Origin of the sequence: Nocardiopsis sp. NPDC050513, assembly GCF_044457925.1 — a bacterium.
In the GTDB taxonomy this organism is placed as follows: Bacteria; Actinomycetota; Actinomycetes; order Streptosporangiales; family Streptosporangiaceae; genus Nocardiopsis.
In genome coordinates, this window is sequence record NZ_JBITHK010000014.1 from 56,252 (window position 1) to 112,799 (window position 56,548).

At 73.0% G+C, this 56,548-nt stretch carries 47 protein-coding genes (2 of these 47 cut by a window edge); 16 read left to right on the plus strand and 31 right to left on the minus strand.

The genetic code is table 11. The features are described 5' to 3' along the window. On the minus strand, positions 1-1,508 hold the 5' portion of the coding sequence (locus ACIBFB_RS22465; protein WP_397233178.1) for an AMP-binding protein. It extends 109 nt beyond the left edge of the window; only the first 1,508 of its 1,617 coding nucleotides appear in the window; the start codon lies at positions 1,506-1,508; the stop codon falls past the left edge of the window. A gap of 136 nt (positions 1,509-1,644) precedes the next feature. Between ACIBFB_RS22465 and ACIBFB_RS22470 the strand changes: the two genes are divergently transcribed. After that, positions 1,645-2,655: an acyltransferase domain-containing protein gene (locus ACIBFB_RS22470; RefSeq protein WP_397233180.1), complete on the plus strand. Its 1,011-nt coding sequence runs from the start codon at positions 1,645-1,647 to the stop codon at positions 2,653-2,655. Positions 2,656-2,690: 35 nt separating this feature from the next. On the opposite strand, the gene ACIBFB_RS22475 is transcribed toward ACIBFB_RS22470, so the two are convergent. From ACIBFB_RS22475 to urtA, 5 genes are all read right to left on the minus strand, one after another. Next, the gene (locus tag ACIBFB_RS22475; protein ID WP_397233182.1) at positions 2,691-3,395 is read right to left on the minus strand and encodes an ABC transporter ATP-binding protein; all 705 of its coding nucleotides are present in this window, start codon (positions 3,393-3,395) and stop codon (positions 2,691-2,693) included. Continuing rightward, positions 3,392-4,138, minus strand: coding sequence for an urea ABC transporter ATP-binding protein UrtD (gene urtD, locus ACIBFB_RS22480; protein WP_397233184.1), 747 nt, complete (start codon positions 4,136-4,138; stop codon positions 3,392-3,394). The genes ACIBFB_RS22475 and urtD overlap by 4 nt, the downstream gene beginning before the upstream one ends. Then, positions 4,135-5,235 carry an urea ABC transporter permease subunit UrtC gene (gene urtC, locus ACIBFB_RS22485; RefSeq protein ID WP_397233186.1) on the minus strand — a complete coding sequence of 367 codons (1,101 nt, stop codon included), beginning with the start codon at positions 5,233-5,235 and terminating at the stop codon, positions 4,135-4,137. The genes urtD and urtC overlap by 4 nt, the downstream gene beginning before the upstream one ends. Then, a complete protein-coding gene (urtB, locus tag ACIBFB_RS22490; RefSeq protein ID WP_397233188.1) occupies positions 5,232-6,116 on the minus strand; it encodes an urea ABC transporter permease subunit UrtB in 885 nt (294 codons plus the stop codon). Before urtB ends, urtC begins: the two co-directional genes overlap by 4 nt. An 86-nt stretch (positions 6,117-6,202) precedes the next feature. Then, complete coding sequence (gene urtA, locus ACIBFB_RS22495; protein ID WP_397233190.1) at positions 6,203-7,429, minus strand: urea ABC transporter substrate-binding protein; 1,227 nt, start codon at positions 7,427-7,429, stop codon at positions 6,203-6,205. Positions 7,430-8,337: 908 nt separating this feature from the next. On the opposite strand from urtA, the gene ACIBFB_RS22500 reads away from it, so the two are divergent. The 5 genes from ACIBFB_RS22500 to ACIBFB_RS22520 all read left to right on the plus strand — a co-directional run bounded on the left by ACIBFB_RS22500 (position 8,338) and on the right by ACIBFB_RS22520 (position 14,713). Beyond that, positions 8,338-10,686 (plus strand): phosphoketolase, encoded by a 2,349-nt coding sequence (locus ACIBFB_RS22500; protein ID WP_397233192.1) that lies wholly within the window; start codon positions 8,338-8,340, stop codon positions 10,684-10,686. Continuing rightward, positions 10,686-11,756 (plus strand): acetate/propionate family kinase, encoded by a 1,071-nt coding sequence (locus ACIBFB_RS22505; RefSeq protein WP_397233337.1) that lies wholly within the window; start codon positions 10,686-10,688, stop codon positions 11,754-11,756. Before ACIBFB_RS22500 ends, ACIBFB_RS22505 begins: the two co-directional genes overlap by 1 nt. Before the next feature lie 237 nt (positions 11,757-11,993). Beyond that, entirely contained in the window at positions 11,994-12,992 is a 999-nt protein-coding gene (locus ACIBFB_RS22510) for a tyrosine-type recombinase/integrase (protein ID WP_397233193.1), read from the plus strand. Between the two features lie 29 nt (positions 12,993-13,021). After that, positions 13,022-13,831: an exodeoxyribonuclease III gene (locus ACIBFB_RS22515; RefSeq protein WP_397233195.1), complete on the plus strand. Its 810-nt coding sequence runs from the start codon at positions 13,022-13,024 to the stop codon at positions 13,829-13,831. Positions 13,832-13,948: 117 nt separating this feature from the next. Continuing rightward, positions 13,949-14,713 carry an alpha/beta fold hydrolase gene (locus tag ACIBFB_RS22520; protein ID WP_397233197.1) on the plus strand — a complete coding sequence of 255 codons (765 nt, stop codon included), beginning with the start codon at positions 13,949-13,951 and terminating at the stop codon, positions 14,711-14,713. 126 nt (positions 14,714-14,839) lie between these two features. Here the strand turns inward: ACIBFB_RS22520 and ACIBFB_RS22525 are convergent, their stop codons facing one another. The 3 genes from ACIBFB_RS22525 to ACIBFB_RS22535 all read right to left on the minus strand — a co-directional run bounded on the left by ACIBFB_RS22525 (position 14,840) and on the right by ACIBFB_RS22535 (position 17,633). Then, a complete protein-coding gene (locus tag ACIBFB_RS22525; RefSeq protein ID WP_397233199.1) occupies positions 14,840-15,601 on the minus strand; it encodes a class I SAM-dependent methyltransferase in 762 nt (253 codons plus the stop codon). 107 nt (positions 15,602-15,708) lie between these two features. Next, complete coding sequence (locus ACIBFB_RS22530; protein WP_397233201.1) at positions 15,709-16,365, minus strand: response regulator; 657 nt, start codon at positions 16,363-16,365, stop codon at positions 15,709-15,711. Next, a complete protein-coding gene (locus ACIBFB_RS22535) occupies positions 16,362-17,633 on the minus strand; it encodes a sensor histidine kinase (RefSeq protein WP_397233203.1) in 1,272 nt (423 codons plus the stop codon). Before ACIBFB_RS22535 ends, ACIBFB_RS22530 begins: the two co-directional genes overlap by 4 nt. A 318-nt stretch (positions 17,634-17,951) precedes the next feature. Between ACIBFB_RS22535 and ACIBFB_RS22540 the strand changes: the two genes are divergently transcribed. Continuing rightward, positions 17,952-19,412 carry an amino acid permease gene (locus ACIBFB_RS22540; RefSeq protein ID WP_397233205.1) on the plus strand — a complete coding sequence of 487 codons (1,461 nt, stop codon included), beginning with the start codon at positions 17,952-17,954 and terminating at the stop codon, positions 19,410-19,412. An 84-nt stretch (positions 19,413-19,496) separates the two neighbouring features. Here ACIBFB_RS22540 and ACIBFB_RS22545 read toward each other — a convergent pair whose 3' ends face one another. Then, the gene (locus tag ACIBFB_RS22545) at positions 19,497-19,898 is read right to left on the minus strand and encodes an ankyrin repeat domain-containing protein (protein ID WP_397233207.1); all 402 of its coding nucleotides are present in this window, start codon (positions 19,896-19,898) and stop codon (positions 19,497-19,499) included. Positions 19,899-20,032: 134 nt separating this feature from the next. Between ACIBFB_RS22545 and ACIBFB_RS22550 the strand changes: the two genes are divergently transcribed. Beyond that, entirely contained in the window at positions 20,033-20,578 is a 546-nt protein-coding gene (locus tag ACIBFB_RS22550) for a hypothetical protein (RefSeq protein WP_397233209.1), read from the plus strand. A gap of 16 nt (positions 20,579-20,594) precedes the next feature. On the opposite strand, the gene ACIBFB_RS22555 is transcribed toward ACIBFB_RS22550, so the two are convergent. Further along, positions 20,595-21,989, minus strand: coding sequence for a hypothetical protein (locus tag ACIBFB_RS22555; RefSeq protein WP_397233211.1), 1,395 nt, complete (start codon positions 21,987-21,989; stop codon positions 20,595-20,597). A gap of 393 nt (positions 21,990-22,382) precedes the next feature. Here ACIBFB_RS22555 and ACIBFB_RS22560 point away from each other — a divergent pair, with 393 nt between their 5' ends. Together ACIBFB_RS22560 and ACIBFB_RS22565 are read left to right on the plus strand one after the other, a co-directional pair. Continuing rightward, positions 22,383-23,654 carry a GAF domain-containing protein gene (locus ACIBFB_RS22560; protein ID WP_397233213.1) on the plus strand — a complete coding sequence of 424 codons (1,272 nt, stop codon included), beginning with the start codon at positions 22,383-22,385 and terminating at the stop codon, positions 23,652-23,654. A 159-nt stretch (positions 23,655-23,813) separates the two neighbouring features. Continuing rightward, a complete protein-coding gene (locus ACIBFB_RS22565) occupies positions 23,814-25,229 on the plus strand; it encodes a DUF2254 domain-containing protein (RefSeq protein ID WP_397233339.1) in 1,416 nt (471 codons plus the stop codon). 9 nt (positions 25,230-25,238) lie between these two features. Here ACIBFB_RS22565 and ACIBFB_RS22570 read toward each other — a convergent pair whose 3' ends face one another. The 6 genes from ACIBFB_RS22570 to ACIBFB_RS22595 all read right to left on the minus strand — a co-directional run bounded on the left by ACIBFB_RS22570 (position 25,239) and on the right by ACIBFB_RS22595 (position 33,614). Continuing rightward, positions 25,239-26,465, minus strand: coding sequence for a site-specific integrase (locus ACIBFB_RS22570; RefSeq protein WP_397233215.1), 1,227 nt, complete (start codon positions 26,463-26,465; stop codon positions 25,239-25,241). Positions 26,466-26,527: 62 nt separating this feature from the next. Further along, entirely contained in the window at positions 26,528-27,022 is a 495-nt protein-coding gene (locus tag ACIBFB_RS22575) for a hypothetical protein (protein WP_397233217.1), read from the minus strand. Between the two features lie 194 nt (positions 27,023-27,216). Beyond that, the gene (locus ACIBFB_RS22580; RefSeq protein WP_397233219.1) at positions 27,217-27,543 is read right to left on the minus strand and encodes a hypothetical protein; all 327 of its coding nucleotides are present in this window, start codon (positions 27,541-27,543) and stop codon (positions 27,217-27,219) included. Between the two features lie 154 nt (positions 27,544-27,697). Further along, complete coding sequence (locus ACIBFB_RS22585) at positions 27,698-31,285, minus strand: TM0106 family RecB-like putative nuclease (RefSeq protein WP_397233221.1); 3,588 nt, start codon at positions 31,283-31,285, stop codon at positions 27,698-27,700. A gap of 218 nt (positions 31,286-31,503) precedes the next feature. Beyond that, positions 31,504-32,220 carry a septal ring lytic transglycosylase RlpA family protein gene (locus tag ACIBFB_RS22590; RefSeq protein ID WP_397233223.1) on the minus strand — a complete coding sequence of 239 codons (717 nt, stop codon included), beginning with the start codon at positions 32,218-32,220 and terminating at the stop codon, positions 31,504-31,506. A gap of 230 nt (positions 32,221-32,450) precedes the next feature. Next, positions 32,451-33,614: a protein phosphatase gene (locus tag ACIBFB_RS22595; RefSeq protein WP_397233225.1), complete on the minus strand. Its 1,164-nt coding sequence runs from the start codon at positions 33,612-33,614 to the stop codon at positions 32,451-32,453. Between the two features lie 214 nt (positions 33,615-33,828). Here ACIBFB_RS22595 and ACIBFB_RS22600 point away from each other — a divergent pair, with 214 nt between their 5' ends. Both ACIBFB_RS22600 and ACIBFB_RS22605 read left to right on the plus strand, forming a co-directional pair. Next, entirely contained in the window at positions 33,829-34,287 is a 459-nt protein-coding gene (locus ACIBFB_RS22600) for an SRPBCC family protein (RefSeq protein ID WP_397233227.1), read from the plus strand. Then, positions 34,284-34,622, plus strand: coding sequence for an ArsR/SmtB family transcription factor (locus tag ACIBFB_RS22605; protein ID WP_397233229.1), 339 nt, complete (start codon positions 34,284-34,286; stop codon positions 34,620-34,622). The genes ACIBFB_RS22600 and ACIBFB_RS22605 overlap by 4 nt, the downstream gene beginning before the upstream one ends. Before the next feature lie 67 nt (positions 34,623-34,689). Here the strand turns inward: ACIBFB_RS22605 and ACIBFB_RS22610 are convergent, their stop codons facing one another. From ACIBFB_RS22610 to nirB, 4 genes are read right to left on the minus strand one after another with little or no spacing between them, the layout of a single operon-like run. Beyond that, a complete protein-coding gene (locus tag ACIBFB_RS22610) occupies positions 34,690-35,382 on the minus strand; it encodes a sirohydrochlorin chelatase (RefSeq protein WP_397233231.1) in 693 nt (230 codons plus the stop codon). After that, the gene (locus ACIBFB_RS22615; RefSeq protein WP_397233233.1) at positions 35,379-36,530 is read right to left on the minus strand and encodes a uroporphyrinogen-III synthase; all 1,152 of its coding nucleotides are present in this window, start codon (positions 36,528-36,530) and stop codon (positions 35,379-35,381) included. The genes ACIBFB_RS22610 and ACIBFB_RS22615 overlap by 4 nt, the downstream gene beginning before the upstream one ends. After that, positions 36,527-36,898, minus strand: a complete 372-nt coding sequence (gene nirD / locus ACIBFB_RS22620; protein WP_397233235.1) for a nitrite reductase small subunit NirD — start codon at positions 36,896-36,898, stop codon at positions 36,527-36,529. The genes ACIBFB_RS22615 and nirD overlap by 4 nt, the downstream gene beginning before the upstream one ends. Further along, positions 36,895-39,402 carry a nitrite reductase large subunit NirB gene (gene nirB / locus ACIBFB_RS22625; protein WP_397233237.1) on the minus strand — a complete coding sequence of 836 codons (2,508 nt, stop codon included), beginning with the start codon at positions 39,400-39,402 and terminating at the stop codon, positions 36,895-36,897. Before nirB ends, nirD begins: the two co-directional genes overlap by 4 nt. Before the next feature lie 329 nt (positions 39,403-39,731). Here nirB and ACIBFB_RS22630 point away from each other — a divergent pair, with 329 nt between their 5' ends. Both ACIBFB_RS22630 and ACIBFB_RS22635 read left to right on the plus strand, forming a co-directional pair. Next, positions 39,732-40,061: a helix-turn-helix domain-containing protein gene (locus tag ACIBFB_RS22630; protein ID WP_397233239.1), complete on the plus strand. Its 330-nt coding sequence runs from the start codon at positions 39,732-39,734 to the stop codon at positions 40,059-40,061. A 119-nt stretch (positions 40,062-40,180) separates the two neighbouring features. Continuing rightward, a complete protein-coding gene (locus tag ACIBFB_RS22635) occupies positions 40,181-41,311 on the plus strand; it encodes a hypothetical protein (RefSeq protein ID WP_397233241.1) in 1,131 nt (376 codons plus the stop codon). A gap of 78 nt (positions 41,312-41,389) precedes the next feature. On the opposite strand, the gene ACIBFB_RS22640 is transcribed toward ACIBFB_RS22635, so the two are convergent. The 3 genes from ACIBFB_RS22640 to ACIBFB_RS22650 form a co-directional block, all read right to left on the minus strand. Continuing rightward, complete coding sequence (locus tag ACIBFB_RS22640; RefSeq protein ID WP_397233243.1) at positions 41,390-42,985, minus strand: OmpA family protein; 1,596 nt, start codon at positions 42,983-42,985, stop codon at positions 41,390-41,392. A 158-nt stretch (positions 42,986-43,143) separates the two neighbouring features. Further along, entirely contained in the window at positions 43,144-44,907 is a 1,764-nt protein-coding gene (locus ACIBFB_RS22645; protein WP_397233245.1) for a S8 family serine peptidase, read from the minus strand. A 120-nt stretch (positions 44,908-45,027) separates the two neighbouring features. Beyond that, the gene (locus ACIBFB_RS22650) at positions 45,028-47,901 is read right to left on the minus strand and encodes an AAA family ATPase (RefSeq protein ID WP_397233247.1); all 2,874 of its coding nucleotides are present in this window, start codon (positions 47,899-47,901) and stop codon (positions 45,028-45,030) included. Positions 47,902-48,095: 194 nt separating this feature from the next. Between ACIBFB_RS22650 and ACIBFB_RS22655 the strand changes: the two genes are divergently transcribed. Together ACIBFB_RS22655 and ACIBFB_RS22660 are read left to right on the plus strand one after the other, a co-directional pair. After that, entirely contained in the window at positions 48,096-48,584 is a 489-nt protein-coding gene (locus ACIBFB_RS22655; RefSeq protein WP_397233341.1) for a DUF1772 domain-containing protein, read from the plus strand. Then, a complete protein-coding gene (locus tag ACIBFB_RS22660; protein ID WP_397233249.1) occupies positions 48,512-48,874 on the plus strand; it encodes a DUF664 domain-containing protein in 363 nt (120 codons plus the stop codon). Before ACIBFB_RS22655 ends, ACIBFB_RS22660 begins: the two co-directional genes overlap by 73 nt. A 149-nt stretch (positions 48,875-49,023) precedes the next feature. On the opposite strand, the gene ACIBFB_RS22665 is transcribed toward ACIBFB_RS22660, so the two are convergent. The 7 genes from ACIBFB_RS22665 to ACIBFB_RS22695 form a co-directional block, all read right to left on the minus strand. Continuing rightward, the gene (locus ACIBFB_RS22665; protein WP_397233251.1) at positions 49,024-50,484 is read right to left on the minus strand and encodes an FAD-dependent oxidoreductase; all 1,461 of its coding nucleotides are present in this window, start codon (positions 50,482-50,484) and stop codon (positions 49,024-49,026) included. 79 nt (positions 50,485-50,563) lie between these two features. Then, entirely contained in the window at positions 50,564-52,657 is a 2,094-nt protein-coding gene (locus ACIBFB_RS22670; RefSeq protein WP_397233253.1) for a molybdopterin oxidoreductase family protein, read from the minus strand. After that, positions 52,654-54,057 (minus strand): MFS transporter, encoded by a 1,404-nt coding sequence (locus tag ACIBFB_RS22675; RefSeq protein WP_397233255.1) that lies wholly within the window; start codon positions 54,055-54,057, stop codon positions 52,654-52,656. The genes ACIBFB_RS22670 and ACIBFB_RS22675 overlap by 4 nt, the downstream gene beginning before the upstream one ends. 195 nt (positions 54,058-54,252) lie before the next feature. Beyond that, complete coding sequence (locus ACIBFB_RS22680) at positions 54,253-54,429, minus strand: hypothetical protein (RefSeq protein WP_397233257.1); 177 nt, start codon at positions 54,427-54,429, stop codon at positions 54,253-54,255. 144 nt (positions 54,430-54,573) lie between these two features. Beyond that, positions 54,574-55,056, minus strand: a complete 483-nt coding sequence (locus ACIBFB_RS22685) for a DUF6653 family protein (protein WP_397233259.1) — start codon at positions 55,054-55,056, stop codon at positions 54,574-54,576. 105 nt (positions 55,057-55,161) lie between these two features. Next, positions 55,162-55,722, minus strand: a complete 561-nt coding sequence (locus ACIBFB_RS22690) for a hypothetical protein (RefSeq protein WP_397233261.1) — start codon at positions 55,720-55,722, stop codon at positions 55,162-55,164. 64 nt (positions 55,723-55,786) lie between these two features. Further along, positions 55,787-56,548: the 3' portion of a helix-turn-helix transcriptional regulator gene (locus ACIBFB_RS22695; protein WP_397233263.1), read on the minus strand. It continues 78 nt past the right edge of the window; only the last 762 of its 840 coding nucleotides appear in the window; the start codon falls outside the window, past its right edge; the stop codon is at positions 55,787-55,789.

A 56,548-nucleotide genomic window follows, 5' to 3' on the forward strand; every position in this document is an offset into this window, starting at 1 on the left:
TCCTTGAGCTCCTCGGCCAGCTCCTCGCCCGCCCCGTAGCCGGAGGCGAGGACCACCCGGGCGCCGATCACCTGGCCCGCCAGCTCGTCGGGGATCGAGTACACCCCGCACTCCTCCACCGCCGCGTGCTCGTTGAGCACCGCCTCCACCTCGGTGGGACCGATCCGGTACCCGTGCGACTGGATCGCGCCGTCGTCGCGCGTGGAGAAGAACAGCAGGCCCCCGCGGTCCACGATCCCCGTGTCACCCGTCAGGTAGTACGACCGGTCCGGAGTGAACCGCACCTGCGAGGCGCCCTCGTTCTCCAGGTACCCCTCGAACCACGCCAGCGGGCTGTTGGCCAGGTCGACCGCCACCCGACCGTAGGCGCCCACCGGCGCGGGCTCGTCGGAGATCGCCTCCAGGACGCGCACGTCCCACCCGGGCAGCGCCGGGCCGATCGCCCCCGGAACGATCTCCTGCACCGGCTCGCCCGTGTCCCCGTTGGGCGCGCCCACGCACCAGCCCAGCTCGGTCTGCCCGTAGTGGTCGCGCACCGGCACCCCGAACGCGTCGGTCACCCATTCGACCACGTCGGGGGCCAGCGGCTCACCGGCGCTCGACAGCCGCTGGACCACGACGTCGGGCGGCAGCGTCTTGGTCGCCGCGCGCAGCGTGCGGTACGTGGTGGGGTCGGCGGCCAGGTTGGTCACCCCGAACAGGCCCAGCACGTCGAGCGTGAGCTCGGGGTCGAAGAACCCCGCGCGCAGGGCGAGCGAGTTGTGCCCGGCCAGCAAGGGCGAGATCACCCCGTGGTAGAGGCCGTAGGCGGTTCCCGGGGCCGCGGTGTTCCAGTACACGTCCTCGTCGTCCACCCCGAGGCCGTAGTGGTGGTGGGCGTGCATGGCCGACAGCGCGCGCACGGGCACCGGCACTCCCCGGGGCGGGCCGACCGGGCCGGAGACGAACAGCAGCGCGAGGGCGCCGTCGCCGCCGACGGCGACGTCCTCGACGGGGGTGTGGGCGCGCTCGGCGAGGGAGTCGAGGGTGTGGTCGCCCTCGCGCAGGGGGTGGGCGCCGGTGGTCGCCACGCCCCAGCGGGGGGCGGTGGAGTCGGGGAGGGGGTCGAGTTTGGTGCGGTACTCGTCGTCGCACAGGACCAGGCGGGCCTGGGAGTGGGTGAGGCGTTCGGCGATGGCGGAGGGGGCGAAGGAGGGCAGGAGGGGGACGAGGACGGCGCCCAGGCGCCAGACGGCCAGTGCGGCGACGGTGAGGTCGATGCCCTTGGGGATGAGGGTGGCGACGCGGTCGCCGGTGTCGACGCCGAGGTCGGCCAGGCCTGCGGCGAGGGCGCGGGAGCGGTCGGCGAGTTCACCGAAGGTGAGGGTGGTGGCTTCGAGGGTGGGTCCGATCTCGGTGGTGGCCGCGGTGTCGGGGCGGTGGCGGTCGCAGAGCAGGTGGGCCACGGAGGTGGTGGGTGTGTCGTGGGTGGCGATCCAGTCCTGTATGCGGTGCGCCGGGTCGGACATCGGTGGTCGTCCTCGTTTTCGGTGGTTTCGCTGAGTTCGTGGTCGTACGTCAACACTATGCCCCACTGTGAGCCCGGCCTCACTCGCGTCGGGTGTGGGAGGGCTTGGGGCGTGGGCGTTCCGGCATCATGTGCGCATGGATAGCGCTGCTGTGGTGGAACGGTTCGGGTTGGGTGCGGACGTGCGGGTGTGGTTGGCGGAGGCGGAGCGGCTTCCCGATCCGGCGCGGGCGCTGGACGTGCCGGTGGGGGAGCGGGCCGCGCGGGTGTGGGATCTGTTCGGGTTGGATCCGGTGGACCGGGCCGAGGTGGCGGCGGTGGGGCCGGACGCGGGGTGGCCGCCGGAGCTGTGGCATCTGGTGGAGTGCATGTACCGGCGGTTGTGCGCGGACGTGGACCTGCCGTTGGGCGGGTGGCGTGCGTGGCCGGCGCTGGTGGGGGCGGAGGACGCCCGGGTGCGGGTGGCGGCGCTGTGGGCGTTCGCGGCGGCGGTGGAGGACCAGTTCGAGCGGCACGGGGCGTGGGGGATCGACCGTGCGGTGACGGCGCGGACGCTGGCGGACGTGGGTGTGCAGGTGGCGCGTTCGCGGCGGATGTTCGGCCGGTTGAGTCTGGAGACCTCGGCGTGGGTGGCGGCGCAGTTCCGGGGGCGGTTGTTCTGGGTGGGCGGGTTGCAGTTGGAGCCCGCGTCGTTGGGGGATCAGGGCGCGGTGGAGTGGTTGTCGGCGGGGGAGGCGGCCGCGTCGGGTGCGGGGATGGCGCCGGGGGATCCGGTGGTGCGGTTGCACATTCCGTCCGGGGGGTTGGATCCGGTGGCGGTGGATGCGGCGTTGGCGGGGGCGCGGGCGTTCGCGCGGGCGCATCTGGGGATGGATCCGGTGGTGGCGACGTGTACGTCGTGGTTGTTGGATCCGTGGTGGGGTGAGGTGTTGGGGGAGGGGTCCAACATCGTGCGGTTCCAGCGGCGGTTCTCGTTGGTGGGTCGGGGGGTTCCGGGGGAGGGGGACGTGTTTCGGTTTGTGTTCGGGATGCCTGAGGTGGATGTGGCGGGGGCGCCGCGGGGGACGCGGTTGGAGCGTGCGGTGGTGGAGCGGTTGGAGTCGGGTGGGGTGTTGTGGGTGCGTACGGGGTGGGTGCGGTTGGGGTGAGGCTGGGCGGGGGCGGATGCGGTGGTGGTCCCGGGTCAGATCGCCATGAGGGCGTGGGCGTCGTCGGCGGTGAGGTCGGCGCGGTCGCCGGTGTGGACGACGCGGCCGGCGTCGAGGACGGTGACGGTGTCGGCGAGGCGGAGGGCGACGTCGAGGTACTGCTCGACGAGCAGGACGGTGGTTCCTTCGGCGGCGATGTCGGTGATGGCGGTTTCGATCTCCTCGACGATGTTGGGCTGGATGCCTTCGGTGGGTTCGTCGAGGAGGAGCAGGGTGGGGTCGGTGATGAGGGCGCGGGCGATGGCGAGTTGTTGTGCCTGGCCTCCGGAGAGGTTGCCGGCGCGGCGGTCGAGGAGGGGTTTGAGGCGGGGGAAGCGGTCGAGGGCGGCGTCGATGAGTTCGGGGCGGCCGCGTCGGGTGGCGGTGTGGGCGACGTGGAGGTTCTCGGCGACGGTGAGGGGTGCGAAGGTGTCGTGGCCTTGGGGTGCGTAGGCCATGCCGTTGCGGACGCGGGTGTGTGGGGGGTGGTGGGTGATGGGGGTGCCGTTGTGGGTGATGGTGCCGTGGGTGGGGGTGATGAGTCCGGCGATGGTGTTGAGCAGGGTGGTTTTGCCGACGCCGTTGCGGCCCAGGATGCAGGCGATGGTGCCGGTGGTGATGGCGAGGTTGATGTCGAAGAGGACGCGGGCGCGGCCGTAGCCGGCGTGGAGTTGGTGGATGTGCAGGTGGGGGGTGGTCATGTGTGGGCTTTCTGTGGGGTGCGGCCGAGGTAGACCTGTTGGACCTGGGGGTCGTTCTGGACGGTGGTGAGGTCGCCGTGGGTGAGGACGCGGCCTTCGTGCAGGACGGTGACCTGGTGGGCGTGGCGGCGGAGGAAGTCCATGTCGTGCTCGATGACCACGATGGTGTGGTCGGCGGCGATCTCGGTGAGGAGTTGGCCGGTGCGGGTGCGTTCTTCGGTGCTCATGCCGGCGACGGGTTCGTCGAGCAGGAGTAGGCGGGGTTGTTGGGCCAGGAGCATGGCGATTTCGAGCCATTGGCGTTGGCCGTGGGAGAGGGTGGCGGCTTTGGTGTGGGTGTGGGGGGTGAGGCCGACGCGGTCGAGGATGCGGGTGACGTGGTCGGGGTGGGTGCGTGGGGCGCGCAGGAGTTGCCAGGGGCGTAGGCGGTGGGAGGCGGCGAGGTCGACGTTGTCGGCGACGGTGAGTTCTTCGAAGACGACGCTGGTTTGGAAGGTGCGGCCGATGCCGGTGCGTGCGATCTGGTGTTCGCTGCGTTTGTTGAGGGTGTGGCCGTTGAAGGTGATGGTGCCGTGGGTGGGGCGGGTGCGGCCGGTGATGGTGTCGATGAGGGTGGTTTTGCCTGCGCCGTTGGGGCCGATGAGGAAGCGGAGTTCGCCTTCGTCGATGGTGAGGTCGATGTGGTCGAGGGCGGTGAAGTCGCCGAAGGTGACGGTGAGGTCGGTGATGGTGAGCAGGCTCATGTGGGGCTCCCGGCGGTGGTGGGCTCCGGTGTGGGGGTGCGTCGTCGGTTGAGGGCGCGTGTGGCGTGGTGGGCGAGTCCGGCCAGGCCTTGGGGGGCGAGGGCGATGACGAGGACGAAGAGGGCGCCTTGGAGGTAGGTCCAGCCGCTGGCGAAGGTTTCGGCGAAGGTGGTTTGGGCGGCGTTGACGAGGACGGCGCCGGTGGCCGCTCCGGCGAGGGAGTAGCGGCCGCCGAGGGCGACGGCGAGGACCATCATGATCGAGGGGATGACGCCGACGAGGGTGGGGGAGATGATGCCGAGGATGGGGACGAAGAGGGCTCCGGCGATGCCGGCGGCCATGGCGGACAGGGTGTAGGCGAGGGTCTTGGCCCAGGTGGGGTCGTAGCCGAGGTAGCGGACGCGGTCTTCGCCGTCGCGGATGGCGAGGAGGAGTTTGCCGTAGCGGCTGCGGTTGATGTGGCGGAAGAGGAGGTAGAGGGCGGCGAGGGTGAGGACGGTGAGGGTGTAGAGGGTGGTTTGGGCGGTGGGGGAGTAGAGGCTGTGTCCGGCGAAGACGGGGAAGTCGGTGAGGCCGTTGGAGCCGCCGGTGAGGTGTTGTTGTCCGATGAGGAGGATGACGAAGGCGGCGGCCAGGGCTTGGTTGAGGATGGCGAAGTAGGCGCCGCGGACGCGTTGGCGGAAGACGGACCAGCCCAGGAGGGCGGCCAGGGCGCCGGGGACGAGGACGGCGGCGGCGATGGCGGCGGCGGGGTGGGTCAGGGCGGTCCAGAACCAGGGGAGTTCGGTGCGGCCGGACCAGACCATGAACTGGGGGAGCCGGTCGGGGGAGAGGGGGTCGGCGGCGGTGCGGGCGAGGGTGAGGTGGATGGCGACGGCGTAGCCGCCGATGCCGAAGTAGACGCCGTGGCCGAGGGTGAGCATGCCGCCGCGTCCCCAGGCCAGGGCGATGCCGAGGGCGACGATGGCGTAGCACAGGTACTGGGCGAGGAGGTTGAGGCGGAAGGGTTCGAGGAGGTGGGGCACGACGAGGGTGGCGGCGGCGATGAGGGCGGTGAAGGTGAGGGGGCCGCGTAGGCGGGTGAGGGTGGTGGTCACGCGAGTGCCCTTGTCTTGGTGGTGAGGAGTCCTTGGGGGCGGGCTTGGAGGAGGGCGACGATGGCGGTGAGGACGATGAGTTTGGCGAGGGAGGCGTCGGTCCAGGCTTCGACGGTGGCGTTGAGCAGGCCCAGGGCGAAGGCGGCCAGGACGGTGCCGCGCAGGTGGCCGAGGCCGCCGATGACGACGACGAGGAACGCGTCGACGATGTAGTTGGTGCCCAGGGTGGGTCCGGTGGGGCCGGTGAGGGTGAGGGCCACGCCCGCGATTCCGGCGAGGCCGGAGCCGATGACGAAGGTGGTGGCGTCGACGCGGCGGGTGTTGATGCCGGAGACGGCGGCCAGGTCGCGGTTGTGCAGGACGGCGCGCATCTGTCGCCCCTGGCGGGTGCGGTGGAGGTGGTGGGTGAGGGCGGCGACGGCGATGACGGCCAGGGCGAGGATGAACAGGCGTGCGTGGTGGAGGCGGATGTCGCCGGGGAGGGTGATGCCTCCGGTGAGCCAGTCGGGTGTGGGGACGTCGACGTTGGGTGCGCCGAAGATGTCGCGGGCGGCCTGTTGGAGGATCATCCCGATGCCGAAGGTGAGCAGGAGGGTGTCGAGGGGGCGTCCGTAGAAGTGGCGGATGAGGCCGCGTTCGAGGAGCCAGCCGAGGGCGCCGGTGACGGCGAAGGCGGTGGGCAGGGCGAGGAGGAGGGCGGGGGTGGGGCCGAGCCAGGTGTTGAGGACGTAGGCGGTGTAGGCGCCGGTCATGATGAACTCGCCGTGCGCCATGTTGATGACGCCCATCTGGCCGAAGGTGAGGTTGAGGCCGAGGGCGGCCAGGAGGAGGACGGCGCCGATGGACAGGCCGACGGGGAGTTGGGTGAGGAGGGCGTCCACCGCGGCTCCTTTCGGGGGTGGTGGGGCGGCCGGGTGGGTGCGGGTCCCGGCCGCCGTGGGCGGTGTCGCGTGGGTGGGTTGTGGGGTCAGCCGGTGAGGTCGGCGGCCCAGTCGTAGCCGGTCAGGTAGGGGTCGGGGGTGATGGGTTCGGGGGAGGCCCAGACCTCGTCGATGAGGCCGTCGTCGTTGATCTGGCCGATGCGTGCGGTCTTGATGACGTGTTGGGTGTCGCCGTCGACGGTGATGGTGCCTTCGGGGGCCTGGACGCTGATGCCGTCGAGGGCGGCGCGGACGGCGTCGACCTCGAAGCTGCCGGCTTCCTCGACGGCGGCGCGCCACAGGTAGACGGCGTTGTAGGCGGACTGCATGGGGTCGGAGGTGACGCGGTCGGCGCCGTAGGTCTGGGTGAATGCCTCGACGAAGCCGGTGTTGGTGTCGGTTCGGGTGGTTTGGTAGTAGTTCCAGGCGGTGAGGTGTCCGGCGATGTTGTCGGCGCCGATGCCCTCGATCTCCTCTTCGGCGACGCTGACGCTCAGGACGGGGGTGTCCTCGGGGGTGACGCCGGCGGAGCGCAGTTGCTGGAAGAAGCTGACGTTGGAGTCGCCGTTGAGTGTGTTGAAGACGGCGTCGGGTTGGGTGCGGGCGATGTCGTTGGTGATGGTGGAGTACTCGGTGTGGCCGAGTGGGGTGTACTCCTCGGCGGTGATCTCCATGTCGTGGGCGTCGGCGTAGGCGTTGATGATCTGGTTGGCGGTGCGCGGGAAGACGTAGTCGCTGCCGACGAGGTAGAGGTTGGTGTGGCCTTGTTCGCGCAGGTAGTCCAGGGCGGGGATGATCTGCTGGTTGGTGGTGGCGCCGGTGTAGACGATGTTGGGGGAGGCTTCGAGGCCTTCGTACTGGACGGGGTACCAGAGCAGGCCGTTGTTGCGTTCGAAGACGGGGAGCATGGCCTTGCGGGAGGCGGAGGTCCAGCCGCCGAAGACGGTGGCGACCTGGTCGGCTTGGAGGAGTTTTTGGGCGCGTTCGGCGAAGGTGGCCTCGTCGGAGGCGCCGTCCTCGACGATGGGTTCGATCTGGCGGCCCAGGACGCCGCCGTCGGCGTTGATCTCGTCGATGGCGAGTTGGACGGCGTCGCGGACGGTGACCTCGCTGATGGCCATGGTGCCGGAGAGGGAGTGGAGCATGCCGACGGTGACGGTGTCGTCGTCGACGCCGGTGGTGTCGCCGGTGGCGCAGGCGGTGGTGGTCAGGAGCAGGGCGCAGGCGGCCGCGGTGAGGGTGGTGGGCAGGGCGCCCAGGCGTGTGCGTGCCACGCCACCTCCTTGGGGTTCGGTGTCGGGGGACACCTAGGAGGCTGGGGGCGGGGTGTTTCGCTGGGCGCGTTCGGTTGTTGCGTATACATGTCGGTATCCGGCGGGGTGTTAATTCGGGCGTGGGGCGGGGGTCGCGCTTCGTTAACTTGACATAATGTGCATTATCGGCGATGCGGCATCCCTTGTGGGGTAGGGGTTTCGGGTGTTGTGGGCGGGTCGGATGTGTCCGCGGGCCGCGTGTGGAGCGCTGAGGCCGGCCGCCGCTCCGCGCCGTTCGCCGGGTGCCCGCCCGGGACGCCCGCGGAGCATGGTCGCTGGCGGCGCCGGCGGCGCCGGCGGTGCGGCGCGTCGGGCGCGTTTCGCGGCCTCGGGCGGGTTCGGGTGTGCGCCGGTGGTGTCGGCTGGGTCTGGTCGGCGACTCGCGGCGGGGGTGGCGCGGTGTCCGGCGCTGGGGCCGGGGCGTCCCCCGGTGGTGGGGTCCCTCCCCCTGTCGCCATGTTTGATGCATAAACGATGTTATGCATGCTTTTGTCATTGTTTGCAGTTGAATGCGTGGCTTGTGGTGGTGTGTTGGTCGAGGAACGGCCACGGGGGCCGATCGCCCGCGACCCCAGGGGGCGCCTCTCCCCCTGGGGCGCCGGGGGTGGGGCGGTGCGTCCCGGCCCCGCTCGTGCGGCGTCGGCGCCCCGCTCCCCCGGTGCGCACCCGGCCCGCCACAGGGATGATCACTGGGAGTCGTTGACTCTTCTCTCGATGTGACTGTTCGGGCTCCTCCCCCGGCACGTCGCCTGGAGCTCCCCCACTCCCCCGGCTACGGTGACCGGGACGGCGCCGCACTCCCTCTGACCGACCCGGGCCGGGTCCCCTCCGCCACCGCGACGGACGACGGTTCCGGGAGGACCACGGCCATGCCCATCGATGACGACGAACTCGCCCGTGTGGACGCCTACTGGCGGGCGGCGAACTACCTGTCGGTCGGCCAGATCTACCTGCTCGACAATCCGCTGCTGCGTGAGGAGCTGCGGGCCGAGCACGTCAAGCCCCGACTCCTGGGCCACTGGGGCACCACGCCGGGGCTGAACTTCTGCTACGCCCATCTGAACCGGGTGATCCGGGCCCGCGACCTGAACATGATGTATGTGCTGGGGCCCGGGCACGGCGGCCCCGCCGCGGTGGCCAACGCCTGGCTGGAGGGCACCTACAGCGAGGTGTACCCGCACGTGTCCCTGGACGGGGAGGGCATGCGGCGGCTCTTCCGGCAGTTCTCGTTTCCCGGGGGCGTGCCCAGCCATGTGGCGCCCGAGACCCCGGGGTCGATCCACGAGGGCGGAGAGCTGGGGTACTCGCTGGCGCACGCCCACGGCGCGGCCTTCGACAACCCCGACCTGGTGGTGGCGTGTGTGGTCGGCGACGGGGAGGCCGAGACGGGCCCGTTGGCGGCCAGTTGGCGCGCCACCTCGTTCCTGGACCCCGAGCGCGACGGCGCGGTCCTGCCGATCCTGCATCTGAACGGGTACAAGATCGCCAACCCGACGGTGCTGGCGCGGGTGCCGGAGGCGGAGCTGGTCGCGTTCCTGGAGGGGGTGGGTTACCGTCCGCTGCTGGTGAGCGGTGACGATCCCGCGGTGATGCACCAGCGGATGGCGCGGGTGTTGGACGAGGCGCTGGACGCGATCGCCGACATCCAGCGCACGGCGCGCGGCGCGGGTGTTCGGGAGCGGCCGGTGTGGCCGGTCGTGGTGCTGCGCTCCCCCAAGGGGTGGACGGGGCCCGTGGAGGTGGACGGGGTTCCGGTGGAGGGGACGTGGCGTTCCCACCAGGTGCCGTTGGGGCGGGTGCGTGAGGACGCCGAGCACCTGCGGTCGCTGGAGCGGTGGATGCGGTCGTACCGGCCGGAGGAGTTGTTCGACGGTTCGGGGGCGCCCGTGGAGGCGGTGCGGTCGGTGGCTCCCGGGGGTGAGCGGCGGATGAGCGGCAATCCGCACGCGAACGGCGGGCTGCTGCTGCGGGATCTGGAGTTGCCGGACTTTCGGGAGTACGCGGTGGGCGCGGGCGGGCACGGTGTGCGCACGTGTGAGTCCACCCGTGTGCTCGGGGGCTATCTGCGTGACGTGGTGCGGGCCAATCCGGACCGGTTCCGGTTGGTGGGTCCGGACGAGACGGCGTCGAACCGGTTGTCGGCGGTGTTCGAGGTCTCGGAGCGGGTGTGGGAGGAGGAGGTGCTGCCGACGGACGAGCACCTGGGGCGGCACGGCCGGGTGATGGAGGTGCTCAGTGAGCATCTGTGCCAGGGGTGGTTGGAGGGGTACCTGCTGACGGGGCGGCATGGGTTGTTCGGGTGTTATGAGGCGTTCGTGCACATCGTGGATTCGATGTTCAACCAGCACGCGAAGTGGTTGCGGGTGTCGCGGCGGCTGCCGTGGCGGCGGCCGGTCGCGTCGTTGAACTATCTGTTGACGTCGCATGTGTGGCGGCAGGACCACAACGGGTTCACGCACCAGGATCCGGGGTTCCTGGACGTGGTGTCGAACAAGCCCGCGGAGGTGGTGCGGGTGTACCTGCCGCCGGACGCGAACACGCTGCTGGCGGTGGTGGACCACTGTCTGAGGTCGCGGGACCACGTGAACGTGGTGGTGGCGGGCAAGCAGCCGGAGTTGGTCTACCTGTCGGTGGAGGAGGCGGTCGCGCACTGCGCGCGCGGGATCGGGATCTGGGAGTGGGCCAGTACCGGGGGCGGCGCCGATCCGGACGTGGTGTTGGCGTGCGCGGGCGATGTGCCGACGTTGGAGACGTTGGCGGCGGTGGATCTGTTGCGGGGGTCGTTTCCGCGGTTGCGGGTCCGGGTGGTGAACGTGGTGGATCTGATGCGGTTGCTTCCGGACAGCGAGCATCCGCACGGGTTGCCGGACGCCGAGTACGACGCGTTGTTCACGGTCGACAAGCCGGTGGTCTTCGCGTTCCACGGGTACCCGTGGTTGGTGCACCGGTTGACGTACCGGCGTCGGGGCCACGGGAACCTGCATGTGCGCGGGTACCGGGAGGAGGGCACGACCACGACGCCGTTCGACATGGTGATGCTCAACGATCTGGACCGGTACCACCTGGTGATGGATGTGATCGACCGGGTGGAGGGGTTGGCGCAGGGCGCCGCGCACGTGCGGCAGCGGATGGTGGACGCGCGTGCGCGGGATCGGGCGTACACGCGGGAGTTCGGTGAGGATCCGGCGTGGATCCGCGAGTGGGTGTGGCCGTACTGATGCGGGTGTTGGCGGTGAACGCGGGGTCGAGCAGTGTGAAGTTGAGCGTGGTCGACGGTGAGGAGGTGGTGGAGGGGGTCGAGGTCCCGGCTGAGCGCGGTGTGTGGGGGCCGGGCGTGGTGGAGGAGGCGCTGGCGGGGTTGCCGGGGGCGGACGCGGTGGGGCACCGGGTGGTGCACGGTGGGCGCGAGTTCGTGGCGCCGGTGCGGTTGGACGCCGCGGTGGTGGAGCGGTTGCGGGGTTTGGCGGGGTTGGCGCCGTTGCATCAGCGCGCGTCGTTGGCGGGGATCGAGGCGGTGGGGCGGGTGTTGCCGGGGGCGGCGGCGGTGGCGTGTTTCGACACGGCCTTCCATGCGGGGTTGCCGGGGGCGGCGGCGACGTACGCGGTGCCGGAGCGGTGGCGGCGTGAGTGGGGGGTGCGTCGGTACGGGTTTCACGGGTTGTCGCACGCCTACGCGTCGCGTCGGGCGGCGGGGTGGACCGGTGGTGAGCGGGTGGTGGTGGCGCACCTGGGGTCGGGGGCGTCGTTGTCGGCGGTGCTGCGGGGGCGGTGTGTGGACACGACGATGGGGTTCACGCCGTTGGAGGGGCTGGTGATGGCGACGCGGTCCGGGAGTGTGGATCCGGGGTTGGTGGTGTGGTTGCAAGAGCACGCGGGGTTGTCGGTGCGTGAGGTGGGTGAGGCGTTGGAGGAGCGGTCGGGGTTGGTGGGGTTGGCGGGGACGGCTGATATGCGGGAGGTGCTGGAGCGGGGGGACGCGGCGGCGGTGTTGGCGTTGGGGGTGTATGTGCACCGGTTGCGTGCTGGGGTGGCGGCGATGGCGTCGGCGATGGGTGGGGTGGACACGTTGGTGTTCACCGGTGGTGTGGGTGAGAACTCGGCGGAGGTGCGGTGGCGGGCGGCTCTGGGGTTGGGGTTCATGGGTGTGCGGGTGGATTCGGTGGTGAACGCGGGTCTGCGGGGTGAGGGTGAGGTGAGTGCGGCGGGTGCGGCGGTGCGGTCGTTGGTGGTGCGGGCGCGTGAGGATGTGGAGATCGCGCGCGGGGTGCGTGCGGTGTTGGGTGGTTGAGGGCGCGGCTGCGCTGGGTCGGGGTCTGTGTACCGCTGTGCGGGGCGCGCGGTGGTGGTCGGGGTGGTGGCCGGTGGGCCGCCGCCCCGGTTCTGTGTGTGCGGGTGTGCCGGTGCCCGTTGGCGGGGTGTGGGCCCCTCCCCCGGTGTGTGGGCGGTGCGCGGGGTTGTTCGATCGTGTTCGACTCGGGGTGGGTTTCGGGTGTGGGTGCGGTGCGCGGTCGGGGATGCTGTGTGCATGAGCGGTGATGCGGCGGGGCTGGGGGCCCTGGAGGCGGTGGAGCGGTACCTGGTGGCGCGGCGGGCGGCCAAGCCGTCTCCGCACACGGTGGCGGCTTACCGGCGTGACCTGCGTGGGGTGTTGGGGTGTGTGGCCCGGGCGCGTGGGTGCGGGTTGGACGAGGTGGGGTTGGCCGAGTTGGACGCGGGGGTGTTGCGGGGGGCGTTCGCGGAGTTCGCCGGGGAGCGTGCGGCCTCCAGTGTGGTGCGGGCGTGGTCGACGTGGAACGGGTTCTTCGGGTTCTGGGTCGCGGAGCGGGTGGTGGCGGGCAATCCGATGTCGGCGGTGCCGAGGCCGCGGGTGCGGCCGTCAGGGCCCAAGCCGTTGATGGGCGAGGACACGCCGGAGCGGTTGTTGGAGGCGTTGGCGCGGGGGGCGCGTCGGGCGCGGGATCCGTGGCCGGAGCGGGATCTGGCGGTGTTGGCGTTGGCGTTGCTGACGGGGATGCGTTCGGCGGAGATGTTGGCGCTGCGGGTGGAGTCGGTGGGGGGTCGGCCGGGTGAGCGGCGGATCCGGGTGGTGGGCAAGGGCGGTGGTGAGCGGGTGCTGCCGATCGAGGCGCCGTTGGAGGCTCTGTTGGAGGCGTATCTGGTGTCGCGGCGTGAGCGGTTCGGGGTGCGGGTTCGGGGGTCGGATCCGTTGTTGGTGGACAACCGCGGTCAGGGGTTGCGGCGGGGCGGGCTGCAGTACCTGGTGCGGCAGTGCTACCGGCACGCGGGGGTGCACGACCGGGTGGCGCGGGGGACGTTGGTGCACGCGTTGCGGCACACGTTCGCGACGCGGTTGGCGGAGGACGGTGCGTCGGTGAGTGAGATCATGCACCTGTTGGGGCATGCGTCGGTGGCGTCGTCGCAGGCCTATATCGAGGTGACGGCGCGGGCGCAGCGGGAGGCGGCGGGGTCGAACCGGACCTATGGGGTGGTGCGCCGGTTGGTGGGTGAGCGCGGGGACGGGTGAGGTGGGGGGTGGCTACTCTGTGGCCTGTGATGAACGGTTTCGAGGTTTCCACGGTCAACGTCAACGGTCTGCGTGCGGCGGCGAAGAAGGATCCGGGGTTCGTGGAGTGGTTGGCGGCCACGAGCGCGGACGTGGTGTGCCTGCAGGAGACGCGGGCGGAGCGGGACCAGTTGGCGGCCGAGGTGATCGCTCCGCGGGGGTGGCACGTGGTGTTGGCTCCGGCGGCGGCGAAGGGCCGTGCCGGGGTGGCGGTGTACACGCGTGTGGCTCCGGACGGGGTGCGGGTGGGGTTCGGTGCGGCGGAGTTCGAGGACGCGGGTCGGTATGTGGAGGTGGACCTGGGTCCGGTGACGGTGGCGAGTCTGTACCTGCCGTCGGGGGACGTGGGCACGCCGCGGCAGGAGGAGAAGGAGCGGTTCATGGAGGCGTTCCTGCCGTACCTGGGGAAGCGGCGTGCGGAGGTGGAGTCCGAGGGGCGTGAGCTGGTGGTGTGCGGTGACTGGAACATCGCGCACAGGGAGGCGGATCTGAGGAACTGGCGGTCGAATCGGAGGACCTCGGGTTTTCTGCCGCATGAGCGGGAGTGGCTGTCGCGGGTGTTCGATGAGGCGGGGTACGTGGACGTGGTGCGGTCGTTGATGCCGGATCGGGAGGGCCCGTACTCGTGGTGGACGTATCGGGGGCGGGCGTTCGACAACGACGCGGGTTGGCGGATCGACCTGGTGTGTGCGACGCCCGGGCTTGCTGGGCGTGCGGTGTCGGCCCGTGTGGAGCGTGCCGAGAGCCATGCGGCGCGGTGGTCGGACCATGCGCCGGTCACGGTCGTGTTCGACATGTAGGACGCGGTGTCCGGGGCGGTCGCGCTTGTGGCGTACGGTCCGGGGCCGTGGGTGCGGGCGTTGGTTTTCTTGCGCGGTGACGGTGCGCTTCGGGGCGCGGCAGTGGGAGGAGTGGCCATGGGTGTGCCGATCGTGCTGGTGCACGGGATGCGGGTGTCGGGGAGTATGTGGCGTCCGCAGGTGGAGTGGTTGCGTGAGCGCGGCCGCACGGTGGCGGCGCCGGATCTTCCGGGGCACGGGTCGCGGCGGGGTGAGGTGTTCTCGCTGGGTGCGGCGGTGGACACGGTGTTGGGGGCGATCGAGGGTGTAGGCGGTCGTGCCCTGCTGGTGGGGTTGAGTCTGGGTGGGTTCGTGTCGATCGCGGCGGCGGGTGCGGCGCCGGGTCGGGTGGCGGGTCTGGTGGCGGCCAGTTGCACGGCCAAGCCGGCGCAGGCGTTGGCGCAGGTGTACCGGATTCCGGCGGTGTTGATGGATCGGTTGCCGGATCGGGGGGCGGCGGTCAACGAGCGGTTCCATCGGTTGACGTTGCGCGATGGTGCGGCGGACGCGGTGTTGGACGGCGGGTTGGCGGTGGAGGCGGCCACGGCGGTGATCGACGAGATCTCGGAGATGGACGCGTTGGCGGCGTTGGGTGCGTATCCGGGGCCGGTGTGGTTGATCAACGGGTCGCGTGATCATTTCCGGATCCATGAGAAGAAGTTCTTCGACGCGTGTGTGGACGGCCGGTTGGTGAATGTGCCGCGGGCGGGGCACTTGGTGAGTTTGGACCAGCCGGAGAATTTCTCGCGGATCGTGGCGGATGCGGCTGATGCGGTGTGGGTGCGTGAGCGGGGTCTGTCGGACGGGGGTGCGCACGGTCAGGTGGGTGCTGGGGGTTCCTAGCGGGGCGCGGGCCCGGCAGGGCACGGTGGGGGGTGGTGGAGGGCGACGGGCGGGCCGAGGTGCGGCGGAGGTCCCGAGCAAGCGCGGCCGGGGCGGTGGTTGGTCCACCGTCCCGGCCGAGTCGTGTCAGGGGGTGTGGCTGCGTTGGTGGCTGTCCTGGGGTGTGGTGGGGCGGGGTGGGGTGGGCTGGCGGAAGTAGATCATGGGGTTGCGGTGGCCGGTGCGTACGGGGGTGTGCAGGTCGAGTTCCTTCTTCAGGTCCTGGATGGCGCGGTGGGTGTGGGGTGCGCGGGCGGCGGAGGCGGTGAAGAAGGGGGTGGTGTTGTTGGCGAGCCATTTGAGGATGACGGCGCCTTCGGTGAAGGGCAGGGCGTGGCGTTGGTGGAAGACGTCGTGGACGCTGACGGGGGTGTTGGGGGCGAGGGTGGGCAGGAGGTGGTGGGTGTACCAGCGGGCGAAGCGGCCGTTGTGGGCGGCGTCGATGAACAGGTAGTCGATGCGCGGGGGCAGGTGGTCGGTGCGGGTGCGCACGTCGCCCTGGGTGAAGGTCCAGCGGTCGGCGGACAGGTGGTCGGGGACGTGGTGGGGGGCGTGGTCGACGATGTCGAAGGAGTGGAGGTGGCCGGTGCCGTTGTCGCGGAGGGCGGACAGGATCCAGGTGGTGGACCAGCCGTAGTAGGTGCCGATCTCGACGGTGTGGGCGGGTGTGGTGTCGCGGAGGAGGAGGTAGGTGATCTCGGCTTCGATGTCGTCGAGTTGGGGGGTCATGGTGGGGTCGGCGTGGGTGTGGTGGTCGCGTTGTCGGTCGCGGACGCGCGCCAGGTCGTCGCGGTGGGTGCGGTAGAGGTGGCTGATGTGGTGGAGGTCGATGGCTGGCGCGGTCGGCATGGTCGGTCCTGTGGTCGGCGGCGGTTGGTGGCTGCTGACCGTAGCAGTGGTGTGACTGGGCGTGCGGCGGTTTGGGGGTTTGTGGTGGTGTGGGTGTGTCGTGGTGCTTAGCGGTGGGTTCCGGGGTGGATGAGGCCGGAGTCGTAGGCGGCGATGACGGCTTGGGTGCGGTCGCGGACGCCGAGTTTGGCCAGGGTGTTGGACACGTGGGTCTTGACGGTCTGCAGGCCCAGGTGCAGCTGGGCGGCGATCTCGGCGTTGGTGAGGCCCTGGGCCATGAGGGTGAGGGTTTGGGTCTCGCGTTCGGTGAGGGTGGCCACGGCGCGGGCGGCGGGGGTGGGTGCGGCGGGTCGGGTGGCGGCCAGGGCGCGTAGTGCGGCGGGGAAGAGCAGGGTCTGGCCGCGGTGGGCGATGCGGATGGCGGCGAGGATGTCCTCGGGCGGGGTGCGTTTGAGGAGGAATCCGGTGGCGCCGGCGCGTAGGGCGCCCCAGACGTGGTCGTCGTTGTCGAAGGTGGTGACGACGATGACGCGGGGTGGGTGGTCGAGGGTCTGGGTGAGGGTGCGGGTGGCCTGGATGCCGTCGAGGGCGGGCATGCGCACGTCCATGAGGACGATGTCGGGGCGGGTGCGGCGGGTCAGGTGGGGGACGTCGGCGCCGTCCTCGGCCTGGCCGACGACCTCCATGTCGTCCTCGGCGTTGATGAGGGCGGCCAGTCCGGCGCGGATGAGGGCTTCGTCGTCGACGAGGGCGATGCGGATCACGGGTGTGCTTTCCAGGTCAGGTGGAGGGTGAGGTGCCAGTGGGTGGTGGTGGGGCGGGCGGTGAGGGTGCCGCCGAGCAGGTGGGCGCGTTCGCGCATGCCGGTGATGCCGCGTCGGCCGGTGCGGCGGCGGGGGCGGCCCGGGGGCAGGGGGTTGGTGACGGTCAGGGTGAGTGTGGTGGGGGCGATGGTCAGGGTGAGGGTGATGGGTTGGTGGGGGGCGTGGCGGAGGGCGTTGGTGAGGGCTTCTTGGGTGATGCGGTAGGTCTCGCGGGAGAGCAGGGCGGGTACGTGGGCGGGGTCGCCGGTGAGGGTGCAGGTCAGGTCGGTGCCGGTGTGGCGGGTGGCGGTGGCCAGGTGGGGCAGGCGGGCCAGGTCGGGCGGGGGTGTGCGGGGGGCGGGGGTGTCCTCGCGCAGGACGCCCAGGGCGTGGTCGAGGTCGGCGGTGGCGGTGCGGGCGGCGTCGGCGATGTGGGTGAGGGCTTGGCGGGCGAAGTCGGGGTCGGTGTCGATGAGGCGGGCGGCGGTGGCGGCCTGGACGGTGACGACGGACAGGGCGTGGCCGAGGGTGTCGTGGAGTTCGCGGGCCAAGCGGTTGCGTTCGGTGAGGGTGTCGGCGTGGGCTTGGGCGGCGGCCAGGCGTTCGGTGGGTGAGGGGCCGAGCAGGCGGGGTGCGGTTCGGGCCAGGAGGTGGCCGGTCAGGGCGATGGTGTGGGTGAGGGCGGTCAGGAGGGCGAGGCCGAGGAGGGGGCCGAGGAGGCGTTGGTGGCGGGGCAGGTCGTGGATGGTGGTGAGCAGGTGGGAGCTGCGGGTGAGGGGCGGGGGGCCGTCGGGGATGAGGGGGGCGATGGCCAGGAGGAAGGCTTCGGTGAGGCCGACCATGGTGGCCAGGCAGACGAGGAAGCCCAGGACCATGTGCAGGCACAGCCACAGGCTGGTGCGGGCGGTGGTGCGGCTGGCGGTGGGCGGCGGGGTGGGGTGGTCGGTGAGGGGGCCGCGCAGCAGGGTGCGGGCGAGGTGGAGTTGGGCGGTGCGCACTCCGGGGATGTAGGCGGTGGCCGCGACGGGGGCCAGGGTGAGCGCGAGGGTGAGGGCCAGAGCCTGGGGGGTGGTGTCGGTGGTGGAGGTTTCGCCGGTCAGGACGCTGGTGAGGACGAGGGCGGCCATGGCGTAGGGGGTCAGGAGGGCGCCGCCGATGATGAGGTAGACCCAGCGGCGGTGGGTGTGGGCGCTGGTGAGTGGGCGGGTGAGGAGGGAGAGGGTGCGCACGGGGGTGATCGTGGCACAGGTGGGTGGTGGTGTGGGTGTTCGTGCTGGGTGAGTGGGGTGTTTCTCGGGGGTGGTGGGGATGGTGCGGGGGGTGGTGGTGTGTTGCACGGGTGGTGCCGTCTCGTGGGTGGGGTGGGGAGTCGTCGCCGGTGTATGACTCACGTCACATTGCGCTGGTTCGGTGGGGTTTGCCGGGGTCAGTGGGAAATGTGATGAACCTTTCGTCCTATGGTGGGGCAAGTGACACGTAGTTCGACGCCGCCACAAGCGGCACACACGACCGAGTCGGGGCTGGCCCACACGCTGCGCCGCCGGCACATGGCACTGATCGCGATCGGTGGTTCCGTGGGAGCGGGGCTGTTCATCGGGTCGGGGGCGGTCATCCACACCGCCGGTCCGGCCGCGGTGTTCTCCTACGCTCTGGCCGGGGCCCTGGTCTTCCTCACCCTGCGGGCGCTGGGCGAGATGGTGGTCTCCGTCCCGGCGGGCGGGTCGTTCTCCGACTACGCCCGGCTGGCCTTCGGGCCGCGCGCGGGCTTCACCATCGGCTGGGTCTACTGGTGGCTGTACGCGGTGCTGGTGGCCGCGGAGTCGGTGGCCGGGGCGAGCATCCTGGGCCAGTGGGTGGACCTGCCCCAGTGGCTGCTGGCCCTGCTGGTGCTGCTGTCGATGACGGCGGCCAACCTGGTCTCGGTGCGGGTGTTCGCCGAGACCGAGTCGTTCTTCTCCCTGGTCAAGGTCGGCACGATCGTGGCGTTCCTGCTCATGGGCGGGCTGTGGGCGCTGGGGCTGTGGAGCGGCTCGGAGGGGTCGCACGTGGCCAACCTGTGGGCGCACGGCGGTGTGGCCCCCAACGGGTGGGTCGCGGTGCTGGCCGCGACCGTGGTGGTGCTGTTCGCCTTCGGCGGGGTGGAGATCATCACGATCGCCGCGGGTGAGAGCTCCGAGCCCGAGCGGGGGGTGGCCTCGGCCATCACCAACGTCCTGTGGCGGATCGGCCTGTTCTACCTGGCTTCGATCCTGGTCGTGGTGATGGTGGTGCCCTGGAACACCACCGACCTGGAGCGCAGCCCGTTCGTGGTGGTGATGGAGACGGTGGGGGTGCCCGGCGCGGCGGTGATCATGGAGGTCGTCGTGCTGGTGGCGGTGCTGAGCGTGCTGAACGCGGCGATGTACACCACCTCGCGGATGCTGTTCGCGCTCTCCCGCCAGGGGGACGCTCCCCGGTCGTTGGGCCGGACCACACGGCGGGGCGTGCCCGCGCGCGCGATCGTGCTGGGCACCGTGGTGGGGTATGCGGCCGTGGTGGCCGAGTACCTGCTTCCCGGCCGGGTGTTCGGGTTCCTGGTGGCCTCGATCGGCGCGATCCTGCTGGTCCTGTTCGTGACGATCTGCGCCTCGCAGTTGGTGGTGGGCGCCCGCGTGCGTCGGCGCGCCCCTGAGCGGTTGACCCTGCGCATGTGGGGGTTCCCGTACCTGACGTGGGTGGTGTTGGCCGGGTTGGTCGCGATCGGTGTGGCGATGGCCGCCCTGCCGGACCAGCGCCAGGCCCTGCTGGCCAGTGTGGGTTCGGTCGTGGTGGCCGCGCTGGCGTTCGAGGTCCGCAGGCGGTGGGGGTCGACGCCGGTCAGCGAGACGGTGCTCGGTGTGGAGGGGCGCACCGGGCCCGGGGAGCTGGCGCGGGTGGCCGGATCCGCGCGGGTGGCCGCGCGTGCGGCCGCCGCGGGGGCCTTGGACCGCTCCGGTGAGGCGGGCGAGCGCGAGCCCGACCCCGCCTGAGGCCGCTCCCCCGCCCTGTCGTCGGTCGTGGCGTCGTCCCCGAGGTGGGGGCGGCGCCACGGGCGTGTCCGGGGCGCGGGGGTGTCAGGGGGCGTCGAACAGGGCGAGCAGGTCGCGTTGGTCGAACATCAGGGCGGTCTCGCGGGCGGTGGGGGTTCCGATGTCGGGGTCGGCGCCGTGTTCGGCCAGGACGCGCGCCACCTCGGTCTCGCCCTTGAAGACGGCTCCGGCCAGCGGTGACTGGCCGCGGTCGTTGAGGCGGTCGGGGTCGGCGCCGCGGTCCAGCAGCAGGGTGACGGTGTCGGGGTGGCCGTGGTAGGCGGCGAGCATGAGCAGGGTGTCGCCCTTGTCGTTGGTGAGGTTGACCGGGACCCCGGCGTCCAGGTAGGTGCCCAGGTCCTGGGTGTGGCCCTGGCGGGCGTGGTCGAAGACGCGGCTGGCGAGGGCGACGACCTCGGGGTCGGGTTCGTGGCGTTCGTGGCTCATGGTGGCTCAGCGTAGTCGTGGCTGTTCGTGCCGTGGCGGTTCACGTGGTGTCCGCTACGCGAGTGTGGCGGCGTTCGTGCCGATTTTCCGTTGTGGCGCTAGGGTGCTCCCCAGTCCCCGAGAGGAGCATCCCCGTGCGACATCTTGTCGGCTTCCTGTCCGGTCTGGTCCTGGGACCGGTGCTGGTCCTGTCCTGCGGGTGGGTGTGGTCCCATCTGCGCGGCCTGCACTCGTCCGGTCTGGACGCGCTGTCGGGCACCGGCCCCGTGGCGTTGGCGGTCCTGGTGGGGGTGGGTCTGCTGGTGGCGATGGTCGCCGTCCCGCCCCGGCTGACGCCCCTGCTGCCGGTGGGCGCCGCGCTGGTGCTGGGCGGTCTGAGCGCGGTGGCGTGGTTGCGCGAGGCGTGGCTGGACCGGGTGCCGGACGTGCCCGGGCTCACCGGCGCTCTGGTGCTGCTGCCGCTGGGCGTGTTCGTCCCCGTGGCGGTGGTGCTCATGGCGCCGGTGCTGGTCGGTGGGCGGTGGCGGCGTCGGGACGAGGACCCGGTCACGGCCGAGGAGTACTTCGAGGGCCTGTACGACGATGACGGGGACCGTGACGGCGGCCCGGACGAGGACGGGCGCGGTCGCACGTCCACGGGTGTGTTCGCCGCGCCCGCGGGCCGGCACGCGATGAAGTAGGGGCGCCCGGCGCGGGCTAGCGCCAGTTCGGGCCCCATGAGGAGCTGCGCGAGACCCCTGGCGGCAGCGGTGGCAGCATCGCCGCGCCGGGGGCTCGCCCCGTGTCCTCCTGCGGTGGGCCGGGCTCCTCGGCGGGGGCGGGCGCCGCCGTCTCGGGGGTGATGATCGGGATCAGCGCGGTCTGGGCCACGGCGTCCTCGCGCGGTTCGGGCCTGGCCGGGGCGGGGTCGGTCCGCGGGGTGGGTGCGGGGTCGGCGTCGGCGGGTGGGACGAAGCCGCGCACGCGTTCGGTCTGGTCCTGGGCGGGGGCCAGGACGACGGGTTCGGGGATCGGGGTGGGTTCCTCGTCGGGGCTGGGCAGGGCCGGTTCGGCCGGGGCGATGCGGGCCCACCACCGTTCGGCTTCCTGGGCGGTGAGTTCGGACTCCACCTCCAGCCGGCCGTGGACGTGGGGGTGGCGGCGTCCGGCGTTCCAGGAGCGGGGGTAGGGCTGTTCGTCCAGGATCAGGACGCGTTCGCCGTCCAGGGTGGGGATCTCGGCGGGCAGGCCCTCGTTCCAGACCCAGGTGCCGTCGTGGGCGACCAGGTTCCACCAGCCGCGGACGGTCTGGGCGTGGGGGGCGACGTCGCCGTCGAGGTAGGGGGCGACCCAGTGCGGGTCGGGGCGTTCGCCGTGCACGCCGTGGTGGTCGGGGCCGATGAGGGCGTCGGCGAGCAGGGTGTGGAGTTGGAAGTTGTCGGCGACGCCGTCGAACTGGACGCGGAATCCGCGCTGGGAGCGGCGGTCCATGACCAGGGCGCTGGTGGCCTCGGCCATGCGCAGCAGGTTGCGGATGTCGTCGAACTCGTCCAGGTGGTCGCTGAGCTGGTTGGCGATGGCCAGGAGTTCGGCGTGCAGGGCGGTGTCGCGGCGTATGTGGGCGCGCACGCCGGTGTGGCCGAGCATGGTGCGGGCGGCCAGTCCGTGTCTGCGGATGGTCCACCAGCACATGGTGGCGCCGGGGGCGTCGGCGCCCAGGTCGGCGGCGACTCGGGTCTCGTCGGCGGCGGTGACGGCGTCGGGGTCGGGGGGTGCGTCGGGTCCGGTGCGTTGCCAGGCGCGGGTGAAGACGATGGCGCCGCGGCCCATGCCGCGGGCGCGGTGCAGGACCTCGATGCCGGTGGTGCCGGGGTCGGTGCCCATCTCGACGAGGGCTCCGGCGACGACGGTCAGGTCGGCGATGATGCCGGGGGCGGCGTGGTTGCCGGAGAGCAGGGGGGCCAGGGCCTCCAGGGCGAGTTCGCGTTCGGAGGCGGGGATCTGGGAGGCCAGCACGTAGACCTTGTGGACGGCTGGTGGGAACTGTCGGGGGTCGGCGGCGACGGAGGCGTCGATCAGTTCCTGGAATGCGGCGCGAAACTCGTCGACCATGAGACCGTCCCCTTTCTCACGCAACCAACCTAATGTCTGGTCAGTGCTGGATCGAACGTCAACGTGTGCTTTCGGGCGTTATTTAAGGGTTTGTTGACGATTTGAGATCTGGGCACGGGCGCGCGGCCACGGTCGCGGAGGTGCTCGCGGGCTCGTGGGCGGCCGGTGACGACCGAGCCCGGCCGCCGCGTCGCCCCTGCAGGGTACCCGTGCTCCGGTGGTGGAGGCACGCCTCGGGGCGAGCGTGGCGCACGGCCCGCCGCCGCCCCGGACCGTCCCGTCCACCGCGTCGAACTGGAATTATGCCAAAGGTGGGGATGTACTGGAGTAAGGGACGCGCGGGGTGTCGCCCGGCGGGGACGGCCCGGCGCCCCACGACCGGAAGAGCCGAACGTGGACGAGTCCTGGAGAGCGTGGCCCGAGGGGGCCGACCCACGCGAGCTGCGGCGCGCCGTGGCCCTGGCCCGTGAGCGCTTCCTCTCCTCCGGGCGGGCCTCGCCGGAGCTGAGGAGCCTGGTCCGCGAGTCCTGGCAGCGCAGCCTGACCAGCGGCGTCGACCCCGAGGGGGTGTGCCCGCGGCTGGTGCTGCCCCGGGACGAGCTGTGCGAGCGCCGTGACTCCCACGTGCTGCGCGCGGCCCTGCCGGTGGTGCGGCGCCTGCTGGTGGACAGCGCCGCCGACAGCGGCCAGATCGCGGCGGTCGGCGACGCCGAGGGCCGGCTGCTGTGGGTGGAGGGCGACCACGCCACGCGCGCCCGAGCCGAGGGGATGCGGTTCGTGGAGGGGGCGTCGTGGAGCGAGCGGGACGCGGGCACCAACGCTCCCGGGGTCGCGCTGGCTTTGGACCACGAGGTTCAGGTGTTCTCCAGCGAGCACTTCGGCCAGGGCGCGCAGTCGTGGAGCTGTTCGGCCGCGCCCGTGCACGACCCCGACACCGGTCGGGTGGTCGGTGTGGTGGACCTGACCGGCGGCGACCGGGCCGCCCAGCCCTACGCGTTGGACCTGGTGCGCGCCACGGCGTTCGCGGTGGAGTCCGAGCTGCGGCTCCAGCGGGTCAGCGGGGCGCTCTCGCGCGCCGGGGCGCCGGGGGCCGGTGAGCGAACCCGGTTGCGGGTTCTGGGGCGCGGCCAGGCGCAGCTGTTCCACCGGGGCCGGGCGCGCCGGTTGAGCCTGCGGCACTCGGAGATCCTGTTCCTGCTGGCGGCGCACCCCGAGGGGCTCTACGGCGGTGAGATCGCCAGCCTGCTCCATGAGCACGGCACGCCGTCGGTGACCGTGCGGGTGGAGGTGTCGCGGATCCGCAAGGCGTTGGGCGAGGTGGTGGACTCCTCCCCCTACCGGTGGTCGGTCCCGGTGGGCACCGACGTCGACCAGGTGCGCCACCTCCTGGCGGCGGGCGAGTACCGGCGGGCGCTGCGCGCCTACCGGGGTCCGGTGCTGCCGCGGTCGGCGGCGCCCGCGGTCGTTGAGGCCCGCGAGGATCTGGCGCACGAGCTCAGGCACGTGCTGTTCCGCAACGCCGCCCCCGAGGTGCTGGTGGAGTGGGCGGAGCGGCCCGACGGGCGCCGCGACCCGTTCGTGCTGGCGGCGGCGCTGGGGGCCGTGCCGGTGGGGTCTCCGCGGGCCGAGCAGGTGCGGGCGTGGCTGGACCAGGTCAGCGGGTGAGGGCGCTCGGCCGGTCGCCGGCGGCGTCGGGCGGTGCAACGGGGTTGTTACGGGCGGGTGGTTAGCGTGACGCCAGGTTGTGGCGCTGACCACAGGGATCCCTGACCCGATCCGAAACGGTGGTAGTACATGCCGGCTGCGACATTGCACAACGTGGGAATGACGGTCCGCCAACGGGTGAGCGAGTACGTCAAGGAGTCGTTCTTCCTCTTCCCCTCCCTGGGGGCGGTGGTGTTCGTCCTCCTGGCGTTGGCCGTCTCCCGCTTCGACACCCCCTTCAGCCTCGTCGACCCCGACGACCAGTCCATGGTGCGTTTCGCCGAGCGCGGGCGCGTGCTGCTCAAGTCGGCGGGGCCCACGATCCTGACCGTCATGGGCCTGATCTTCAGCATCAAGCTGCTGGCGTTGCAGAAGGCGGGCCAGCTGACCCCGCGGGTGGTGGGGCTGTTCACCCGGTGCTGGGTGACCAAGGCGACGCTGACCATCTTCGTGGGCACGTTCATCTTCACGTTCTTCGTGCCGTTCTTCGGTGAGACGCCCAGGGGCGAGGGCGGCAACCTCGTGCTGCTGCTGTCGGGGGTGATCGCGGCGGTGCTGGTGTTCTCCTGCCTGATCGCGTTCTTGCTGTTCGCGCACCGGTCGCTGGGGATGATGCGGCTCACCTCGGTGCTGGACCGGGTGGTGAGCGACTCCCTGGAGCAGCTGGGCGCCTTCGACCGGGTGGCGAGCACGGTGTACATGAGCGAGCCCGGGTACTCGCACTCGACGGTGCTGCGGCTGGGGCGCGGCCCGGGGATCCTGGTGGGGGCGAACGTGCGGGCGCTGGTGCGTTACGCGCGCCGCCACGACGTGCTGGTGACCCTGTTGCCCAAGATCGGGGACTTCGTGGCGGCGGGATCGCCGGTGGTGCGGATCGACTCGCACGGGCCGATCACCCCGCCCGATGTGGACAGCATGCTGTGGACGGCCAACAACCGGTCCTCCTACCGCGACCCCGCCTTCGGGTTGCGCCAGCTGGTCGACATCGCCACCCGGGCGCTCTCGCCGGGCGTCAACGACCCGACGACGGCGGTGCAGGCGATCGACCGCGTCCAGATCCTGGTCACCGCGTTCGGGGTGCGCGAGCTGCGCCCGGTCGTGTTCACCGACCGCCACGGGTCGGCGCGCGTGATCCAGCCGCGGCCGACCTGGCCGGACGTGATGGATCTGGCGTTCAGCGAGATCGCCCTGTACGGGGCGGAGTCGCCGCAGGTGACGCGGCGGCTGGTCGCGGCGCTGTCCGACATCGGCCAGACGGTGGGGCCCGAGCGGCGGGGCCAGACCGACCGGTACCTGGACCATGTGCGCGCCCTGGTCAACGACAGGGTGCCCGAGGCGCTGCGGTCGATGTCGCTGCGGCCCGACCGCCAGGGCATCGGCAGCACGTGCTCCACCCACCCGGCCACGGGTCCGGGCCCGCGTCCGGACCCGGGCGGGCCGGGTGTTCGGGGGCAGGGCGTGCGTTCCGCGCGGGCGCGGTGGGACGGGCGAGGGTCCTGGGCGGAGGTCGACCGGTCCTCCTGGACGGGGCGCTGAGGGGGCCGGTCACAGGCCCAGGCGGGTGACGGCGTTGTCCTCCAGGGGGTTGGCGGTGCGGATGTAGTCGTGCACGGTGCGGGGGTTGGTCCAGCGGCCCTGGCGCATGATCTCGCGGTCGGTGGCCCCGCCCAGGGCGGCCTGGGTGGCGAATCCGGCGCGCAGGGAGTGGCCGCCGAAGTCGTCGGGGTCCAGGCCTGCGCGTTGGGCGTAGCGTTTGACGAGTTCGCCCACGGCGCGCCCGGACATGGCCCGCTCCCCCACCCGGCCGTGGCGGGTGACGGTGGGCAGCAGGGGGCGGCCGGCGCCGTCGGCCAGGGGGTTGGCGGTCAGGCCCTGGCAGCGGTGGGCGGTGGGCGCCACGGGGGTGCGGGCCGTCTCCAGGTGGGCGCGCACGGCCGGGTCGCCGCCTTGGCGGTGGGCGGCCAGCAGGTCGCACCAGTCGGCGAAGGCGCACACCGGGCAGGTGGCGCGGTGGCGTCCGCGGGGCAGGGCCACGGTCTGGCCGTGGCGGCCCTCCTGGTCGGTCTTGGTGGCGGCCAGCGCGATGACCAGGGCGGTGGCTCCGGTGGCGGCGTCGGTGCGGACGCTGACGTCGTCCAGGGTCAGGGCGGCGAGTTCGGCGCGGCGCAGCGCTCCGGCGAACCCGGTGAGCAGCAGCACGGCGTCGCGTCTGCGGGCGACGCCGCCGGGGTGGCCGTCGTGGGGGCGTACGGACAGCAGGGCGTCGAGGGTGGACAGGACGATGGGGTCCTTGCGGCGGGGGCGGGCGCGTCGGGTGCGGCGGATGCCGCGCAGGGTCATGCGTACGACGTCGGCGCGGGTGGGTGAGGGCAGGCCGTGGGCGCCGTGGACGGCGGCGATGGCGGCGGCGCGGCGTTCGAGGGTGGAGGGGGCCAGGGCCCAGGCGGATCCGTCGGGGGTGCGGGCCTGGGCGCACACGGCCAGGTAGACGGCGACGTCGACGGGGTCGGCGGGCAGGGACTGGCGGTCCTGGGCCAGGCACCAGGCGGTGAAGCCGGTCCAGTCGGCGCGGTAGGCGCGCAGGGTGTTGGGAGATTGGGCGCTGGCCAGGTAGCGGCCCAGGGTGTGGGCCTGCTCGGTGTCGAAGCGGGCGCGGACGCGTTCCAGGGCGCGGGTGTCGACCAGGACGCTGTGGGTGGCGTGTTCCAGGCGGTCGCGGACGGGTGCGGGCAGCGCGGCGGGGCCGTCGTGGGAGGGGGCGGGTGTGCTCACGGTGATCCATGATGGCGCACGGGGCGGGGCGCTGTGGGCAGCGGTCGCGGTGGGTCGGGTCCTCAGGTGGTGAAGTGTGTGACCAGGGCCTGCCACAGGTCGGCGGGGGGCATGACCACGAGCAGGGGGACGGCTGAGACGGCCAGGGCGGCGGCGAAGCCGATCGCGGCGATCCTGCGGCGCAGCCACAGGGCGGCCGCGGTGGAGGCGGCGGGCACGGCCAGGGCGGTGACCAGGACCCAGACCAGGGCGTTGCCGACGTCGGTGACCAGGTCGGCGGGGGCGTTGCCGGTGGTCGGGTCGGGGGCCAGGTAGGCGGCTTCCTGGGCGTCCATGACGACGAACATCAGGTTGACCATGGCCAGGGGGGTGCCCAGGAGCCATACGAGGGTGAGCAGGACCCACAGGGCGGTGATGCGGCGGTCGGGCGGGTCGTCGATGACCACGGGGGTGCGGCTGATGGTGCGTTTGCGTGGGAGGGGGTCATCGCCGGGGGTGCGCCCGGTGGCGGGTGCGGGGCGCTGGGGTGTGCGGCGGGTGCGTTTCTTGGGTGACACGGGTGGGTCCTCGGTGGGTGGTGCTCGTCGTCCCTGGCGGGTTCAGGTTAGGGGCTCCTCGGGTTGTTCGTGCGAGGGCGCGGCGTGGACGCCCGAGGGTGCGCGGTGCGTGCGCGGGGGCGGTGCGCCGCGGCCGCGGGTCCTTCGCCGGGGGCGGGTGGGCGTGGTGCCGCCCTCGCCCGCCGGCGCACCGACTACCCGCCCCACCCGGACAGGTGGATGGCGGACACGAACACGACGGGCCAGGCCAGCAGGGCCAGGGACCACAGGGCGGCGCGGCGGTCGCCGGCGACGGTGGCCACTGCGGCGGCGAGGAAGGGCAGGCCGACGGCGGCGCCGAAGGCGAGGGTGAGCCATTCGGCGGCCGAGCCGTCGTGGGCGGAGGCGCGCACGCCCATGAGGTATCCGGCGGGGCCCAGTATCAGTGCGGCCAGGGCCAGGACGGCCAGGACGACGCGGATGCCGGTGGGGTGGCGGGTGTTGTGGCCGCCGCCGGTGGGAGCGGAAGGTCGGTCAGACACGGGGGCCGTGGTGCCTTTCGGAGCGTGTGGCGGGCCAGGGCGGTGATGTGGGGGCACGCCGGTGCGGAGGGTGCGCCGGTCGGGTCCGGTGTGCTGTGTAAAACGTACTCCACGTGCGGCGTGTCCGGAACCGTCGTGGATGGGCGTGGTGCGGTCAGGGGCGGGGCCAGGGGCGGGCGCCTTCGGTCAGGCGGGTGAAGCCGGCCAGGAGGCGGAGTTCGTCGATGGTGCGGGGGGTGGTGGTGAGCAGGTCGGGTGAGTGGACGACGGCGGCCAGGAGTTGGGCGCGCGACAGGGCGACGTTGAGGCGGTTGCGGTCCAGGACGAAGGCGGGGCCGCGGTTGGTGTCGGCGGCGTTGGAGGTGGTCATGGAGCAGATGACGGCGGCGGCCTCCTGGCCCTGGAAGCGGTCGACGGTGCCCACGCGGATGCCGTCGAGGGCGGGTGTGGTGCGGGTGGCGTCGGCCAGGGCGCGGCGCAGGGCGCGTACCTGGAGGTTGTAGGGGGCCACGACGAGGATGTCCGCGCCGGTCAGGGGGCGCGGGTCGTGGTCGGGGCCGGGGGTGAGGCGGTGGCCGACCAGGGTGGTGGCGATGGCGACCACGGCGTCGACCTCCTCGGGGCTGTGGGTGGTGCGGCCGGTGTGGGTGACGGGGAGGGTGTACACGCCGGGTTCGGGGCCGGTGAGGGTGCGGTGGGTGGTGGTGGGGTGGGAGTGCAGGCGCCCCTGGTAGGAGAGTTCGGAGACGGTGCGGCACACGGCGGGGTGCATGCGGCGGGTCTGGTCGAGGAAGTAGCCGCGTTTGGGGTCGATGACGGGGTCCTCGCCCATGAGGTGGTGCAGGGCGGAGGCGTCGGCGCCTTCGCCGTGGGTGCCTTGGACGACCTGGGGCAGTTGTTGGGGGTCGCCGAGCAGGACGAGGTTGTGGGCGGCGGCGGACACGGCGAGGGTGTCGGCCAGGGCGAACTGTCCGGCCTCGTCGATGATGAGCACGTCCAGGGGGTCGGCGACCACGGCGGCGTTGGTCATGGCCCAGGCGGTGCCGCCGATGAGGACGGGGCGGCCCTCGGCGGTGCGCTGGGTGCGCCAGCGGGCCAGGGTCTGGGGGCTGGTGGGTTGTTCCCAGGGCAGGTCGGGGTCGACGGAGTCCTTGCCGCGGCCCTTGGCGCGTTTGGCGGCGGGCAGGTCGACTCCGGCGGCGCCGGCGGCGGCCAGGGCGGCGCCCATGACGTTCTCGACGGCTTTGTGGCTGGTGGAGCACACGCCGATGGTGCGGCCCTGGCGGGCCAGGTGGGTGATGAGTTGGGCGGCCAGGTAGGTCTTGCCGGCGCCGGGCGGTCCCTGGACGGCCAGGTAGGAGTGGTCGAGGGCGTCCACGGCGGCGATGGCGGCGGCGATCTGGTCGCCGCCGGTGTCGGCGGCCTCGGGCAGGGGGCCGCCGTGGGTGAGGCGGGGCGGGCGGCGGCGGAGCACGTCCAGGCCGGGGTGGTGGGGCCATCGGGGCAGGCCGTCGACGGCGGTGCGGGCGATGAGTTCGAGGGCGCCGTCCTTGGGTTGGGGGTTGACGGGGGCGCCGGGCAGCACGGCGACGGGCGGGCGCGTGCGGGTGGTGTCGGGGTCGCTGGTCTCGGTGAGGGTGATGCGGTCGGGGTCGGCGGCGGTGACGGTGGCGGTGGCGGTGGTCGCGGCCTGGCCGGGTGCGCCGGGGTAGAGCAGGTGGACGTCCTGGCCGGTGGTGAAGGGGTGGGGGTGGGCGGTGTCGAGCCACAGGGCGAGTTCGCGGCGGGACTTGCGCTGGCGGCCGGTGGGTTCGATCCACTCCCCCGCGTGCACGCGCCAGGGTACGGCGCAGTCGGTGTCGGTCTCCAGGTCGGTCAGGGGCGCGTTGGTGCGGCGGTAGTGCTCGCGCCAGGGGGGCAGGGCTTCGCGTTGGTAGTAGCCGACGAGGGCGGCCAGGGTGGCGCGGGCGCGGTGGTGGTCGTCGCGCCCGCGGGCGGTGGTGGGGACCTGGTCGAGCAGGGGTGCGGTCAGGGCGGCGTGGCGGGCCTGTTTCTCGGCGCGTTTGCGGGCGCGTTCGGCGTCGGTCTCGGACAGTTCGGTCTGGATGAGGGGGCGGTCGGTGATGCCCTGGGCGGTGCGGTGTTCCTCGAGCCAGTCGCGCAGGCGGGCGGTGGAGTGGCAGTCGTCGCGGTTGTAGTCGGCGATGGAGGCGAGGATGTGTTCGGCCTGGTCGGTGCGGCCCGCCTCGCGGGCGGCCAGGTGGGCGGCGTAGGCGTCGATGCTTGAGGTGGCGGTGGTGACGTCGCCGCCGCGGGCGGCGGGCAGGTAGAGGGGTTCGAGGTACTTGATGGAGTAGGAGCGCTGGGACACGCGCAGGCTCTTGCGGACCACGGTGTACAGGTCGACGAGGCGGCCCTCGCGCAGGAGGCGGTTGACCTCCTCCTCGCGGGTGGCGTATTCGCTGCTGAGGTGTTTGAGGCGGTCGACCTCGTAGGAGGCGTAGTGGTAGACGTGCGCTCCGTCGTCGGCGTCGATGCGGGCGGTGACGAAGTCGACGAAGTCCTGCAGTGCCTGTTTCTCCTGGGCGCGGTCGTGGGCCCAGAAGGCGTGGAAGGTTTCGGCGCCCTCGTGCTCGGTGGTGGCGCCGAAGAGGTATTCGAGGCCGCGTCCGCCGTCGGTGGAGTGGTAGGGGTAGCCCTCCATGTCGAAGAAGACGTCGCCGGGGCTGGGTGCGGGCAGGGCGGCCAGGCCGTCGGGGGCGAAGACTTCGGCGGTGACGGTGCCTTGGGGGTTGCGGCGGGTGCGGGTGGTGTCCTGGCGGACCTGGAGGGCGGCTTGGGCGCGGAGTTGGTCGAAGGTGCGGCGGGGCAGGGTGGTGGGTCGGCGGTCGTCGTCGGCGTGGGCGAGGGCGTCGATGGTGGTGATGCCGGCGTCGGTGAGTTTGGCGGCCTGGTCGGTGCGCAGTCCGGCGACGAGGGTGAGGTGGCGTGCGGCGGTGCGGCCGGTGGAGCACCAGGTCTGGTAGCCGCAGCCGTCGCAGGCGGGGCGGGGTTGGCCCCAGGTGGGTGCGGGCAGGGCGGGGGGCGGCGTGAGGCGGGTGAGGAGGCGGGCGGTGGTGGTGGCGAGGATGGGGGTGAAGTCGGCGGTGGGCAGGGTGTGGGTCTGTCCGTCGCCGGTGAGCAGGTGCATGTGCTCGGGGGCGGTGCCGGTGGCCTGGGCGACGGCGTGGGCGTAGGCGGTGAGTTGGAGGACGGCGCCGGGGCCGGGGCGGCGGGCGAGTTTGGTGTCCCAGGGTTCGTAGGCGGGTGTGGCGGGGGCGGGGGTGCGCGGGCCGCCGGTGGCCGGGTCCAGGTCGGAGCGGATGAGGAAGTCGGCGCGGCCGTGGAAGGAGACGGGGTGGGGGGTGCGGGTGAGGGTGTGGTGGAAGCAGGCCTGGTAGATGACGGGGGTGCCCGCGGCCATGGCCTGGCGGGTGGCGTGGGCGGCGCGGGCCAGGGAGGCGTCGTCGGGTTCGGGGGCCTCGATGTGGGTGACGTCGCCGAACAGGGCGGTGAGGCGGTCGAGTTCGGCCTGTTCGTGGTCGTGGCCGTGGCGGGCGATGAGGGGGTCGATGTCCTCGGGGGCGGGTGCGCCGGGGATGCGGGCGGCCAGGGCGGTCGTCAGGGCGCTGCGGTGGTCGCACTCCAGGGTGTCGACGAGGTCGGTGGGTGAGACGACCCAGCCGGTGGCGGTGCGGAACAACGCGGTGCTCCCTGTGAGTGGTGGTTGTGCTGGTGGTGGGATTGTGCCACGCGGGGGTGACGTGTGCTGGGGGTTGGCGGGGTGTGTACGGGGTCCGGATGTGCGTGAGCGCCCCTCCCCCGTGGGGGTGGGGCGCTCTGCGGGGTCTGGCCGGTCGTCGCCCCGGTCGGGTGTCCGTTGACCGGTGGCGTCCTGTGGCGGGGGTTCCCGTCGGCGGTCTAGGCCACGACCTCCCAGCTGACGTTGGCCACGCCCGCGCTGGTGCTGGAGATCTGTTCGAAGGCCGCGGTGGACAGGTCCAGGCAGCGTCCGGACACGTAGGGGCCGCGGTCGTTGATGCGGACGGTGACCGAGGATCCGTTGGCGGTGTTGGTGACCCGGACCATGGTGCCGAAGGGCAGTTCCTTGTGGGCGGCGGTCATGGCGCTGGGGTCGAAGGTCTCCCCGTTGGCGGTGGAGCTGCCGGCGAGTTCGGCGCCGTAGAAGGAGGCCTGGCAGGTGCCGCCCTGGCCGGTGGGCTGGGCGTCGCCGCCGCCGCCGTCGTCGGAGGAGGAGTCGTCCTCGGGTTCGGTGGTCTGCTCGGGTTCCTCGACGATGTCGGAGCCGGTGGCGGTGGTGGTCTGGCGTGCGCCGGAGGTGGCCTGTGCGGCGCGGTCGGCGGCCGCGGGGTCGGGTGAGGCGGTGGTGCCGTCGGCCGTGAGGGGGTCGGGGTCGGCCTCGGGGGCCCCGGCGGCGTTGGTGGTCACGGTGGTGTCGGAGCCGGTGACGACGACCGCGGCGGTGGCGGTTCCCGCCACGGCCACGGCCAGGACGGCGGCGGCGGAGCCGATGAGCAGCGTGCGTCTTTTGCGGCTGCGGGTCGCGGCGACCCGGGGTCCCACGGTGGGGGTGTCCTCGGGGGCGGCGGGCGTGTTCTGGGGCTGGTGTTGGCCCACGGTGATGTCCTTCGAACGTCGCGGGATGGGAGTGGCGGCCGCCTCCTGGCGCGTGTTGCGGGTGCCGTGGGGCATGGGTGCGTCGGGTGGGTGGCGCCCCGGTCGTGGGGAGTGGGGCGCGCACGGGCGGAGCCGTGACCGCCGGCGTTGGCATCGCACGGGGTCTGGGCGCTGAGCCTAGGGGTAACGCGGGGGTCACGGTACCGGAAAGTGGTGTTTTGTGGAACTTGTCACCTGTTGACCTGCGGTTTTGGCAGTCCGGGCCGGCGTGGGGGAACCCCGTCGGGGAAGAGCGTGAGGGCTGGGTCGGGCAGGATGTGGCCGCTGAGTTCGGCGACGGCGCGCGCCAGTGTGGGGTTGTCCAGGTGGCCGCCGACGGCGCGGACCATCTGGGTGAGGGCGGGCAGTGCTGGGGCGCCCAGGGCGGTGACGGCGTAGCGGGCGGCGACGGCGGGCGTGCGGGAGGCTCCGGCCCAGCAGTGCAGCAGGACGCGTTTGCCCTCGGCTCGCAGGGTGGCCACGGCCGCGGCGGCCTCGTCGAGGGTGTAGTGCAGGTTCGGGTTGGCGCCGGGCCGGTCGTGCAGCCAGATGCGGACCCAGTCGCGGGAGGGCAGGTGGGGCGCGTCGGTGGGGTGGGTGGCGCACAGGGAGACGGCGGCGTCGGTGCTGTCGGGGTGCTCGCGCAGGTGGTCGAGGTTGGCGAGGAGGACGCCGGGGTCGAGGGGGTGGGGGACGGCGAAGGGGCGCAGGCGCTGGTGGGGTCGGGTGCGCACGGAGGTCTCGGGCCACAGGTGGGGGTGGGGGCCGCGGGCGGTGCGCAGGGCGTCGGCGACCAGGGTGTGGGGGTCGAGGGTGTCGGCCAGGTGGCGCCAGGCGTGGACGGGGATGGCCGAGGCGCCCCACAGGGCTCCGGCCAGGGCGCCGGTGTGCATGGCGGCCAGGTCTTCGCCTGAGGTGGAGGCGTACCAGACGGCGTCGACGAGGTGGGTGCAGGCGAAGGCGCCCGTGGCGGGGTCGTGGCGGGGTCGGGCGGTGCGGGTCAGGGCGCGCCAGGAGGCTCCGAGGGGGTCGTCGGCGGGGGTGTGTTCGAGGTCGGGGACGCGGGTGGGTGCGGTGCCGGTGCGTGCGGTGGTGCGCAGGGTGCTGGCCCAGGTGCGTGCGGCGGGGTCGGTCGGGGGGTCGGGGAGGTCGTCGGCGGTGGCCAGGCCGGTCAGGGCGGTGCGGATCAGGTGGGCGAGGCGGGCGGGGGCGCTGGTGGGGGCGGGGTCGGTGAACTGGGCGGTCATGGACGGTGGTGCTCCCACGAGGGAGGCGGCGGTGGCGGCGCCCAGGAGGGCGCCCACGGCCCGGTCGCAGAGGGGGTCGCGGACGTCGAGGGGGGTGGTGGGGGCCATGGGCCTTCCTCACGGACGGGGGTCGCGTTACCACCGGTGGTGTTCCCCGTGTGCGGGGGGATGTGCGGGGTTTGCCGGTTGTGGCCATGCGGGTGTGTGAGGTCGGGTGGGGGCGGGTCGTCGCCGACTCCCCATTTGCAACCTTTGGTTGCGTATTCTGGCGGGGTGCTCTACCTTGTCGTGCAACCACAGGTTGCGGAATGGGGAGAGCGCGATGGAGTACGGCAGCATCGAACGGCAGATCCGCGTCGACGCCGCGCCCGAGATCGTCTACCAGGTCCTGAGCAGGCCCGAACACCTGCGGCAGTGGTGGCCGGACGAGGCCGAGCTGGATCCGGTGCCCGGCGCCACCGGGACGGTCTCGTTCGGCGGCGGCTCCCGGACGGAGGTGGTCGCGCTCACCGTGGTGGAGGCCGACCCGCCCCGACGGTTCTCCTTCCGCTGGACCCACGACGAGCACGCCACCGCGACCGAGGCCAACTCGCTCCTGGTCACCTTCGACCTCGTCGCGTCGGCGGGGGGCACGCTGGTGCGCTTCACCGAGACGGGGTTCCGGGAACGGGGCTGGGAGGCGGCCGTGCTCGAGGAGCGGTACCGCGACAACACCGAGGGGTGGGACCGCTGCCTCCCCCGCCTGGCCGACTACGCCGCCCGGCTGGTGTCGACGCCGTGAGCGCGCCCCTCGACGACGAACTCTGGTCGGCGGTGGGCGACCCCGTCCGGCGGCGGATGCTCGACCTGCTCCTGACCGGAGGCGCGGGGACCGCGACCACGTTGAGCGAGCGGCTGCCCGTCACACGCCAGGCGGTCGCCAAACACCTCGGTGTGCTCGACCGGGTCGGGCTGGTCCACGCCACGCCGCGCGGACGCGAACGACGCTACGAGGTCGACCGGCGCCAGCTCGCCCGGGCGGTCGCGCAACTGTCGTCGGTCGGGGCCGCGTGGGACGCCCGGCTGCGGCGCATCCAGCGCATGGCCGAGGCCGTCCAGCGCGCCGAACAGGACTGAACGGGCGCCGACGCCCGCCCCCGCGGCCCAGGGTCGCGGGGGCGGTGGCGCGTCCGTGGGGCGTGTCTCAGACCGGCAGGGGGATGGCTGCCTGGCGGTAGCGTTCGGCGACGGCGTGGGCGATCGCCGGATCCGGGCACAGCGGCGGCGCGACCACGTCGGCGCCGACGTCGGCGAGCCGGTCGTGGAACAGCCCGGGCGCGAGCAGCCAGGCGGCCACCGAGACGCGTTCGTGCCCCTGGGCGCGCAGGCGGGCGACCTGTTCGGCGACCGTGGGGCCTCCAGTGGCGATGTAGCCGGTGGCCACCGGGGTGTCCAGGCGTGCGGCCAGGGCGCGGGCGCTGTCGTGGAGTTCGGCGCGGGCGCGCGCGTCGGAGGTCCCGGCGCAGGCCAGGACGACGGCGTCCGTGTCGCGGTGGCCCGCGGCCAGCAGGCGCCGGTGGGCGGTGGCCACGACGGCGGGGTGGGCGCCCAGGGCGGGGGCGAGCACGGCGTCGGCGCGCCCGGCCCTGGCGAGCTGATGCGGGATGTCCTTGCGCACGTGGTAGCCGCTGGCCAGGAAGGCGGGCACGACCACGACCGGGCCCGGGACGCTGGCGGCCACGTCGCCGACGCTGGGGGTGAGCACGTCGGCGAAGGCCAGGTGGGTGGGCACGCGGGTGATCTCGCCCACGCGCAGGGCCAGGGAGTGGGCCACGGCGGTTCCGTGCGGGTCGCGGGTGCCGTGGACGGCGAGGATGAGGGCGGGCTGTCGGTTCATGGCGTCGCCGCGCAGTCGGGGGTGTCCAGGGCCAGGCGGTAGCCGCGCTTGACGACCGTCTGGATGATGCGGGAGTCGCCCAGGGCGGTGCGCAGGCGGGCCACGGCCGTCTCCACGGCGTGGGCGTCGGCGTCCTCGCCCAGGCAGGTGAGCAGGTGGGCGCGGTCGCGGACCTGGCCGGGGCGGCGGGCGAGCTCGCGCATCAGGCGCATCAGTGTGGGCGAGAGGGTGTGGACGGTGCCGTCGACCAGGACGGCGTGGCCGCGCAGGCGTAGGCGGTGTCCGGCCACGTCCAGGGTGGGGAACCGGTTGGGGAGTTCCTCGGTGAGTTTGCGCACCTGGGCGCCGATGCGGGCGCGTCCCGGCCAGACGGTGGGGATGTCCTGGGCCATGAGGGGGCGGGCGGTGACGGGGCCCACGCACATGGCCAGGACGTCGCCGCGCAGGGCCGAGACGAGGGCGTCGGCCTGGCCGTTGGTGCGGGCGCGGGCCAGCAGCCCGGCGGCGGCGGGGGCGCTGGTGAAGGTGACGGCGTCCACTCCCCCGGTGGTGACGGCCTCGATGAGCCGGTCCAGGGGGGCGGTGTCCTCGGGTTGGGTCCACCGGTAGACGGGGACCTCGACGACGTCGGCGCCGGCCAGGCGCAGGGCGGCGGTGAAGTCGGGCAGGGGTTCGCCGTGGAGCTGGATGGCCACGCGCAGCCCCTGGACGCCGGTGGCCAGGAGGTAGTCCAGGACCTCGGCCGAGGACTCGGAGGGGGGTGACCACTCCTCGGTGAGTCCGGCGGCGCGGATGGCGCCCTTGGCCTTGGGGCCGCGGGCGAGCAGGCGGGAGGTGCGCAGGGAGGCCAGGAGGGGATCGACGGTTCCCCAGGTCTCGCAGGCCTCGACCCAGCCGCGGAAGCCGATGCCGGTGGTGGCCACGACCACGTCGGCGGGGCGGCGGGCGAGTTCGGAGGAGACCGCGGCCAGGCGCTGGTCGTCGCTGAGGGGGACGATGCGCAGTGCGGGCGCGGCCAGGACCTCGGCGCCCTTGCGCCGCAGCATGGCGGAGAGTTCGTCGGCGCGTCGGGCGGCGGTGACGGCGACGGTGAATCCGGCCAGGGGCGCGGTGGTGGGTGCGGGCGGTGCGTGCACGGTTTCGGTCACGGGGTTCCCTCGCTGGTGTGGATCTGGACGGTGTCGCCGTCGACGCGGACGGGCCAGGTGGTCAGGCGGGTGGCGGAGTCGTCCAGGCTGTGGCCGGTGCGGAGGGAGAACACGTGCTTGAGCATGGGTGAGGCGACGGTGGGTTCGCCGTCGCGGTCGCCGACGATGCCGCGGGAGATGACGGCGGCCTGGGTGTAGGGGTCGATGTTGTCGACCGCGTACAGGTGGCCGTCGTGGGTGCGGAACAGGGCGGCCTGGCGGCCGTCGGGGAGCAGGACGGCCACGCCGTCCTCGGGGCGGAGGCGGTGGGCGGGGCAGGCGTTGATCCAGGTGCCGGTGCGCGCGGTGGTGTGGGTGGCGGTGGTCATCGGGTGGCCTCCTTCGTTCGGGGGGTGGGCATGCCGAGGTTGAGCGGGGCGCCCGGGACGGGCTGGTCGCGGGTGGTGGTGAAGGTGATGGTGGGGTCGGGGGTGTCCGGGGCGTTGGCGAAGGACACGAACCGGGCGAGCTTGTCGGGGTCGGCCAGGACGTCGGCCCACTCGTCGGAGTAGGCGGCCACGTGGTGGTCCATGGCCTGTTCGAGTTCGTCGGCGATGCCCAGGGAGTCGTGGACGACGACGTCGCGCAGGTGGTCCAGGCCGCCGTCCATGGCCTCGATCCAGGGGGCGGTGCGCTGGAGGCGGTCGGCGGTGCGGATGTAGAACATCAGGAACCGGTCGATGTAGCGGATGAGCGTGTCCTCGTCCAGGTCGGAGGCGAGGAGTTCGGCGTGGCGGGGGGTGAAGCCGCCGTTGCCGCCCACGTACAGGTTCCAGCCGTTCTCGGTGGCGATGACGCCGAAGTCCTTGCCGCGGGCCTCGGCGCACTCGCGGGCGCATCCGGAGACGGCTGACTTGAGCTTGTGGGGTGAGCGCAGGCCCCGGTAGCGCTCCTCCAGGCGGATGGCCAGGCCGACGGAGTCCTGGACGCCGTAGCGGCACCAGGTCGTGCCGACGCAGGACTTGACGGTGCGCAGGGCCTTGCCGTAGGCGTGCCCGGACTCGAAGCCGGCCTGGACCAGGCGGGACCAGATGGCGGGCAGCTGTTCGAGGCGGGCGCCGAACAGGTCGATGCGCTGGCCGCCGGTGATCTTGGTGTAGAGGTTGAAGTCGCGGGCGACCTCGCCGATGACGATGAGCTTGTCGGGGGTGATCTCGCCGCCGGGGATGCGCGGGACGACCGAGTAGGTGCCGTTGCGCTGCATGTTGGCCAGGTACCGGTCGTTGGTGTCCTGCAGGGTGGCCTGTTCGCCCTGCAGGATGTGGCCGTTTCCGAGCGAGGCGAGGATGGAGGCGACGGCGGGCTTGCAGATGTCGCAGCCGCGGCCGGTGCCGTGCCGTTCGATGAGGGCGGAGAACGTGGTCAGGCCGGTGGCGCGGACGATCTCGACCAGTTCGGTGCGCGACTGGGTGAAGTGCTCGCACAGGGCGTTGGACTGGACGATCCCGGCCTGGTCCAGGAGCTGCTTGAGCATGGGCACGCACGAGCCGCAGCTGGTTCCGGCGCGGGTGCAGGCCTTCAGGGCGGGCACGTCGGTGGAGCCGGAGTGGATGGCCTCGCAGATGGCGCCCTTGGTGACGGCGTTGCACGAGCAGATCTGGGCTTCGTCGGGCAGGGCGTCGGCGCCCACGGCGGCGCCGCCGTCGGGGGTGATCAGGGCGAGCGGGTCTCCGGGCACCGGGGAGCCGACCAGGGGGCGCAGGGTGGCGTAGGCGGAGGCGTCGCCGACCAGGACGCCGCCGAGCAGGGTGGTGGCGTCGTCGGACAGGACGAGCTTGGCGTAGCGGCCGCTGGCGGCGTCGTTGACGACCACGTCCAGGGCGCCGGGTGCGCGGCCGTGGGCGTCGCCGAAGCTGGCCACGTCCACGCCCATGAGCTTGAGCTTGGTGGAGGTGTCGGCGCCGGTGAAGGTGGCGGAGCCGCCGACGAGGCGGTCGGCGACGACCTCGGCCATGGCGTTGCCGGGGGCGATGAGGCCGTAGACGGTTCCGTGGTGGTTGGCGGCCTCGCCGACGGCCATGATGTGGGCGTCGCTGGTGGTGCAGGTGTCGTCGATCGCGATGCCGCCGCGTTCGCCCAGGTCCAGGCCGCAGGCGCGGGCCAGGTCGTCGCGGGGGCGGATGCCGACGGAGAAGACGACCAGGTCGGTGTCCAGGCGGCTGCCGTCGTCCAGGACCAGGCGGGCGGCGCGGCCGTCGGGGCCGGGTTCGATGGCGGTCGTGGCGGTGCCGGTGTGCACGCTCACGCCCAGGTCGGTGACGAGGTTCTTGAGCAGGGCGCCGGCGCCCTCGTCGATCTGGGCGGGCATGAGGTGGGGGGCGAGTTCGACCACGTGCGCGTGCAGGCCGAGCAGGCGCAGGGCGTTGGCGGCCTCCAGGCCGAGCAGTCCGCCGCCGATGACGACGCCGGTGCGGGCGTTCTTGGCGGAGTCGGTGATGGCGTCCAGGTCCTCGATGGTGCGGTAGACGTGGCAGCCGGGGAGGTCGTGGCCGGGGATCGGGGGGACGAAGGGGGTGGATCCGGTGGCCAGGACGAGGCGGTCGTAGGCCAGGGTGCGGCCGGTCGAGGTGGTGACGGTGCGGGCGGCGCGGTCGATGGCGGTGGCGCGTTCGCTGACGTGGACGTCGGTGTGGGGGCCGGCGGGGTCGCCGAGGGAGAGGTCGTCGGCGCTGGCGCCGTCGAAGTAGGAGGAGAGGGCGACGCGGTCGTAGGCGGTGCGCGGTTCCTCGCCCACGACGGTGGTGTGCCAGTGGTGGGCGGTGTCGCGGTCACGCAGGGCCTCGACGAGTCGGTGGCCGACCATGCCGTTGCCGATGACGACGAGTTCTTCCATGGGTGTTCGGCTCCTCCGGGCTGCGGTGCGGTCGTGTTTCAGGCAACCCGGGGGGTGTTTCCCCGGCGTCAGGCGGTTGTGACGGCCATGTTTCGATGTGCTGTCTGCGCAGGTGGCGGGCGAGTGATCGGTGCGGGGCGGGGAGTTCCCGGATTCCCACCACACGCAGGTATAGCTTTTCCTCTACTTTCGGCGCGGGTGAACGTGACCGTGTGGGACGTCTGGCTCGTGGATGAGGTGCGGGAATGGTGGACGAGCTCCGGGCCGAGGATCAGGAAACCCAAGGAGCTGCGGCCGGGATCCACGGGGCGGAGCGAGGAGGAGGAACGATGAGCGGGTACAGCCAGTGGGACCGTGACGCCTATGCGGAACGGGTGGGGGGACCGCAGGAGGCGGAGAAGCCTCGGCGTGCACTGCTGGCACGGGTGGACGCGCAACGGCTCATGCGGATCCGTAAGGAGCGCGGACTGACCCAGGCCGCCGTGGCGGAGCGGATGGGGGTGACCAAGGGGCGGGTGAGCCAGATCGAACAGGGCGAGGTGTTCACCGTCGACGCGATCGCCCGCTACGTCCACGCGCTCGGCGGGGAGCTCAGGCTCACCGCCGACTTCGACGGTCGTAGCTATACCGTCAGCACGGACCGACTGGAGGCGTGCTGAGCGGGTGAGCGCCGCTCCCCCGCGGGAGGGAGGCGGTTCACCCCTGGTGGGGAGGTCGTGGGGCAGGGCCGGGCGGGAGGGTGGAGCCAACGCTTCGGCCCTCGAAGGGAGCCCTGATCATGACCGTCTCCTCGTCCGTTCGACCTGCCGCCCCCGACCGGGAGGGGCTGCGGGCGCCGGTGGCGCCCTGGCTGGTGCTGGCCTGGTCGGCGGTGGCCGTGGCCCTGGGGTCGGGGTGGTGGTCGGGTGTGCTGCCCAGGGGTGTGCCCGAGGGTGAGTCGTTCGGGTCGCTGTTCTCCGGCCAGGGGCTGGGGGTGGCCTCGGGCGCGATGGTCGCGTGCGGGCTGGCCGGGCTGGTGTGCTCGGTGCTGTTGCTGCGCCGCGGCGGTGCGGGCGGTCGGGTCGCCGGGGTGGGCGCTTGGCTGATGGCGGTCGCGGTCCTGCTGGTGTTCGTCGACGGATCGCTGCTGGCCTGGATGGGGTACACGATGATCATGCCGGTGGCGGGCTGGTTCGTGCCCGATCTGTGGTCGACCTACGTGTCCGCCTCCCTGGAGCCCACGGCGTTGACGTTGCTGTTCTGCGCGGTCGGCGTGGTCCTGTGGGCGGCGGCGGCCCTCGTCCACCGCGGGGTGGTGCGCCAGGCGTGCCGGCGTTGCGGACGCCAGGGCGACTGGAGTCCCGAGGAGGAGCGGCGCGTGCGGGCGCGGGCGCTGCGGGTGGGCCGGTGGGCTGTGGCGGTGGGCGTGGCGCTGGCCCTGCTCTACCCGGCGCTGCGGTTCCTGTGGCTGTTCGGTGTGGCGCTCGACTTCGGCGAGGAGGAGACCCAGCGGTTGCTGTCGGACCCCTTCACCGTGGTCATCGGACTGTCGCTGGGGTCGGCCGGGGCGGTCGGCGCGGTGCTCATGCTGGGTCTGGTCCAGCGGTGGGGGGTCCGGTTCCCCCGGTGGATGGCCGGGTTGGCCGGGCGGCGGGTCCCGGTGGCGCTGGCGGTGGTGCCCGCGGGTCTGGTGACCGTGGCGCTGGTGGCGATGGGTCGCAGCACCGTGGTGCAGGTGTTGGCCGGGGCGGAGGGGGCGACCCCGATCACCGAGCCCGTGCACGCGGTGGTGTTCGTGTCGATGGGTGTGTGGGGTGCGGCGCTGGGGGTGGCCACGGCCGCCTACGCGGTGCGGCGGCGCGCGGAGTGCGGTGAGTGCGGGAAGGGGCTGCCCGAGGCCGAGCCGGTGCGGGCCGCGGTGGCCGGGTAGGAGCTGGAGGGGACCTCGCGGGGTCCCCTCCCCCGGCCGCGCGACGGCCCCGCCTGGGAGCGGGGCCGTCGCGCGTGGTCAGCGGACGGGCACATCGACCTGGCCGAACGCGCCCGCGTACAGGGTCATCTCGGTGACGTCCGGGGCGGGGGCGGGGAACACGGCCAGGGCCAGGTACTGCTCGCCGGTGGCCAGCTCGTTGATCCGGTCGGCGAAGTCCTCGTACTCGTCGGGGCCGGTGCGGATGCGGATGACGTACCGGACCAGGCCGGTGCCGGGTTCCTGGACGCGGAAGCCGCCCAGGGTGCCCTCGGCGTACTGGGCGGGGCTGCCGGGGACGGCCGACTCGTCCACGTCCAGGTCCGCCTCCAGGGGGGAGAGCGTGGAGTTCTGGAAGCCCACCATCTGGAACACGTAGGCGCCGTCGCGCACCATCGGGTAGACGTGCAGGTCGACGTCGTCGTGGATGAGGGTGGTGACGGGTTCGAGCTCGTCGAAGAAGTGGGCGGGTTCGGCGACGTGGCGGCGGGCTGAGGCCAGGCCCTGGGCGTCGGCCGGTTCGGCGGCGTCCGGGGCGACCTGGTAGGTGAATTCCACCCGGCGGTTGCGCGCGCGGGCCTGCTCGTCGTCGGGTCCGCCCTCGGCGGCCAGGGGTTCGGCGCTGCCGCGTCCCTGGGTGGTGAGGGTGAACGCGCCGTCCAGTTCCTCCTCCAGCAGGGCGCGGGCGGCCTCGGCGCGTTCCTGGGACAGGGTCCGGTTGTCGGCGTCGGATCCGGTGCCGTCGGTGTGGCCGACGATGGTGATCTCCTCGACCCGGGGTCCGACGTTGGCGCGCAGGGTCTGGGCGGAGGCGCGGATGGTCTCCGCGGCCTCGGCGGTGGGTTCGGAGGCGCCGGAGGCGAACATCTCGTCGGCGTGCAGGGCGATGGTCTCCTGGTCGCCGGCGCGGGTGGTGGAGGCGGTGGGGCCGTCGACGAGGCTCTCCATGGTGTGGCGTCGGTCGGCGGTGTCCAGGCCGGGGGGCGGCGGGTTGTCGGGGTACCAGATCTCGTCGGGGAGTTCGGGTTCCTGGGTGAAGGTCTCGGGGTCGATGTACGCGTGGGCGTTGGGTTCGGGGGCGGGGGTGAAGGCGTCGACGCGGGTGACGGGGATGCCGGGGATGAGGCCGGTGCCGGCGCCGGTCAGGGTCAGGAAGTCGGCGTCCTGGGTGGGCGCGGGGAAGTAGCGGCGCAGGGTGGTGGGCAGCCCCTCGTGGGTGGGCATGGCGGGGTCGCCGGGGACGAAGTGGGTGCCGTAGGGTTCGTCGCCGCTGCGGGGGTCGCGCAGGAAGCGCAGGACCTCGCCGGAGACGGGGTCGACCAGGCGGACGGGCGGGTTGCGGCCGGTGACACTTCCGGGCAGGTCCTCCAGGTAGTTGTGGGTGACCTCCAGCATGAGGTACTCGCCGTCGTGTTCGAGGCCGGTGACGGTGAGTTCGAAGGTGACGTCGTTGCCGCCCTCGATGGACATGCGTCCCTGGCGGACGAAGGGCAGGGGTTGGCGTTGTCCCTCGGAGGCGCCCGGGGTGGGCGCGGAGGTCGGGTCGCCGCCGGTGGGGCCGTCGGGGAGGGAGCAGGAGCTGAGCAGGAGGCTGAGCGCCAGGGCGGCGGCCGCCGCGGGGGTGCGCGTGGTCATGGTGGCGGTGACTCCCTACACGGGTGGGCGCGGGCGGGACCGCGAACGCTGGGTGTGCGGGAAGTCTGGCACGCGCGTTGGGGCGCGGTGCGAGGGGGCGGGCGTGGCGGCGGCCCCCTCCCCCGCTGGGGGAAGGGGCCGCGCGAGGGGGGTGGGAGTTAGGACAGGGTGACCCTCTTGGTGAGCGAGCCGGTGGCGCCGGTCTCGTCGGTCACGGTCAGGGTGATGGTGTAGGTGCCCGGACCCGGGTAGAAGTGCCAGGTGGTGCGGCCGGTTCCGGTGGTGCCGTCGCCGAAGTCCCAGCTGTAGGAGACGATCGGCGCGTCGCCGGCGCTGGACCCGGAGGCGTCCAGGCTGCAGTAGTAGAACCACGAGTAGCAGTAGCCGCTGAAGTCGGCGCTCGGCGCGGTGTGGTCGGGGACGCCCACCGTGACGTCGACGGAGTCGGAGTTGGTGGCGCCGGTGTCGTCGGTGACGGTCAGCGTGACGGTGTAGGTGTCCTCGCTGGCGTAGGTGTGGGTGGTGGTGGCGCCGCTGTCGGTGGCGCCGTCGCCGAACTCCCAGGCGTAGTCGGTGATCTCGCCGGCGGACCCGGATCCATCGAAGGAGCAGGTCAGCGTGGTGTCGTCGCAGGAGTGCGAGATGGAGGCCACGGGGCCGTCGGGCGGGGTGGTGTCACCGCCGGGGAAGATGTCGGGGTCGCCCACGTCCAGGAGCGGCTCGTGGATCCCGTCGCCGGAGGTGTCGGTCCAGTCGTGGTTGCCCGCGTCGGTCAGGGTCTGGTACATGGCCATGACGCCGGCGCGGTTGGTGGGCTTGGCGTCGCCGGTGGCCAGCAGGGCCAGGCCGCCCGCGGCGTGCGGGGAGGCCATGGAGGTGCCGCTGATGGTGTTGTAGCCGCCGCCGGGCCAGGTGGAGGTGATGCAGGAGCCGGGTGCGGCGATCTCGATGACGGAGCCGTAGTTGGAGAACGTCGACAGGGTGTCGTCGGAGTCTCCGCGGCAGCTCAGGGTTCCGCCGTTGCCTCCGGGCTGGCCGTCGGAGTCGGCCATGGAGGAGACGGTGAGCACGTCGGGGTGGTTGGCGGGGAAGAAGTTGGCCCCGTCGACTCCGTCGTTGCCCGCGGCGACCGCCCAGGCCACGCCGGCGTCGACGGCGTTGGTGATGGCCTGGCTCAGGGCCTGGTCGGTGCAGCCGTTGCAGCCCAGGCTCATGTTGGCCACGCCGATCTGGTCGGCGTTGGCGGTGACGTAGTCCACGCCGGCGGTGATGCCGGACAGGGTGCCGCTGCCGCCGGAGGTCAGGACCTGCACGTTCCAGATGTCGGCGCCCGGGGCCATGCCGACGACGCCCTCGCCGTTGTCGATGGCCGCGGCGCTGCCGGCGACGTGCGTGCCGTGGCCGTTGCCGTCGGTGGCGGTGTTGGACACACAGGTGCCGCTGGTGCAGTTCACGGAGTCGACGACGTTGAGGTCGGGGTGGGACCCGTCGACGCCGGTGTCCAGGACGGCGATGGCCACGTCGGGGACGTAGTCGGGCTGGCCGTTGATGTCCAGGTTGGGGTTGTCGGGGGCGAAGGTGCGGGAGATGCCGGTGGGGGTCTCCTGGTCGAACGCCTCCAGGACCTGGTCCTCCTGGACGTAGGCGACGTCGGGGTCGGAGAGCAGGTCGGCGGCGTCGGCGGCGGTCATGTCCGCGGCGTAGCCGGTCAGGGCGTGCTCGTAGACGCCGTTGGGGTCGTCACCGTTGCGCTGGGCGACCTCGTCGGGGTCGGCGCCGTCGTCGAGGACGACGATGTAGGTGCGTTCGGTGGTGTCGGATGTGTCCAGGAAGGCGGGGATCTCCGGTTCGGCGGCGGCAGGTGAGGCTGCCAGGAACGGCAGCGTCACGGCGGCCGCGATCACGGCGCCGATCTTGCGCATGTGGGGGAACCCTTCGATGGAGGGATGCGTGGGTCGGGTGGCCACCCACGTGTCATGGTCCGTGGCGGGGCGTGGCCGAACAATACGTATCTACTACGTAGTTAAGAAGTGATCGGGGGACTACGTAGCGGAGGGAGGCGCGGGGTCCGACAGGTCGCGCCGCGAGCGCAGACCGAGTTTGGCCAGCGCGTTGGCCACGTGGGTCTCCACCGTGCGCGGGGACAGGTGCAGCAGCGCCGCGATCTCCCGGTTGGTGCGCCCCTGGGCGGCCAGGGTCGCGATCTCGCTCTCGCGCGGTGACAGGCGCTGGTCCCTGCGACCGCGCCCGGTGCCCGGAGCGGCGACCACCCCCTGGGCGCGCAGGGCGCGGCGCACCCGCGCGGAGTCCCAGGCGGCGCCCAGTTCGGCGTACTCGGACAGGGCGGCGCGCAGGCCCGCCACGCCGGCCGACGCGGCGCCCTGGCGGTCGGGGCGGGCCAGGTGGGTGCTGGCGGCCGCCTCGCGGGCCTGGGCGGCGTCGTAGGGGCGCGACATCGCGCGGTAGGAGGTCTCGGCCTCGGCGTACAGGTGCAGGGCCCGGTCGAGGTGGCCGCGGTGGCGGGCGATGGCGGCCTCGAACCGGGTCAGGGCGGCCTCAGCCGCGGGGGCGTGGGCGTCGCGCAACCCCGCGCGGAAGCGGGCGCGCAGGTCCTGGGCCACGGCGCGCCGTCCGCTGGCCAGCAGCGCCTCCATGCCGGGGACCAGGTCGGCGGCCCACACCCAGATCCCCTTGCTGGCCACCAGGGACACCAGCCCCTCGACCTGCTCCCAGGCGGCCGCGTGGTCGCCCTGGGCGGTGGCCAGGCGCGCCAGGAGCCCGGCGGCCAGCGCGCGCACGGGCACGGTGTGGTCGGGGGTGGGACGCGGCGCGGTCTCGGGGTCGGGCTGGACGCGTGCCAGCAGGGTCTGGGCGGTGGCCGGGTCGCCCTGGGCCAGGGCCAGGCCCGCGCGCACGACGGTGAGTTCGGCGGTGACCCCGTGCAGGTGGGCCAGGCGCGGGGAGCGCAGGTTGCGCTCGGTCTCCTCGGCCAGCCCCGGCCACTTGCCGCGCACCCAGTCCAGCACCAGGCGCAGCGTGTGGGCGCTCTCCTGCACGTAGGGGGCGTCGGCTGCGACCGACCAGTGCGTGGCGTGGTCCAGGTGGTCGTCGGCGCGGTCGTAGTGGCCGAGCATGACGGCGGCGTCGGCCAGGTTGAGGGAGGCGCGGGCGAACTCGCGGCGACGGGCCAGCGTGTCGGGGGTGGGGTGGGCGTGGGCGGGGCCGGGGTCGGGCAGGGCGATCCGCCAGGCGCCGGGGTCGCCGATCTGGGCGAGCAGGGTGGCGTGGTTGACCGCGACGATCTGGCCGACGGCGGGGTCGCGGCTGCGGTCGGCGGCGGCCACGGCCTGTTCCATCCACCGGCGGTGGGTGTCCACGGAGTCGGAGGTGTCCCGGGGCACGGCCAGCGCGCACATGGCGCGGGCGGCCAGGTCGGGGCGGGTGGACAGTTCGGCGGTGGCGCGCACGAGTTCTCCGCGGGCGGTGCGGCCCTGGGCGGCCTGGTTGAGCAGGAGCAGTCCCAGTTCCATGCGCAGTTCGCCGCGTTCGGCGGGGCTCAGCCCGGGAGTGGTGAGCACGTCGCGCAGCAGGTCGACGGTGTGTTCGGCGCTGATGCCGGTGAGGGCGGCGCGGCCGAGTTTGAGGGCGAGTTCGCAGCGGCGGCGCGCGGGCAGGCTCTGGCGGGTCAGGGCGTCGCGGAGCAGGGTGACGGCGGTGGTGTCCTCGCCGTGGTCCAGGGCGAGGTCGGCGGCGCGTTCGGCGTGGTCGGTCCAGGCGTCCAGGAGTCCGGCCTCGCGGGAGTGGCGGGCCAGGCGGGCGTGGTCGGGGTCGGCGGCCTCGGCCAGGACGGTCAAGGCGGCGCGGTGCAGGCGGCGGCGCTTGTCGCGGGCCAGGGCGGTGTAGCAGACCTGGCGCAGGAGCGGGGTGGCGATGGTCAGGGTGGCGGGGTCGGTGGTGTGCAGCAGGCCGCGGCGGCAGGCGCGGGCCAGGGCCTTCTCGGCGCGGGACGGGGTCAGGTCGGCGACGTGGGCCAGGTGGTCCTCGTGGGAGGGCGTGTCCAGGACGGCGGCGGCGCGCAGCAGGCGGCGGGTGTCGCGGTCGACGGTGCGCAGGTGGTGCAGCCACCAGTCGCGCAGGGGCGTGGGGACGGGGGGTGCGGCGGGGACGGCGGGTTCGGTGGGCGGGCGGGCGGCCAGGTGGCGCAGGGTCTCGACGGCGGCCAGGGGCTGGCCGCCGGTCCAGGCGTGCAGGCGGTGGGCGTCCTCGGGGGTGACCGGGGCGGGGTCCAGCAGGTCCTGGGCGAGGGCGAGCAGGTCGTCGGGGGTGAGGGGGTCGAGGGTGATTTCGTGGTGTGTGGTGCTGGAGGGGGCGTGCGCGGCCAGTGCGGCCACGGGGAAGGAGCGGGGCAGCTCCTCGGGCCGGTAGGTCAGGACGAGGGAGAGGGCGGCGGGCAGGCGGGGGGTGAGGTAGTGCAGCAGGTCGCGGGTGGAGGGGTCGATCCACTGCACGTCCTCCAGGACCAGGACGGTCGGCCCCAGGGCGTCCAGGAGTTCGGTCAGGGCACGGTAGGTGCGGTGGCGGTCGTCGGCGAGCGCCGTGGCGGGAGGCAGGGGTCCGGGCAGGCGGTCGCCGTGTTCGGGGATGAGCGGACGCAGGGCTCCGCACAACGGGCTGAGCCCGCCGGGGATGGGGGCGTCGCGGAGGGCTTCGATGACGGGGGCGAGCGGGAACGGTTCGGCCCGGGGCGGGCAGTGGCCGGTCAGGACGGTGGTGTCGGTCGCCTCGTGGAGTTCGTGGACCAGACGGGACTTTCCCGATCCGGCGGCCCCGGCCACGAGGACGAGGTGTCCGGGGTCTGCCGCCGTGCGCATCTGCCGTCGTTCCCGGGCGCGTCCGACGAGCTGGGGGGAGCACACCTACCGAACGGTATAGCGACACGCCGCCGAGGAAAAGGGGGTGCCGTCATACGGATCCGGCGCGAAGGGGGGTGGGAGTGGACAGTCTGCCTACCCCTGGAGTGCGTCGACCTGGGGCGGGAGGGGTGTGGCGGGGCCGGGTCGGTAGTCTGCGCGCGGAACTGTGGATGGTCGGCGGGATGGTGGGGTGAGTGGTGGTGCAGGCGGTGCTCGCGGTTGTGCCGGTGGTGTCGGTGGTGTTGACCGGTCTGTTCGCCGGTCTGTTCTTCGCGTTCTCGGTGGCGGTGATGCCGGGGCTGCGGCGGGTGGGCGACCGGGTGATGATCGCGACGATGCAGGGTGTCAACGTGGCGATCCTCAATCCGTTGTTCGCCCTGGTGTTCCTGGGGGCTCCAGTGGCGGCGCTGGGCACGGTGGTGCTGTTCGCCGTCGGCGGGGCGTGGGCGGCGGCGGGGTGGGCGGCGGCGGGCGCGGCGGCCCTGGTGGCGGTCCTGGTGGTGACGTTCGCGGCCAACATCCCGCGCAACAACGCGCTGGAGGAGGCGGGCGCGGCCGAGGACATCGCCGATCCGGCGGCGGTGCGGGGCGCGTTCGAGACGGCGTGGGTGCCGTGGAACCACGTGCGCACCTGGTTGTCGGCGGTGGCGTTGGTGAGCGGGGCGGTGGCGGTGGCGGTGGGGTAGGGGGTGCGCCTCCGCTGTTCTGCACCCCCGAGGAGCCCGACGCCGAGTTCGACGGGGCGGTCGCCGATCCGAAGACGGTGGAGGAGGCCTGGCGGCGCTGGCGTGAGGAGGTGGCCTTCGCCGACGACTTCGTGGCCCGCACGGCGTCGCTGGGCGCGACCTTCGAGATCGACCGGCACGGGCGGATGTCGCTGCGCGAGGTGCTGGTGCACATGGTGGAGGAGTACGCGCGCCACAACGGGCACGCCGACCTGTTGCGCGAGCGCATCGACGGCAGGGTCGGCCAGTAGCGGCGGCGGGGGTCCGCCCGGCGCCGGGCGGTGACGCGGAGCCGTCGGTCCTGCCCCGTCGGCCGCGTGCGCGCACCCGGGGAGCGCCGAGGCGATGGGGCGGTGGGTGCGCCCGCGGCCATGGCCTCGCGGCGGGCGCACCCACCGGGTCAGCCGACGCTGGCGGGGTCGGTGTCGTTGAGGCCGGACAGCAGGGCGTTGACGTCGCGCACGCACCCGCCGCACCCGGTGGTGGCGCGGGTGGCGTCGGCGATGGCCTCACGGGTGCGGGCCCCGTCCAGCCACGCCTGTTCGATGGTCTCGCGGGAGACGGCGTTGCACCGGCACACCAGCGCCTGCTGGCCGCCGCCGTCGGCGGCCGACTCGGGCGCGGCCGTGGGAAGGCCCTGGACCAGGGCGAGGCGGTCGGCGGGCACGGGAGCGCCGCTGTCGAACAGCTGGGACACGGTCGCCGCGGCCTCGGGGAAGCCCAGCAGGACGGCGCCCACCACGCGCTCGGCGCTGACCACGAGCTTGGCGTAGCGGCCGCCGTGCGGGTCGCTGACGGTCACCGTCTCCAGGCCCTCGGTCTCCTCGTCGTCGTGGACGCGGCCGAAGGCGGTCAGTTCGATGCCCTCGGCCTTGAGGCGGGTCAGCGGGCTCGAACCGGTGTAGGCGGCGTGCGGTGCTGCCCCGGTGAGCCGCTGGGCGAGCACGGCCGCCTGCTCCCAGCCGGGTTGGACCAGTCCGGCCCCGCCGCCGGGGTGCTGGGCGCAGTCGCCGATGGCGTGCACGCGCGCGTCGGAGGTGGTGAGGGTGTCGTCGACGATGACGCCGTGCTCGACCTCGATCCCCGCGTCCTTGGCCAGTTCGATGTTGCCGCGTACCCCGGCGGTGACGACGAGCGCGTCGCCGGGCAGGACGCGGCCGTCGTCCAGTTCCAGGCCGGTGCCGGGCACCCAGCGGGAGGCCACCCGCCAGGAGTGCACGGTGACGCCGAGGGCGGCGTACTGGGCGGCGAGGATGCGGGCGGCGGGCTTGTCGATCTGGCGGCGCATGATCCAGGGCGAGGACTCCACGACCGACACGCGCATGCCGCGGCCGACCAGGCCGCGGGCCGCCTCCAGGCCCAGCACGCCGCCGCCCAGGACGACGACGGGCGCGCCGGGGCGGGCCAGGGACAGCACGCGTCGGCAGTCGGCCAGGTCGCGCAGGGCGGTGACGCCCTCGCCGGGGCCGCCGTCGGGGGCGGCCACGCCGGTGATGGGCGGGAAGGCGGCGCGGGCGCCGGTGGCCAGGACGAGTTCGTCGTAGTCCAGGTGGGTGCCGTCGTCGAGGGTGAGGCGGCGGCGCTCGGTGTCCAGGGCGGTGGCGGCCACGCCGGTGCGGACGGTGACGCCGGGGGTGTCGGGGACGGGCAGGCGGATCTGGTCGGGGGTGTAGGAGCCGGCGACCACGCCGGAGAGCAGGACCCGGTTGTAGGCGGCCTGGTCCTCCTCGCCGACGACGGTGACGTGGACGCGTTCGCCGGCCGGGTCCAGGCGGGCGACCTCCTCGGCGAAGCGGGCGCCGACCATCCCGTTGCCGACGACCACGATCTGACGCGGGGAGAGTCCCTGCGTGGTGCTCATCTGCGGCCTCCTGGTGGTGGTGAGGTGTCCCGGGCGGCGCTGGCCGGGGTGGGCGGGTGGTGGATCACGGGAGGGGGTGTCACGGGGCGGGTTCGGGTTCCAGGCGGACCGCGCTGACCTTGAACTCGGGCATGCGGCTGGTGGGGTCCAGGGCGGGGTTGGTGAGGTTGTTGGCGGCCTGGTCTCCGGCGAAGTGAAAGGGCACGAAGACGGTGTCCAGGCGGGCGGTGGGGGTGAGGCGGACCCGGGCGCGGGTGTGGCCGCGGCGGGAGGTCAGGCGGGCCCAGTCGCCGTGGGCGAGTCCGGCGCGGGCGGCGGTGTCGGGGTGGACCTCGACGTAGGCCTCGGGTTCGGCGTCGGTGAGTTCGGGGACGCGGCGGGTCTGGGCGCCGGACTGGTAGTGGCCCATGAGCCGTCCGGTGGTGGCGATGAGCGGGTAGTCCTCGTCGGTGGTCTCGGCGGGCGGGCGGTGCGCGACGGGGATGAGGCGGGCGCGGCCGTCGGGGTGGGCGAAGCGGTCCAGGAACAGGCGGGGCGTGGGTTCCGCGTCGGCGCGCACGGGCCAGTACAGGGCCTCGCCGTCGGCTAGGCGCTCAGGGGTGGCGCCGGAGTAGTCGGAGGGCGCCCCGGCTGTGGCGCGGCCGAGTTCGGCCAGGACGGTGTCGGGGTCGGTGGGGAAGCGTGCGGCGGGCTGGCCCAGGCGGACCGCCAGGTCGGCCAGGACCTGCAGGTCGGTGCGGACGCCCTGGGGCGGTTCGGTGGCCTTGGCGCGGCGCAGGATGCGGCCTTCGAGGTTGGTCATGGTGCCCGACTCCTCGGCCCACTGGGCGACGGGCAGGACCACGTCGGCCATGGCGGCGGTGTCGGACAGGACGAAGTCGGCGGCCACGAGCAGGTCGAGGGAGGCCAGGCGGTCGCGGACGCGGTCGGCGTCGGGGGCGGACACCACCGGGTTGGAGCCGAACAGGAGCATGGCGCGGGGGCCGCCGTCGGCGCCCAGGGCGTCGAGGAGTTCGAAGGCGCTGCGGCCGGGGCCGGGCAGGGTGCGGGGGTCCACGCCCCACACGGAGGCGACGTGCTCGCGGGCCGCCGGGTCGTCGATGCGGCGGTAGCCGGGGAGCTGGTCGGCCTTCTGGCCGTGTTCGCGGCCGCCCTGGCCGTTGCCCTGGCCGGTGATGCAGCCGTATCCGGAGCCGCGGCGGCCGGGTAGGCCCAGGGCGAGGGCGAGGTTGATCCAGGCCGAGACGGTGTCGGTGCCCTTGGCGTGCTGTTCGGTGCCGCGGCCGGTGAGGATGTAGGCGGAGCGGTCGCGGGCGGCCTGGCCGAGCAGGTCGGCGGCGTGGCGCAGGTGGGCGGCGGGGACGCCGGTGACCTGTTCGGTGCGTTCGGGCCACCATGCGGCGGCGTGCCGCCAGGCGTCGTCGAAGCCGTGGGTGCGGGCGTCGAGGTAGTCGGCGTCGGTCCAGCCCTGGACGTGGACGGCGTGCAGCAGGCCCAGTGCCAGGGCCAGGTCGGTGCCGGGGCGGGGGGCCAGGTGCACTCCCCCGTTGTCGAGGGCGGCGCGGGCGGTGCCCGACTGGCGTGGGTCGATGACGATGAGGGTCGGCGCGGACAGGTGTCCCATCATCGGTGGCATGGTCTCGGCGGGGTTGGCGCCCGCCAGGAGGACGACCTGGGCGTCGGCCACGTCGGTGAGGGGGAAGGGCATGCCCCGGTCCAGTCCGAAGGCCTTGTTGCCTCCGGCCGCGGCCGAGGACATGCAGAACCGGCCGTTGTAGTCGATCTGTGAGGTGCCCAGCGCCAGTCGGGCGAACTTGCCCAGGGTGTAGGACTTCTCGTTGGTCAGGCCACCGCTGCCGAACACCGCGACCGCGTCGGGTCCGGACTCGGCGCGCAGCGCGCTCAGGCGTGCGGCGACGAAGTCCAGGGCCGTGTCCCAGTCCACCTCGGTGAGGTCGGAGTCCCGGTCCTTGCGCATGAGGGGCCGGGTGAGGCGGTCGGGGACGGTGAGGACCTCGGTGGAGGTCCAGCCCTTGCGGCACAGCCCGCCCCGGTTGGTGGGGAAGGCCGCCGGGCGGGCGGTCAGGCGTCCGTCCGGTCCGGTGTCCAGGTGCATGGCGCACTGGAGCGCGCAGTACGGGCAGTGGGTCGTGGTGCTCGGGCCTGGGGTCATCGTGCGACGGTCTCCGTGGTGCCGGTGGCCGGGGTCGTGGTGCCGGGGTTGGCGGTGGTGGTCGGGGTGCGCATGTAGACGGCGTAGGTGACGGCGGCGCACACAGCGTAGAAGACCAGGAAGGCGACGAGTCCGGGGGCGGCCGACTCGGTGGCGCGGAAGGACTCGCGGAAGACGAGGTTGATGGCGACGCCGCCGAAGGCTCCCATGGCGCCGATGAGGCCGAGCATGGAGCTGGCGATGCGCTTGTTGAAGGAGTGGGCTTCTTCGGCCGGAGTGCCCGCGGAGATGGCGCTCTGGGCCTTGGCGGCGTAGAGGGACGGGATCATCTTGTAGACGGAGCCGTTGCCGATGCCGGTGAGGACGAAGACGACCGCGAAGACGGAGATGAACAGGGCCAGGTTGTCGATCTGGATGGAGGCGACGGCCAGGCTGGTGGCGATCACCATCGCGATGAAGTTCCAGAAGGTGACGCGGGCGCCGCCGAGGCGGTCGGCCATCTTGCCGCCGACGGGGCGGATGAGGGAGCCGATGGCGGGGCCGAGGAAGGTGACCGAGGCCGCCTGGAGGGGTTCGAGGCCGAACTGGTTCTGGAGCAGCAGGCCGAAGGCGAACCCGAAGCCGATGAAGGAGCCGAACGTGCCGATGTAGAGGAAGGACATGATCCAGAAGTGCCGGTCGCGGGTGGCGGCGATCTGGGCGGACACGTCGGTGCGGGCGCTGGTGAGGTTGTTCATGCTCCGGAAGGCGATCCAGATGGCCAGGAGGATGAACGGGGCGTAGAACAGCGGGACGAGGTGTCCGGCGCTCGCGGTGAACAGGGCGATCACGCCCAGGCCGACGAGCTGGACGGTGGCGACCCCGATGTTGCCGCCGCCGGCGTTCAGGCCCAGCGCCCACCCCTTCTCCTTCTCGGGGAAGTAGAAGTTGATGTTGGCCATCGAGGAGGAGAAGTTGCCTCCGCCGACGCCCGCGGTGGCGCCCAGGACCAGGAACAGCCAGTAGGGCGTGTCGGGGTTCTGGATGAGGTAGAACGCCAGGACCGTGGGGATGATCAGCAGGGACGCGGAGATGATCGTCCAGTTGCGACCGCCGAAGATCGGCACGGCCAGGGTGTAGGGCACGCGCAGGATCGCGCCGACCAGGGCGACGAGGGAGACGAGCAGGAACTTCTGCTCGGGCGCCCAGTCGAACCCGGTCGCGGGGGTCATGAACAGGGCGAGCACGGACCAGATGCTCCAGACGGAGAACCCGATGTGCTCGGACAGGATCGACGCCCACAGGTTGCGCTTGGCGATGGGCCGCCCGGTCTCCTGCCAGAAGGCGGGGTCCTCGGGTTCCCAGTGGGTGATCCAGGACCGTCCGGTCCGCTGGCTGTGTGAGCTGGTCTCGGGGGCCACGACCAGGCCTTCCTACTCGACGGTGATGACAAAACCGAAGGTAGGAAGTGTGCATTGCCTGGACGTGTCGCGTCGTAACACTCGGGAAACAGTGGGCTCACCCCAGGCCCGTGACCTCGGTGAGAACCGCGTGTTAGCAGGTGGTTCGGGGTGCGGGGGGTGCGGATGTGGTGTGTGACACTTTCCGCGGTGGTGTCAGTCCTGGGGGCGTGACCTGCGGGTCTGGAAGGTGGTGAGCCCCAGGCCGAACGCCAGGCCGATCGCGATGCCCGCGGCCAGGTTGTCCATGGCCGCGCCGAAGGCGACGCCCATGCAGAGCCCGACCGGCAGCCACATGCCGACGTTGGACTTCGTCGTGCGGTGCTTCTTCATGGGGTTCCCTTCGTGTGGCGTGGTCATGGATGGGACGTGTCGGGCGTGTGTCCGGTTCCCGGGCGGCTGGCCGTCGTCGCGGCCGGTGCGGTCGGGGTGCGCCGCGGCGGGCCGCGGGGATCCGTCAGCGGCGGGGGTGGGTTCTCAGGCGTCGGAGCGCTCGCGCTGGTGCTGTTCGAACAGCAGGCCGTAGCGGTCGATCCGCCACAGTTGGGCCAGGACGAGGGTAACGGTTCCCAGGGCGACCGGCCACGCGTCCAGGACGGACAGGCCCCAGGCGATCAGGGCGAAGCCGATCAGGCCGGCGGCTACGAGCAGGCGCAGGACCCTGCCGTGTTCGGAGGGAACGCTCCCCGAGACGTGGAGCCGTTCGCCGTAGACGCCCTTGGCCGCCCAGCCGGTCGGTTCGACGGGGCGGAAGACCCGGACGTTGAGCAGCAGCCAGACGATGACGGCGGCCACGCCCGCCAGGCACCACCACCCGATCCACGCGCGGCTCCACACCGCCAGCTCCAGGGCGGGCACGGCGGCGAACCGCGTCCAGACGCTCCACGGGTTGGCGTGGCGCTTCCAGGCTTCGTCGGACATGCAGTGCACGGCCTCGATGACGTTCCTGCGGGTGTTCACGGAGTCTCCCTTCGAGCAGTGAAACCATAAGAACATATTGGGTATTTGTTTTCAAGCATCCCGGATCGGCCTCCCCCGACCGGGGGCCGTCCCGTTCGCGCGCTCCTAGGAGCGCCGTTCGGCCAGCGCCGCCAGCTCGGCGAGGGAGCCCACGCCTGCGCATTCGGCCTCGGTGAGCCGGTTGATCAGGTGGCGGGTGCGCTGGGCCTGGGGGGTGGAGGGCAGCTCTCCCGCGTACAGGTGGGGCAGACAGAGCTGGTAGCCGCACACCGCCCGGAAGGTGTGGCGGTGCGGCGCACGGCTGACCGACCAGGCCACGCGCACCGCGTGCTCGTTGCCCGGCGGGACGCCCGGACGGTCCGGCTCCTGGGCGGCGTAGCGGTGGCCGTCGGCCAGGTCGCAGGGGCCGCAGCCGCGCCCGCCCGATCCCAGGGGATGGGCGCATTCCGGGCAGGGCTGCCGGTCGAGGGCGGCGTCGACCACCCGCCACGGGAACCGGTGCGGCTCCTCGGCCACCATCCGGGCCAGATCCCGTTCCTCGGGCGTGCCCGGCAGGACCTCCCACTCCTGGCACAGCCCCGACCACTCCGCCTCGACCTCGCCCGTGATCGACGCCATGGTGCGGGCGAGCTCCGGGCTGCGCCACCGGCGCTCGTGCGTGTCCATGCCCGGCACGGTAGCCGTCGGCCGGGAAGCGGGCCAGGGGTTTGCCGCGAGGCCGTGCCGGGACTCAGCCGGGCACGTCCATGCGCTGGGTGCCGATCACCGACAGCAGCCGCAGCGCCTCCTCCGCCGCGGAGCCGGGCTCGGCTGTGTAGATCACCACGCGCTGGTCCCGGTCGGCGATGTCGAGGACGTCGCAGTTGAGGCTGATGGGGCCGGTCAGCGGGTGGTGGACGGTCTTGCGCGGGGCGGGCTCGGTGTGGATGTCGTGGGCGGCCCAGAGCCGGGCGAACGCCGCGCTTCCGGAGAGAAGGTCGCCCACCAGCGCGGCGACTTCGGGATCGTCGGGGTAGCGGGCGGCGGTGGCCCGCAGGTGCCGGGCCGCGATGCCGGCGAACACCTGGGCGTCGGACACGTCGTACGGCGGGTGCTCCGCGAGGAAGGCGCGGCGCAGGAGGTTGCGCTCGTTCCGGGACAGTGCGGAGAAGTCCTCCAGCAGGGCGGCCGCCAGGTCGTTCCAGGCGATCACCTCGTAGGTCGCCGACAGCACGATCGCCGCGGCGTGCGGCAGCCTCCGCAGGAGGTCGAGGATGCTCTGCCGCACCTCGCGCGAGGGTCCGGCCGGTGGTCCGGGAGGGGTGCCGGCGAGGTGGTGCAGGTGGTCGCGCTCCGCGTCCGACAGGCGCAGGGCCCGGGCCAGACCGGCGAGGACCTCGCGCGACGGGCGCGGGCCGCGGGCCTGCTCCAGCCGCGTGTAGTACTCGGTCGACATGAACGCCAGCTGCGCCACCTCCTCACGGCGCAGCCCCGGGGTGCGGCGGCGCGGCCC

Excerpts from the sequence above, each read along its gene's own strand:
- ACIBFB_RS22470 (WP_397233180.1), top strand. The coding sequence starts at position 1,645 with ATGGATAGCGCTGCTGTGGTGGAACGGTTCGGGTTGGGTGCGGACGTG.
- ACIBFB_RS22475 (WP_397233182.1), bottom strand. The coding sequence starts at position 3,395 with ATGACCACCCCCCACCTGCACATCCACCAACTCCACGCCGGCTACGGC.
- urtD (WP_397233184.1), bottom strand. The coding sequence starts at position 4,138 with ATGAGCCTGCTCACCATCACCGACCTCACCGTCACCTTCGGCGACTTC.
- ACIBFB_RS22500 (WP_397233192.1), top strand. The coding sequence starts at position 8,338 with ATGCCCATCGATGACGACGAACTCGCCCGTGTGGACGCCTACTGGCGG.
- ACIBFB_RS22505 (WP_397233337.1), top strand. The coding sequence starts at position 10,686 with ATGCGGGTGTTGGCGGTGAACGCGGGGTCGAGCAGTGTGAAGTTGAGC.
- ACIBFB_RS22510 (WP_397233193.1), top strand. The coding sequence starts at position 11,994 with ATGAGCGGTGATGCGGCGGGGCTGGGGGCCCTGGAGGCGGTGGAGCGG.
- ACIBFB_RS22515 (WP_397233195.1), top strand. The coding sequence starts at position 13,022 with ATGAACGGTTTCGAGGTTTCCACGGTCAACGTCAACGGTCTGCGTGCG.
- ACIBFB_RS22520 (WP_397233197.1), top strand. The coding sequence starts at position 13,949 with ATGGGTGTGCCGATCGTGCTGGTGCACGGGATGCGGGTGTCGGGGAGT.
- ACIBFB_RS22525 (WP_397233199.1), bottom strand. The coding sequence starts at position 15,601 with ATGCCGACCGCGCCAGCCATCGACCTCCACCACATCAGCCACCTCTAC.
- ACIBFB_RS22540 (WP_397233205.1), top strand. The coding sequence starts at position 17,952 with ATGGCACTGATCGCGATCGGTGGTTCCGTGGGAGCGGGGCTGTTCATC.
- ACIBFB_RS22545 (WP_397233207.1), bottom strand. The coding sequence starts at position 19,898 with ATGAGCCACGAACGCCACGAACCCGACCCCGAGGTCGTCGCCCTCGCC.
- ACIBFB_RS22555 (WP_397233211.1), bottom strand. The coding sequence starts at position 21,989 with ATGGTCGACGAGTTTCGCGCCGCATTCCAGGAACTGATCGACGCCTCC.
- ACIBFB_RS22565 (WP_397233339.1), top strand. The coding sequence starts at position 23,814 with ATGACGGTCCGCCAACGGGTGAGCGAGTACGTCAAGGAGTCGTTCTTC.
- ACIBFB_RS22595 (WP_397233225.1), bottom strand. The coding sequence starts at position 33,614 with ATGGCCCCCACCACCCCCCTCGACGTCCGCGACCCCCTCTGCGACCGG.
- ACIBFB_RS22600 (WP_397233227.1), top strand. The coding sequence starts at position 33,829 with ATGGAGTACGGCAGCATCGAACGGCAGATCCGCGTCGACGCCGCGCCC.
- ACIBFB_RS22610 (WP_397233231.1), bottom strand. The coding sequence starts at position 35,382 with ATGAACCGACAGCCCGCCCTCATCCTCGCCGTCCACGGCACCCGCGAC.
- nirD (WP_397233235.1), bottom strand. The coding sequence starts at position 36,898 with ATGACCACCGCCACCCACACCACCGCGCGCACCGGCACCTGGATCAAC.
- nirB (WP_397233237.1), bottom strand. The coding sequence starts at position 39,402 with ATGGAAGAACTCGTCGTCATCGGCAACGGCATGGTCGGCCACCGACTC.
- ACIBFB_RS22630 (WP_397233239.1), top strand. The coding sequence starts at position 39,732 with ATGAGCGGGTACAGCCAGTGGGACCGTGACGCCTATGCGGAACGGGTG.
- ACIBFB_RS22635 (WP_397233241.1), top strand. The coding sequence starts at position 40,181 with ATGACCGTCTCCTCGTCCGTTCGACCTGCCGCCCCCGACCGGGAGGGG.
- ACIBFB_RS22640 (WP_397233243.1), bottom strand. The coding sequence starts at position 42,985 with ATGACCACGCGCACCCCCGCGGCGGCCGCCGCCCTGGCGCTCAGCCTC.
- ACIBFB_RS22645 (WP_397233245.1), bottom strand. The coding sequence starts at position 44,907 with ATGCGCAAGATCGGCGCCGTGATCGCGGCCGCCGTGACGCTGCCGTTC.
- ACIBFB_RS22665 (WP_397233251.1), bottom strand. The coding sequence starts at position 50,484 with ATGAGCACCACGCAGGGACTCTCCCCGCGTCAGATCGTGGTCGTCGGC.
- ACIBFB_RS22670 (WP_397233253.1), bottom strand. The coding sequence starts at position 52,657 with ATGACCCCAGGCCCGAGCACCACGACCCACTGCCCGTACTGCGCGCTC.
- ACIBFB_RS22680 (WP_397233257.1), bottom strand. The coding sequence starts at position 54,429 with ATGAAGAAGCACCGCACGACGAAGTCCAACGTCGGCATGTGGCTGCCG.
- ACIBFB_RS22690 (WP_397233261.1), bottom strand. The coding sequence starts at position 55,722 with ATGGACACGCACGAGCGCCGGTGGCGCAGCCCGGAGCTCGCCCGCACC.